The sequence below is a fragment of the Pseudoalteromonas sp. SR45-1 genome (assembly GCF_014163655.1).
In the GTDB taxonomy this organism is placed as follows: Bacteria; Pseudomonadota; Gammaproteobacteria; order Enterobacterales; family Alteromonadaceae; genus Pseudoalteromonas; species Pseudoalteromonas distincta.
Map to the genome: position 1 here is coordinate 1 of NZ_JACJDR010000011.1, position 57,671 is coordinate 57,671.

The following is a 57,671-nucleotide window of genomic DNA, read 5'->3' on the forward strand; positions in this document are numbered from 1 at the left end:
CTAACTAACTAACTAACTAACTAACTAACTAACTAACTAACAATATCCCACGCACTTGTACCCGATGCAGAAAGATTGCTGGTGTTATTACGTAATACTTTATTGCCTACATTAACTGATGACTCAGGACGGCTCACTAAATACCCCTGAACTGAACTCACACCCATTTTTTTAACAAGCTCAAACTGCCCTATTTCTTCAACGCCTTCAGCTACAATTTTAAGGCCCAGCTTTTGTCCAAGCTCACTAATTGTATTTAATATATCGTTATATTTTTGGCTTTTATTGGCTTGAGCTATAAACGAGCGATCAATTTTAATAACATCAATTGGTAAATCCGCTAATGTACTCAACGAGCTAAAACCTGTACCAAAGTCATCAATTGCAATAGTGATGCCTTCTTCTCTTAATCTACTTAGCTCTTTGATTATTCTAGGACTGGCTTGAATAAATGTTGATTCGGTAATTTCTAGCATTAAAGACGTCGCCGGTAAGCCGGTTTTTTTTAGCTTCTTCATTATCCAATCATAAATATCACGGTGCTTTAACTGAATGCCCGAAACGTTAACTGATATTTTAACTTTGCGCATACCTGCATTATGCCATGCAGCCATTTGCCGACACGATTCAAGCATAATCCAATCGCCAAGCTCTAATATTAAATTCGACTCTTCTGCTATTGGAATAAATTCTGAAGGTGGGATCATACCTTCAACTGGGTGGTCCCAACGTGTAAGCGCTTCAAAATAATCAATCATACAATCTTCAACATGTACAATTGGCTGAAAAGACAAGTAAAAATCTTTACACGCGAGCGCTAAACGCAATTCTTCGAGTAAATAATGATAACGGCGCATTTTGTTACCCATTTCTGGCGAGTAAACTTTAAATATTCCCTTACCATCACTCTTAGCTCTGTACATAGCAACATCAGCTAGTTGTAAAAGTGCTTGTGGGGTTGACGCGCTTTCTGGGTAAGCAGCAATACCAATACTGGCACTAATTTTTACTATTTTATTGCCAAGCACAAAGTCTTTTTCAAGCTCACTTAACACGTGCTTCGCAATGTCAACAACTCTGTCGCTATCATCAAGTAGTTCTATAAATATGGAGAATTCATCTCCACCTAATCTTGATAAGTTTTGCTCTAATTGATTAGCGCTATTAATATTACTTAACTTATGGTGACGTAAAACATTTGCAAGTCGACTGGCCACTTGAACTAATATTTCATCACCAAAACTGTGGCCAAACGAATCATTTACTTGTTTAAAGCCATCCAAGTCGATAAATAGAAGCGCACATTTGAGATCTTCCTGATTAGCATGATTTATTTGTCTGTCTATGTGTTCAATATATGCATGGCGGTCAATTAACAGCGTCAGTTTGTCTTGACAAATACTTGTTTGAGTTTGTTTTACATAGTTAACTACGTGTGAATTTAAGCTATTTATAGATTGACTTAAGCTGCTTACACCTAATGGGTTCTCTGCCGGTTTAACTTGTAAATTAAATGCAGTAAGTAAGCTATTGGCTTGGCGGTTGAGTTCCGCTATTTGATTTTTATAATGACGTTTTCTACGTTCTCTACGTAAGTAGATACCTGAGCCAAATATCAATATACATAAAAATAAAAAGTTCATGGGTGATGCGAGCGTCATCATGATTAACTTGTTAGAATCAGCGGCTACAAATTGGGTATCAGTGGTTTTAATAAGTAAAAAATCAGCTGTTGGCTGCTTAATTATATAATGGCCATTTAAAATGGGATTATACCAAGGAGCCATATCAAGGGAGGTATTCGTGATCTCGAAACTTCGTATATCAATATTAGTCTGAAATAGATTTATACGGTTGATCTGATTAGTTAACTCTATGTTTATGCAGAAACAAAATAGAACTATGATTAAGAAAATAAAACCGAGCGGCTTAAGTTTATTCATAAAAAAAATCCATCTATTTTGCTTCTCCTATCAAACCTATTACCAAAAGCGGATTATATCGCTTGCATTTAGTACTACGCAAGCATTGATATAATCCTAAGCCATTAGAATAACAAAAAATTGTAACGATAATGGATTAACTAACTATATCTACATATAGTATAGATGGGATTAATAAAAATAAACAAAAACGTTTCAATTGTTTAAAATTTAATACATGCGGTATATAAACTTTGTCGTTTTTTCTGCCGCATTAATCTATGCCTCACCACTACAGCTTTAAGTACTTATATTTACTCAACCTTAATCGCATTTGCTCCGCTGTCGTACATCATTTAAAAATTATTCTTGCGCATGATGTATTGCTACTCAAACTAGTTAAAAATCATCGCTAGTACTGTTATTATTAAAGTTTAAAGCTGCCATGCATAGCTAACTTTTGTAAATAAGGTACGCTGATCTCGCTCAATATTTTTAAGTGAATCGTCTTGGTAGCCTCTATCTGAGTAACCCAAATAAAACAGTGTTTGCGCATTAATTTTATATGAGTAAACAAGCTGACTACCATAGTCTTTGTTAATTTGGCTAACTTGATAAAAGTAGGCATTTTCGTCTCTATCAATATCTTCAAATTGCAAAATAAGCTTAAGGATTGAACGCATACTAAATTTATAATGGAGCCTAAAATCAACTAAGTTAGCTGTAAATACACGCTCCCCTTGTGGGTTATCTAATTGGCTGTAGTTATGTTTTACATCGAGCTGCCAATGGTCGTTAATGTCCCACACCATTTGGGTTTGGGTGTCAAACGCATCGCCTAATTGCTCATTTGCATAATCAATGCGGCTAGCGTATTCAGCATATAATGATAACTTTAAATCTTTAGTGGGTTTAAAGCCTGTATAAATGTAACCAATATTTTGATTATAAAAATTGTCATTATAATTTTCATAACGGTGTACTAAACCAATTTCAAAAATAGATTGTTTTTGACCTTTAAAACTCAAAAAGCCTTCGTATTCTTCTTCAAGTAAGTCGCCATTTTGCGCCCACGTTTTATCCCAGTCAGCTTCGTATGACCATGAGGTAAGTAAATCAGACTCATCTCTGTACCATGTTTGTCCGCCACCAAAGCCTACTTTTTCATAATCGACTTTAGCTTGATAACCTAAATCAGTGCGGTAGTCCTGCCCAATATTTTCATAAGATGAAAATAATTTGTAATCACGTTTATCGCGGGTAAATTCTAGAGCATAAGCTTCATCTGATTGAGTTTCGGATAGATTATAATTTTGAATTAAAAATTCAGAGTTACGAGTATCAGCAGATGACACTTGATACAAAAGAGTATCCGATTGATTAAACCAGTAGCTACCATCCACTGATAATACAGTGTTGTGATAGTCATCACTTTCTCTGTGCGTGCTTGAAATACCAATAGTACCTTGCTGACCTAAGTCATATTGATAACGCCCTGCGGCTGCATTCGTTTTTTCGTTTAAGCTTGCAAAGCCAGAGCCCTGATTCGTTGGCAGTAAAATATTACTATTGTCGTCATCAGCTAGCATTAGCGCATAACTATGATCGCCCGTTTTACCCGTCAGCTTTGCACCTAAAGTAGGCTCTGCAATTGTACGTGTGTATAAAAGCTCAAATAAGCTACTTTTAAAGTAAGAAGCACCATCTAAAAAGAAAGGACGTTTTTCAGCGTAATAAATTGAGAAGGTTGTATTTACATCAAGCTCTAAAGAGTCAGTTTCTACTTGCGAAAAATCAGGATTAATTGTCGCGTTTAAAACAGCATCTTTTGTTAAACCCCAGCGTAAATCTAAGCCCACTTCAGTATCTATATCACCCTTATCCCAATCACCTGGCAACGCAGATTTATTATCGTTACGCAGTGTTGTTAATGTAGGTGTTAATTGGATATTTTTACTTGATTCAATGTCACTAAAGCCAACTAACTTATCAAACTGGCAAAGGCTGCATTTCACATTTCTATCAAACCCCATATTTGATAGCTGATATAGCACATCACGTTGGTAGTTTCTCATTACAGAAAAACCCCACGTTAGCTCATTTTTATTTTCAGGAAAACGCAGTGCTTTAAAAGGAATACGCATTTCAACAACATAACCTTTGTCGTTAATTTGTCCTGCGCTATCCCAAATAGCATTCCATGAGGTATCAGAGCTCCAGCCATCGGTGTCGGTCATTCGTATATCGCCTTGCGCACCCAGCGGGTTCACATGGAATTCATAACCACTGCGTTCATCATTAAATGTATCAATAACAAGAATAACGACGTCGTCTTCCCATAGCGTATCGCGGTCACGAAGTGATGCACGAATTTGCTCAGGGTTAGGATCCTCAGCAATAAAACCAACATATAAGTTAGTGCCATCTTCGTAAATAAAGGCATCAGTTTTTACAGGAGGTGTGCCTTTTTCGTTAGGCTCATCTTGGTAGAGTAAAGATATACGTGTTGCATTTTGCCAGTGCGCTTCATCCATAACACCATCAACGGTGATATTTGAATTAATACGGGACAAGGATACTTGCTGTTTTTTAGCCGCTACATCAAGGCTTGAAAGTAATAAAGCAAAACTTAAAAATAGGAAGGTAAACTTTTTTATTATAGTTATAAAGTACTGCATAAACATCCATTTAGACTGTAATTACTCATAAGGAGCAACATAAGCTGAGGATTGTAATTTATCCAGGTACATTTGTTAATACTTTGAAATGAAAAATTAACTATTTAATGATAAAGGAGTAACTAATTGTTATGTATTATGTTTCGAGTAGTTTAAGCTTATCGTCTATGCCATTCCATACATCAGCGTCCTCTGGTGCAGGTTTAACCTCTGTAATGCGCGGCCAGACCAGTGCAAGTTCAGCATTTAATTCAGTAAACTCTTTTTGAGACTCTGGTAGCTCATCTTCTTGGTATATCGCATCAGCTGAACACTCAGGGACACATAAACCACAATCGATACAATCAATCGGGCTAATTGCTAAAAAATTAGGGCCTTCAAAAAATGCATCTGCTGGGCACACAGATACGCAATCGGTGTACTTACACTTTATACAATTTTCGGTGACAACAAACGCCATACTATTTTAATACCTAAGATTTTGAACAACAGTTGTGGATCATACCCATCCACCCCAAAAATACAATAAATAAGTGCCATATCAGGCTATTTTAACGTAAAATGCGCGCCTAATGTTTGCACACTCGTTGTGTCCTGCATCCCCTTATTGTGAGCGGTAATAATACCCCGCTATGACACCTAAAAGAGATATAAATGATACGTTTAACCGAAATAAAGCTGCCACTTGATCATGACGAAGACGCAATTGGTCAAGCAATTGTAAATAAACTAAAAATCCAACCTGAACAATTGCACAGTTTTAATGTGTTTAAACGTGGTTATGATGCACGTAAAAAATCAGCTATTTTACTTATTTATACACTCGATATAGAAGTTGATAACGAAGCCGAGCTACTCGCAGCATTTGAAAAAGACCAGCATGTAAAAGTAGCACCAGACACAAGTTATAAATTTGTAGCCCAAGCTAACAATAATATCAAAGAGCGCCCTGTCGTGATTGGTTTTGGTCCTTGTGGTTTATTTGCGGGCTTATTACTTGCTCAAATGGGCTTTAAACCCATTATATTAGAGCGCGGTAAAGAAGTACGTGAACGTACAAAAGACACGTTTGGCTTTTGGCGTAAACGCACACTTAATACAGAATCAAATGTACAATTTGGTGAAGGTGGCGCAGGTACATTCTCAGACGGTAAGTTATACAGCCAAGTAAAAGATCCAAAGCATTATGGCCGAAAAGTCATTACTGAATTTGTAGAAGCAGGCGCACCCGATGAAATTTTATACGTAAGTAAGCCACACATTGGTACGTTTAAACTTGTCACCATGATTGAAAAAATGCGCGCTCGTATAATAGAGCTTGGCGGCGAAATTCGCTTTAGCACACGTGTTGACGATATTCATTTAGACGACGGGCAAGTAACAGGTTTAACGCTTTCAAATGGCGAGCAACTAAACACTCGACATGTTGTATTAGCCGTTGGCCATAGCGCACGTGACACGTTTGATATGATCCATAAAAAAGGGATTTATGTTGAAGCAAAGCCATTCTCAGTCGGTTTTAGAATCGAACATAAACAATCAATGATCGATGAATGTCGTTTTGGCACAAATGCAGGAAACCCAATTTTAGGCTCTGCCGATTATAAACTTGTTCATCACTGCGACAATGGCCGCACCGTTTACAGCTTTTGTATGTGCCCAGGTGGCACAGTAGTCGCGGCAACCTCTGAAGAAGGCCGTGTTGTTACCAATGGTATGAGTCAATATTCACGAAGTGAGCGCAACGCTAACAGCGCTATTGTGGTAGGTATATCACCAGAGCAAGATTTCCCTGGTAATCCACTTGCCGGAATAGACTTACAACGCAAACTTGAAGAGCAAGCGTATGAGCTTGGTGGTAGCAACTACGATGCACCAGCACAGTTAATTGGAGATTTCTTAAAAGGTAAATCATCTGCAGACTTAGGTGAAGTACAACCCTCTTACACACCTGGTATTAAGTTAACTGACTTGAGTAAAGTGTTACCACAATTTGCAATTGATGCCCTTCGCGAAGCGATACCAGCGTTTAATAAACAAATTCGTGGCTTTTCAACTAACGACGGTTTATTAACCGGTGTTGAAACACGTACTTCGTCGCCTATTAGTATTAAGCGTGATAAAACATTCCAAAGTATTAACACCAAAGGGCTTTACCCTGCAGGTGAAGGCGCAGGTTACGCTGGCGGTATTTTATCAGCGGGTATTGATGGTATTAAAGCAGCTGAAGCAGTCGCACTGTCTATGTTAGAAAGCGCTTAAACCTCTTTTTTAAGCTGTTTATCGAAAAGCCTCACTTTGTGAGGTTTTTTTGTGCTAAATGTATAGAAAATAATAACAACTCAAGCACCTCAACAATGATCAAAACATTTACCTTTTCGTTGCTTAGTGTATTAGCAATTTTTAACGCTAAAGCACAAGAGCTAAAAACCATCGATGAAATCCACAGTGCATATAAAAATAATTCTATTAATGCACAGCAACTCACCCAAAATTATATAGACCGAATTAATAAACTTAACCCACAATACAATGCAGTTATTACTATTGAGCCTACAGCGATTGCTCAAGCTAAAACGTTAGATGAACTTGCCGCCAAAGACACTTGGACAGGTCCATTACACGGAATACCTGTACTTCTTAAAGATAATATAGAAACAAAAGGCACACTTCCCACAACGGCTGGCTCTTTAGCACTTAAAAATAACGTTACTAATAATGATGCTTTTGTTGTTAAACAACTACGTAATGCGGGCGCTATAATTTTAGGTAAAGCTAATTTAAGTGAATGGGCAAATTTTCGTTCATCCTATTCATCGTCAGGCTGGAGTGCCGTAAGCGGACAAACACATAATGCGCACGATGTAACACGTAATCCATGTGGTTCTAGTGCAGGCTCTGCTGTGGCAGTCGCACTTAACTTTGCGCCCATAGCATTAGGGACTGAAACAGACGGTTCAATTACGTGCCCTGCCTCAGTAAATGGAGTTTATGCAATAAAACCGAGTATGGGCCAAGTATCACGCTCAGGTGTTGTGCCTCTTTCTAGTAGTCAAGACTCAGTAGGGCCGATGGCGCATTCACTTAAAGATGCATTGCTGGTTTTATCAGTTTTGCAAGGTGAGGACTCTCTCGATGCAACAACTACAGGGTTTAAATTAAATACAGGTAATCTAAAATCAAAATCGTCACTTATTATTGGTGCACTGCCTAGCGACAAATTTACAGTTGAAACGCAGCGCCTTTATGCCAAGCAGTTACAAGCATTAAAACAGGCTGGGCACACTGTTATTAATGTAGATATTACTGATAACTTAGATACGCTATTTGTTGATGAATACTATATTTTACTTTACGACTTTAAAGCCGAAATTAATCATTATCTTGCAATCACTCCCGCGCAAGTAGCTGTTAAAAGCCTAAAAGCACTTATTAATTTTAATATTCAAAATAAAAATACAGAAATGCCCCACTTTGAGCAAGACATCCTAGTTCAATCTCAGGCTATTGATTTAACTAACAAACAAAAATACCAAGAGACTAAAGAACGCTATCGCACTTTAGCAACGACAGCCATTGTTAATGTATATAAAAACAACAAGCTTGATATTGTTATAGCGCCTACAGTATCACCCGCCTGGAAGACAGACTTAGTTAATGGTGATAATTTTAATGGTAGTAGTAGTTCGTTATCTGCTATTGCAGGCACAACGCACATAACTCTGCCGGTAGGCAAAGTAAGTGGTTTACCGGTTGGTTTGTCCATAATAGCAAATAAAGAGGGCGAGCAAGCGGCTTATTTATACGCAAATATTATTGATGAGGTGTTATCACCAGGCACAAAAAAACCTGAGTAAACTCAGGTTTTTTTAAACTAAACGGCGTTAACTATGACTTTTTAAGTGACAGTTTTTCGCCTTTTAAGCTTTTACGAACGCTTGAAATACGTGAGCGATTTACTGCTCTCGCTTCACCGGTTGCTTGTCCTGATAACTTGTTAGAACGTGTACGGCGTAAATGCGCTGGTTTTTTACCAATTTTATCAATTAGTACTTCACGGTTACTTACTTCGTAACCTTCTAAATATACACGTTTGATTTTTTGACCGATTAACGTTTCAATTTCAAACAAAGTGTTTTCTTCTTCGCGGCTAACAAATGAGATTGCTTGACCTTGGCGACCAGCACGACCTGTACGGCCAATACGGTGAACGTAATCTTCTGCAAGCCATGGTAAATCAATATTAATTACACGAGGTAAGCCATCAATATCAATACCACGAGCAGCCACTTCTGTAGCCACTAATACACGTACTTTGCCTTCTTTAAACTCACGTAAAGCACGACGACGGTTACCTTGAGATTTGTCACCGTGGCAAACGCCTGCCGGAATACCATCAAGGTTAAGCTCTTTAACAAGCTCATCAGCCGTTTCTTTCATGTTTACGAATACAAGCACTTGTTGCCAGTTTTTCTTACCAATCAATTCAGAAAGTAGTTCTTGCTTACGACGTTCTTCAACAGGGTAAACAACATGCTCAACAGTACTTGCTGTACTGTTAGTTTGATCAACACGCACTATTTCAGCTTGTTTTAATACTTTAGATGCAAATTGTTTAATTGCTGCAGGGAAAGTAGCAGAGAAAAGTAAAATCTGGCGCTCTTCTGCACAGCTTTTAATCACGTTTTGCATGTCTTTAATAAAGCCCATATCAAGCATACGGTCGGCTTCATCAAGAACAAGGTGCTTAACACTTGCAAGGCTTAAGTTACCTAAACGAATATGATCAAATAAACGACCTGGTGTTGCAACAACAATATCAACACCTTCTTTTAAAGCGTTTGCTTGGCCGGCGGTACTAACACCACCAAATAAACTAACGACTTTAAGTGATGTATGCTTTGCAAAATCTCTAAAATTATTTGCAATTTGTTCTGCAAGTTCACGCGTTGGAGCAAGTACTAACGCATGAGGTGCATTCGTTGTGCTGAGTTCAGACTCAACCAATTTTTGGATGATAGGTAAAGCAAACGCGGCAGTTTTGCCGGTACCAGTTTGTGCACTGGCTAAAACGTCTTTACCTTTACGAACAGCAGGGATTGCTGCGCGCTGAATGGGCGTAAGAGTGTGATAGTTAAGTTCGTCCAACGCCTGGATGATTTCAGGAGCGAAACTAAAAGATTTAAAATTCATGCTGTATAACCTACGGCCACATTATCAAGGGTCGCAAATTATACAGCAAAAACGAGTCAACAGTTAGCTTTAAACTGGATTAAAAGCTAAAAATTAGTTTGTTAAGTCATTAAAATATTGATTATCAACTCAAGAAAGCGTTAATACCTCATTTTGTTTTAATAACTGTGCTTTACCACCGACAACTTCACGTTCGTTAAGCTCATTTATTAATGGCAAACCTACTTTTTGTTGCTCATCACTAAGCGGTAAATACGGTAATCTAAATACTGGATTTACTGCACCTGTCATCATCATCGCAGTGTTAATAGCAATAGGGTTTGGCTCACAGAACAACCAGCTCATTAATGGTTGTAATGACGTATTTAACTCATCATTTTTAGTATCCATTAATTGGCGAAACAACCCAGGAACAAGGTTAGAAGTAACCGAAATAACACCGTGAGCTTTGTGTACATGACGAGCGTCGTGTGCTTCATCGTCGTTACCAGACCAACACGCAATGCCTTGCTGCTCATAGTGTGCAATGCGCTCATTGCCGCCACATTCTTTAATACCAATTAGGTTCGAGTGCTGTGCTAATGGTTCAATAATATCAGGTGTTAGGTCTTGACCTGTGCGACCTGCTACGTTGTAAATAAAGGCAGGTCCAATATCAAGTACGCGTTTAAAGTGCTCTTTAACACCCGCGATTGACGTACGTCCGTAATATGGGTTAATTTGCAGTGCTGCATCCATACCGCTGGCAAAGCCATATTTAGTTGCTTTAATCGCTTCACGGGTGTTGTTACTACCGGTATTACCAACAATAACCAGTTTGTCGCCATACTTGTTTGCACTGTGCGCTATAAGCATTAAATGCTCTTCCCAGTTCATTAACTGGCCTTCGCCTGTTGTGCCACCGACTACAATGCCATCAACGCCCGCTGCAATTTGTATTTCAACGAGTTCATCGTACTTTGCGAGATCAATTTCACCGTTTGCTAAATATGGCGTTTTAATAGCTGTAATAAGGCTTGCTTGTTTAATTTTCTCTAGGGTGCGCATAAAAATTCATTATTTATAAAACTTGCGCTATTTGTAACATACTTGCCGGTATTTTTGGAGGTATAAGCGCACATTTAATTATAAAATCGCTTGTGTTATTGAGTTTGGTAATACAAAATGAACAACTGTATATATAAACAGTATTTTATTTTAACGATACCAGAGGCTTTATGCGTTTATCTGACTACTTAGCAACTCATTTTTATAACACCGATGAACTGTGCCAAGCATTAAACATAGATGCAGATACACTTTTAGCTTGGCAAGAGCGAAGTGTGTTCCCCAAACCAAGTTACTGTATTAAAAGTCAACTTAGCTGCAGCTCATATTCGGGTTTGTATGAATGCGAAGAATATGACGACTATTATCCGCGCGGCTGTGTTAATTGGGGGCAAGGCCTTTTAAAACAAAAAATAGAATCATCAAGCCATGCTTTTAATTATTTTGCGCAGCAATATACTGCAAGCCTAACTAAACTCGCTCAGCAAGGATTTACGTTTAGCGAAGAGCTATTTGGCTGTGAAATAGACGAGCACTTACAGCAAGTTTGGCAACAGTTTTTATGCAGTAAATATGGCGTACTTACTCAAAATGGATTAATAGACGAAATAGTCTCTGTAGACATTGGCAGGCTATTAGTTGACGACATTACAGAACTGCGCAGTAAAGCGAGTTTAAACCAAGAAGAAAGAGCGCTATTACACCCCGCCATAAAGCTTTTAAACAAAGCGTTAGGGCATGGCGCCGATCATGAAAAACAACACACTTTGCGCACCCGTTACATAGATGCGCTTATTTTAAAATATGATTTATCTATTAAGTAACGCTAAATTTACTTTGATAAAAACGTAGTGCTAACAGACCCTAAGTCTTCGTAACTAACCGTGGTTAACTGATCTGTATTAAGCTCAACAACACCACAATAAGAGCCTGTTATAAACACTTGCCCAGTTTTTAAATTAATTCCCTTTGCTGATAAGTAATTAACCGCCCAATAAAGTGGAAGCTGCGCAAGTTCTGCAGGATGCACACCTGCCAAGTTTAACTCCAGCTCAGTTTGCTTAACGTTAATATTTACAGTATTTGCGTTATACGCTTTGGCTTTATCTATTTGTGGGCCTAAATACACGCCTTGATTAGATAGGCCATCAGCAAGCTTTTCAATGTGAGTGCTTGGAGTGCCTTCATCAAACCTTTTTTGAATAAGCTCAAGTGCTAAATGGGCGCTGGCAAATGCAGTATCTACGTCTTCATTTGTATAGGTTTTATTACTTGGTAAATCGCTTTGTAAAATAAATGCAATTTCTGGTTCTATCAGCGCTTTGTTATTTGTTGTATACAGTGGGCAATTTTCAGCTTGTTTTATAGGTGCATGTAAAAGAGGCGCTAATATAATTGAGCCATCATCTAAAGGCAGCATACACTTCCAGCCATATACAGTTTGATCATTTAAATAAATCATCAACTTTTGTACTTCAATCGCATCGTCAGTCGAGTCTAGTACTAACTCTTTAGGAAAGTTTGAACGCGCTGGGTTTTCTTCTCTTTGTGCTAATAAGTGAGTAGCAATTAGTTTTAGCTGTATTGAGTTGTTCACATAAATCTCTTTAAAATACTTTACTGGTTAAGCAGTAAATAGGAAGGATTACATTATTAATGTATTAGCTTAGGCATTAGAACATCATGTTAAATGCCTATAATTAAAATTGTATTTAAAACAAAGCGTGGTAACTATTTAAGTATCAATAGATTTGAGCGAGCGTAAAAACAGCCCTAAACCGCCAAACGCTAAAATTATAATAACAATCAAATCAAACGACGTCATAGTTCGCATACTAAATCGAACACTCGATATAACACCAAATATGAGTGCGGTTAACGAGCCAAGAGATAGCACCCAGCCTAAAATATTTTTAGAATTATAAAAAATCAGACCCACACCAAAAATAAACGGGATCATAACCATGCCGCCTGTAACGCCAAAGCCACCTAAAGCATTAACACTATAAATGCGAGAACTTAGTCCAAAATTAGAGGTCACCGAAATTGCGTTTAGCAGCATATAAAATCCACCGCACATCATAATTAAACCAATAAAAAAATGCCCAATACCACCAGAGCTTCCACCAGCACCTTTCATTATTAATTATTCCTTTTATATTTTTAACTTAATAGTTTTAGATGGTAATTGCTCGAGTATTAACATTGACCGAAATATACATAATCAATGAGTGCACACGCGAAAATACTTATCGCGTAATTACATGCCAAATAACATAAAACCAAGACAAAAAACCGTGCAAAATTGCCCATAAAACAGACTCATTAGCACTCCATGAAATAGCAATTGCTAGGGCCGTACCAAAAGAGACTCCATATTTTACTATCTCATTTTTTGAGTTTCTCATTAATTATATTCCTAGTTTTTAACTTATACCAATCTGCTTATATATGGGGTCTATTTAACGTTAAGAAAATTACGCTAGAACTAGGCAAAAATTTTTATATCTAGTTGTTCTAAATAAAAAATTTTTAACGACGTTATAGTGCAATTTAATTCGTTAAATTGATCAAAGATTTATGCAGGTTGGTATTATTAACTGCTTGATTTGCTTACTAAAACTGACAGTTCTTTACCATCAACATTAATACTTGCTTCTTTGCCTATTTCAACAACTAAAGAGGGAGCCATATGTTTTCCACCTAGTTTTAGGTCAGTTGCTAAACTAACAGTAGAATCATCAATTGGCGTTACTGTAAGAGCAAAACTATACAAATTATCAACTGAAACTGACGCCTCTTCATTTGAATTAACTACTAAAACAGGTGAACCAATTAAGTTTTTATTATCATAAAATTTAGCATTCACTACAAAACTATCATTAGCTTGTGCAAATGAGGCAAAGCCTAACAACGCTACTATTGCGATTAATTTTTTCATTATTATCTCCATATAAATTATACAGTTTAAAGCTATTAAGGCTTTATTGGCTGTGATTTTTCAGCTAGCAATTCACCAGCTAATGATTAAAAAAACTTATGTTTTAGCTCTGATGACATAACCAACGCCCAGCGAACTAATATAGAACAACACTCCAAATATACTAATATCAATGAGTAGCTTTAGAATGTCAAAAGTATCTGTAAACACAAGATACTCAAAAGCAAATAAGTGAAATATAACTTTTGATCCGAAATACGCAGTTAATAAAGGGATTACAAAAATAAGAATAGATTGATTAGATTTATTAATTTCCATACCCATGTCTCCGTTATAAGTTTATTTAACTCAGCTCTAAAAATATAACCCACTAAAAATATATAAATAGTTTGCTATTTTGAGTCTCACATTGAGTACCACTCGAACTATTTACGGCTGACTAAAATGCCATATTATATTTCTATAATTTACACCAGAGAACTTTAATGTAAACAACAAATTAAATAGGCTATTTATTAGAGTGGGTTGTGATACCAAAACGACTTTAATAAAGTTATAAACCTCTTTTGATTTCGACGCACTGTGCATTAACAAAAAAGAGTCCTAATAGGTTTCATTGATATTGGCGAAGTTGAGTATTTAGGCAGGTTGGAGTGTAAGAATAAAAGGTGATGTAAGATAACAGCACCTATTTGAGTATTTACTTTATGAGATGTAATTTAGCTAAGTATTTTAATACGTACCATAAAAGGCACTATAAAAGAATCTAACCAATTGATTTATATACATCAATACTACTATTGGTTAAAAGCCCAGTAACTTGCGTACCAAATGCTTTAAAGTGTGGCTCGTTTTTATGCGCTTCAAAGTGCTCGTCAGACGCCCACTGTTCGCTAACAACGTAATCGGTATGTTCATTATCACTTTTTACCGATAGTTCATAACGTAAGCACCCTACTTCTTGGCGCGATGACTTTTGTAAGTTTTCAAGTGCTGTAAGCATTACATCTGCATCAATATTTTTGCACGACAGTGCCGCTATAACCGTTAACATGTGTATTCCTTTTTAAAAGTTAAGGTGTAGATAATCTACACCTTAAAATATTTAGTTTAACTTTGCGTTTGAGGTAAGTTTACTGATCCCACTGCGGCGCAAAGTCCGGTGTTGCTTGGCGGTCGCCGCAATCAAGACCATCAATGCGGGCTATGTCTTCATCATCTAACTTAACGTGGTCGTTAAAGTTATCTTCTAAGTTTTTGCGCTTAGTTGATGATGGAATTGTCGTCATGCCGCTTGCGTTAACCCATGCTAAAACAACTTGTGCTGGACTTGCATCGTGCTTGTTAGCAATGTCGATAATGGTTTGATCTTTAAGTACTTTACCTACTACAAATGGCATGTACGCAGTTACATGTATATCGTGCTGAGCACAAAATGCACGCAATTTAGTATTAGTTAAATATGGGTGAACCTCAACCTGATTGGTAAATATTTCACGCGAGTCAAGCGTTTGCATTGCTTCATTTAAGTTTGCAATAGTGAAGTTTGATACACCAATGTGCTTAGTTAAACCAAGTTGCTTCGCTTTTAGTAATTCAGTGAGGTATTCACTCATTGGCTCGTCGTTAGCAGGCGATGGCCAATGAACTAGCAGTAAGTCGACCGAATCAACTTGTAGCTTTTCAAGTGACTTTTTAACGCTTGGGATAAAGTCGCTTTTATTTAATTTGTTATTCCACACTTTGGTGGTTAAGAATATTTCACTGCGCGGAATATTACTATCTTTTATGGCTTGACCTACTTGCTCTTCGTTGCCATAAATTTGTGCGGTATCAATATGGCGAAACCCAACTTCGAGTGCCATTTTTACTGAGTTATAGGCAGTGTCGCCCTCTAAGCGGAATGTTCCCATACCTAGTTCTGGCATTTCTATTACACGTTTTGTCATGGTTTATCCTTATAAAATAATCGGTTTTGAAATACAAACTTTTAAAAGTTTTACGAAATACACCTTTTACTTCTTATTACGACTGTCACTTAAAAATCTATGACCTCATAACATGTATGAGGTCATTAATTTTAGTTTCAAGGTTAGGGTCTGTTAATCTTTAGAGATTACATTTGCAGCAGTGTATTTGGTATTTAGGCAAGGCAGAGCCTATGCAGTGTGGTTGTTCCACATTAATAGGCGATAACGCAGCATAAATGCCAAATACGCGCTGCCTGTAGGTTCTTCCTAGGGTGGATTTACTCTTTGTCCCTCGATTTTTACTTATTCTTACATGGATGTAAGCCAGTAGAATAACGCAGGAGCAGTTATCGAGCCCACTAGGTTACAAACCTCGCTCCGTGATTAAATCATCCCTAGATTGAACAAATTTAATCCTAAAAGGTCAACAGACCCTGCTAAGGCTTTATGCTTGCTGAATTTCACGTTTATCAAGCATACCGCTGTAGCGTGTAACACCAAGTGCTAAAACAGAGATAACGGCGCCTATCCATGCTGTATCTTGCAGGGTCATGTTCTCTACTACGCTACCGCCAATAATTGAGCCAAGTGCAATACCAATATTAAATGCGGCTATGTTTAAACCTGATGCAACATCTACCGCATTGGGCGTGTGCTTTTGCGCTTGCTTTACTACATAAAGTTGCAAGCCTGGCACATTACCAAAAGCAAATGCGCCCCAGACTAAAATAGTAAGTACAGCGGCAATTTTTGATTCCATCGTGAAGGTAAATATCAGTAAAATAATACTCAAAGCGCTGAATATAATACTCAGTGCGCTAATTGGGCCGCGTTTATCAGCCAATTTTCCACCCCATATATTACCAACCGCTACCGACACACCATAAACCAGCATTATTAAACTAATAGCTGAGGGGGCAAAGCCAGTTTGTTGCTCTAAAATAGGTGCTAAGTAAGTAAACGCAGTGAACGTGCCGCCGTATCCTAAAATTGTCATTAAATATACGAGCAATAAGCGCGGCTTAACAATAACCTGAAGCTGCTCTTTAAACGTAGCCGGGATAGACTGTTTTAAATTCTTAGGCACTAAAATAGCGCTTCCTAGCAAAGCAATTAAACCCAACAGCGATACCACTAAAAACGTTGCACGCCAACCAAAGTGTTGGCCAATCCAAGTACCTAACGGCACACCCGTTACAAGTGCAACGGTAAGGCCTGTAAACATAATCGCGATAGCACTGGCTTCTTTGTCTTTACTTACTAAGCTTGTGGCAATCATAGAGCCAATTGAAAAAAACACACCGTGAGCTAGGCCTGTTAATATTCTAGCCAGTATGAGTGTTTCATAACTAGGCGCTTGCCATGCAAGTAAGTTACCTAAAAAAAATAAGCCCATTAAGCTTATTAGTACCACTTTACGATTCCAACGACCCGTTAAAGCCGTTAGCACCGGCGCACCGATGGCAACGCCAACCGCATATAAACTTACAAGCAAACCTGCTGAAGGTAGGCTTACGCCTAAGTCATTTGCAATGGTGGGTACTAATCCCACTATTACAAACTCAGTTGTTCCGATTGCAAATGCGCTTAAGGTAAGCGCCCACAAAGCCAATGGCATAGTTATATCCTCATTAATATTTGAAGAATGTAGTTTGGCTAAAATATCGTTTGCAAAAAATAGCATTAGTGACAAAATACTTTTGTTAATAATGCAAAGATGGTGTTGGTATACTTATGGCAGTTCATTCAAAAACTGAAGATTTAGAAACGTTTATAACGGTAGTAGATTGCGGAAGCTTTTCCGGGGCGGCTAATTTGCTCGATCAGCAGGTGGCTAAAGTGTCGCGAGCTGTATCACGCCTTGAAAATACACTGCAATGTACTTTGCTAAACAGAACAACACGCCGGTTAGAGCTTACCGAAGAAGGCCATACTTTTATAAAATTTGCACGCGAAGGGTTAAATACGCTTTATACCGGTGAAGAAGCCATAAAGCTTTTAAAACAAGCGCCAAGTGGCAAGCTGCGTATAGATGCTGCAAGCCCTTTTGTATTGCACCAACTTACGCCTTTAATTGGCGAATTTGCCAAGCAATACCCTCACATAACGCTTGATATAACCTCACACGACAGCATTATTGATTTACTTGAACATAAAACCGATTTAGCCATACGCATTGGTGATTTAAAAGACTCAAATTTACATGCTCGTAAACTTGGCTGCAGCCAGTTACGTATTGTAGCCAGCCCAGAATATATAAAAAACAACGCAACAATTTCGCAAATAGATGACTTACAAAATCACAAGATAATTGGTTTTAGTGACTCCCCAAAATTAAACACTTGGCCGTTAGTAAAGCCCGCTTTATTTACGTTTTCGCTTAGCGCAAGCAGCGGTGAAACAGTGCGGCAACTATGTATTGCAAACCAAGGCGTTGCGCTACTTTCTCACTTTATGATTGGCAATGACCTAAAAACAGGTAAATTAGTTGAAGTGTTACCCAGTGCAGTTAGCTCACCTAATAACCGAGAAATTATACAAGCCGTGTATTATAAAAATAGTGCTGTATCGTCTCGCATTACAGCTTTTTTAGATTTTATAAAACCCAGGCTTAGTTTATAAATTTTGGGCATTGATGTGCTTATCAAATATTTCACATTATTTTTTGACGCTTTTGAATAATCAAAAAGTATAAATAATAAAAGTCGTAATTAAAGGTATTAATCAAAATGGATTCTTTAACGCAGGTAGCATTAGGTAGTGCTGTAGGTTATGCGGTATTAGGCAATAAAATAGGTCGAAAAGCCGTTTTATGGGGAGCAATTTTAGGCACTCTCCCTGATTTAGATGTATTTTTGCCTTATGGCGGCTCTGTAGAAGCATTTACTTACCACCGTGGCTTTAGCCATTCGTTATTAATACATTTATTAATTAGCCCGCTCATTGTATGGCTAATATTAAAAGTACACGCGGGAATGCAAACTTATAAAGTGCGCTGGTTTTGGCTAGTATTTTTAAGCTTATCTACACATGCCCTATTAGACAGCCTAACTGTATACGGTACACAACTACTCTGGCCTTTTACTGAGTACCCCTTTGCGGTTTCTAGTGTGTTTATTATTGACCCCGCTTACACGCTTCCTTTATTAATTGGCGTAATATGTACACTAATACCCAAAATAAAAGCAACAACGGCTTATCGTATAAATGCAGCCGCCTTAGTTTTAAGTAGCCTGTATTTATTCTGCGCTTTAATTTTAAAAGTAAATATTGATGACAAAGTAAATACTGCACTCAACAACAGGCAAATATCAGTAAATGCCTATGTTAGTACGCCCGCGCCGCTAACCACTTTGCTGTGGCGTATTGTTGTAATGTCTGACGGACAATACTACGAAGGTTATGCATCAGTATTTGACGCGCCCAGCGATGTTACATTAACGGCTTATCAAACAACGCCTTCACTGTTAAATAATATTAGCGATGAATGGGCTATAAAACGCTTGCAGTGGTTTACTAAAGGGTTTTATTCGGTGCGCCAACAGCAAAGCAATATTGTTCTTTCTGATTTACGTATGGGTATGGAGCGCAACTATGTGTTTAATTTTGTAGTGGGTCAAAAAAATGATTCAGAAGTGAGCATTGGTAACTTTGAAAAAATAAGTCAAAGACCAAACTTAAACAATCTTCATAAAATATGGAACAGAATTTGGCAACCAAATGTGTCTTTAGCATTACCCGCTGCAAAAAATGACTGCAAAAGTGAATAACGGCATATTATAAGATTCGTACTAGCATGAGGAAGTTAAATGAAGCTCAAGCAGCAACTAAACTAAATAGCTTACTAAAGTGATTGCTGCTTTTTTTGCTGATACATTGCAACATCAGCATCTTGAATCATATCCTCAACTGATTTACCTGTATCGTGTTTAAAGTGTGTTACTCCTACACTGTAATCAATTTTGTATGGCTTGTTTAAGGTATTATTAGCATGCTCTATTGCTTGCGCAAACCTTTGTAAAACAAACTCTGCTTTTGTTTCGTCTGAGTCGCTTAACATCGCTACAAATTCATCTCCGCCAAGTCGACCTATGACTTCACAATCACGAAATGAACTAAGCATGATTTGTGCAAATTTATTTAATACAAAATCGCCTTCGTGGTGTCCATAAATATCATTAATTTGTTTAAACTTATTAAGATCAAACAATATAAACGACATTGATACTTTGTTTCGCCTACATACATTTAGCGTATGCTCAGCAAGGTTCAAAAAGCCACGCCGGTTAGAGATTCTTGTTAACTCGTCAATTGTAGCTAGTTGAATTGATTGAATCTCTTGCTCAACCAGCGTGCCTAAATCTCTTAGTAATTGTTTTTCTTCATCATTGAGTTGTCTAGGTTTATTATCGGCAAGGCACAAAGTGCCTATAATGACTCCTTCCCTTAATTTTAAAGGAAAGCCTGCATAAAAGCGTACTTTAGGATCGCCTGTAACAAAGGGGTTATCAAAAAACCTTTCGTCTTGAGCTGTATCTGGGATTATTAATAACTCGTCTTGATTTATGGTGTGGCCACAAAATGAGGTTTCGCGAGGAAGCTCAGGCGCATCAAGCCCCTGCCTTGATTTAAACCATTGGCGGTCTTCGTCAATTAAAGTAACCAATGAAATAGAAACATTAAACATACGCTTGGCAATACGAGTAACACGATCAAAGCGCTCTTCATGCAACGTATCTAGAATTTTTAATGTTTTTAACGCATGTAATCGCTCTGCTTCGTTACTTGGGATCTCAGGTTTAATCATTAAAGCTCAATTAATTTTAAGTGTTTTATGAATTACGAAATGGGAGCGAATATTTTCGAGTATATAACCCATAAACTTATTTAAATTATAAACAGTCTGTCTATTAAAACTAGAACATTACCTTAAAATAGCAATAAATACTTATGAATATCAGTAAGTCGTACCTAAATAAAGATAAGATTAAATCCGCAAAAAATTATGATGAAAACAGGTGGGAGTAGTGGTTGATACAACATTACTACTTTCTAGTTAAAAAGTAGTAGTGGCTATTTAGTTTTATTTAAATAACCACTGGATTTGGCATACTTACAAAAATAAACACTTTAATTTTGGTGCTCATATTGTCCACGGTAAACTTCAAATACTTTTAAAACAGTATGTTGCTCTTTAGTTAGATTATCAAACCAAGTATCAAACAGCTCATCATCTTCTTGCTCACTAAGTGCCATATACCTTGCTAGTAACTCTACAATATCATTGTGGTTGCAGGTTAACGGATTTACTTGTTGCGCCAAGGTACTGTGGTCGCGCTCTCTTAGGGTTTCCATCACCCCTTGGTCAATTTGTTCTTGTTGTTGTGTTGCGTCACTCATACATAACCTCTGTAATAACTTTATAACCGTATTTGTTAACGTTTTAACTCTTAAATATAGTTATAACAGCCTAAACGCCAATAGCCAGCATTTTTAATTCAAGTGCTTATTTTTTGATTTATTTGCACAAATAGCCAGCAATTACGCCCCTTTTGGGGAGCATTTAAATAATTTGCAATGAGAGAATAAATACGTTAAATTAAAATGATACATTATCACATATCATTTATTGAGGCGTATTATGAAACCAAATATTCATCCTGATTACCAAGTGGTTGCTTTTCACGATACTGCTGCCGATTCTTACTTTATTATTGGCTCAACCATTAAAACAAGCCGCACAGTAGAAATAGACGGTAATACTTATCCATATGTACCTATTGACGTATCAAGTGACTCACACCCATTTTATACAGGCAAGCAAAAAACTGTTGCTACAGATGGCCGTGTTGCGCAGTTTAACCGTCGTTTTAAAAGTTTATCAACTGTTAAAAAGGAAAAGGTATGAAAGTATTAAGCTCTCTAAAAAGCGCCAAGCAACGCCCGGGGTGTCAAATTGTAAAACGCAAAGGTCGTGTATTTGTAATTTGTAAAAACAACCCACGCTTTAAAGCAGTACAAGGAACGAAAAAGAAATAAGTTAAGCCGTGGAGCACTATACAGAATTAGGTAGCCTGTTAAAGCTACCTAATTTAGGGAGGATTATTTTACCACTACTGAAAACTCTGGCACTGCCTGAATTACTTTTTTTACCGTACAGGTATTAACGGCTGCAATAAGCGCCTTTTTATATTTATCAGGAAAACCGTCTGGTAGGTTAATCTCAATTGAAAATAACTTTTTACCGTTATCATCTACATTTTCATTATTTTGAGTAAGCGTCATACCTTGCGTTGAAATATCACGCTGCTCACAAAATTTACGTGCATAAAAACCTGCACATAAAACCATACTTACTAAAAAGTAATCAAACGGTTCTGGATGCTCTGCGTTGCCACCAGCGTTTACACTTTGATCGCTGATTACTTCTAGGTCGCCAAATTTAGCGCTTTGCTTTTGGCCTTCTAACATTGAAACTGAAATTTCCATTGTGTTTCCTTATATTTATTGCTGCAGATACTTTTAACGCAGTTAGCTTAAAAGTAGCGACTAAAGATACATATAGTTTAGGTTTATGAACCGAACAGTAATTCAAAGAACCCTGGAGGCTCATGTAGCTCATGATATTTTTTACGTAAATTATCTATATTTTTTAACGGTTCTTTTGCTGCACTTAGACCCTGCTCGTTCGCTGCTTTTTTAGCAAGCTCAGCTTGGGCAATCACTTTATCAAGACCCTGCAATGACTGCTCAGGCTTTTTGTAAAACTTACCTGTTTTACTTACTTTTACTAGCTTTATAAATTCATCAATCGCAGTATTAAATTCACTAAGTTGAGTTGCCTGTACTGCTTGTTTATACGCAAGGCCCGTATTTTTCATATTTATTTCAAGATCGACAGATTGCTGCGCAAAAGACATTGAACTAAACAACAAGGTAAAAATAATAACTAAATACTTCATGGTCAAACCTATTAATTAAAGACAGCTAAATTGTACCAAGTTTACGCGCTAAAGTAACTTAAGGAGCAATTGAGACCCCCAAAACTGTAAAGGGGGTTTACACGTTTAGAGCTTTTTAAAGATTAATAATGAAAAATATTCAAACTTCACTTTATTTGAAAATAAAGCCTTACATTAAAGTCATTTTAAAACGGGATTTACATACATAATACTTACAACTAAGTACATATAACACTCACCGCCTGCTCTTTATATAAATTAGAATATTCCTAACTACTTTTAACTAAAAAATAATTGCTATAAAAACCATCTCTAAAATTATAAAAACTATAAACATGTAAACAGTATAAATACAAAACAAACCCACCATGTAAATTAACCATAAATAGCCACCTAATCTCCCCCCACAAACTAGTGTAAAAAAGGCAATAATAGCCATTCAAATTATTTCAAGTTGCTTATTTAACAGTAAGTTACTTACTTTTAATAAGATTATCAGCATGCAATAATCGCCGCCCTCATAACAAAAGTTATAGGTTTTTATCTAATACAGACTGTATTAAGTAAAAATAAATATCGTATTAAATTACTATAAAATGTCCTTTGGGAAACACATGAAACGTCATAATTTACTTTCTAATAGCATTAAATGTGCATTAATTACTGCTGCTGCAACAGCAAGTAATTCTGTGCTTGCACAAGATGAGCAAGCAACAAAAATTGAACGCGTTGAAGTAACGGGTTCACGTATCTTACGTGAAGGTGCTATTGCACCTGCACCAGTAACAGTTATAAGCGGCGAGCAGCTAATTAATACTGGCGCTGTAAACATTGGTGAAGCGCTAAACAATTTACCAGCACTTGGCAATACATATTCTATGGCTAACTCAGGCCGTTTTATTGGTACCGCTGGTTTAAATATTCTTGATTTACGTAACATGGGTACAGACCGTACCTTGGTACTTGTAAATGGTAAGCGTCATGTATCAAGCTCTGCAGGTTCTCAAGCTGTAGATACCAATACTATTCCAAGTGTATGGGTTGAGCGTGTAGAAATTATCACTGGTGGTGCATCCGCTGTATATGGAGCTGACGCGGTAACAGGTGTTGTAAATTTTATACTAAAAGACAACATTGAAGGTATGGATTTTAGTGTTACCCGAGGTTTTGCCGATTTAAACAGCTACAACAACGAAAAAGCGACGTTCTCGTACGGCTCTAATTTTGATAACGGCCGTGGTAATGCAGCTTTTGCTATTGAGTACTCTGGCCAAGATTCATTAAATGCACTTGACCACCCTTGGACTAGCACATCTTTTAGCAGCTTACCTAACCAAGCCCAAACGGATGAAAACAAAGATAGCGCAGCCTTCCCTGACAAAATCTTAACACCTAATGCGGGTTATTACGCCATCAATGATTCAGGTGTTTATGCACTTGAAGATCCAACTAAGTATATTAATAGCTTTAACCCTGATAGCAGCGCACGTGATTTATACATAGGCAATAACGCAGATCCATATTCATGTGCAGAATGTGACTTTTTTAACTTAGGCCAATTTGAAGAAATACAACCTGAGTTTGAACGTTACAACGTAAACTTTAAAGTTAACTACGATGTTACCGACGACTTAAATATCTACTTTGATGCAAAATACGTAAACAGCCAAGGCGAAAGCATAGGTCAACCTGCGTTTTTCTTTTTTGACAGCGACAACAGCATTAACATTGATAACCCTTACCTAGACCCAGCCATCAAAGCACGTATGCAAGAGGAAGGTGTTGATTCAATCATGGTTAACCGCATGATGAGTGACCTTGGCCGCCGCATTGAAAACAATACGCGTGAAACAACGCGTTTTGTTACCGGCTTAAAAGGTACTGTATTTGAAGATTGGGAATTAGATACATCAGTTGTTTATGGCCAAACTGATCTTGAGCGTGAAAACGGCGCTAACATGATTTTAGCCAACTACTTTAATGCACTTGATGCCGTTGAAGATACAAATGGCAACGTAGTATGTCGTAGCGCTGCTGCACAAGCTGACGGATGTGTACCTGTAAATATTATGGGTTTTGGCGCACCATCTCAACAAGCTATTGATTACATAAATACGGTATCAGTTGGTACTTCAACAATTAAGCAAACAGTTGTTTCTGGCTCACTTGCTAATGGCGCTATTTTTGAATTACCAGCAGGTTATGTAGGTATTGCATTTGGTGCCGAGTACCGTAAAGAAGAAAGCGAAACTAAAGAGCCAGATAACGCAGAAGGTACTTTCTTTAACGCACTGGGCGAAGATAAAGGCTCGTTCAACGTACGCGAAGTATTTTTTGAAGCGACGATGCCAATTTTAACTGACTTACCGCTTATTCAAGATTTAGTGTTTGATACTGCAGTACGTCATGCTGACTACAGTACGATTGGCGAAGCAACTAGCTGGAAACTTGGCCTTGATTGGACTGTAAATGATGAGCTACGTGTACGTGTAACTCAATCTGCAGCACTTCGTGCGCCAAACATTAGTGAAGTATTTGGGGCAGCAAGTCAAACTTTCTACAATGTAGACGACCCGTGTCGCGCCGACAACCTAGGTGACTTATCAAACGGTGCAACACGTACTGCAAACTGTGCCGCATTAGGTGTAGCGAGTGACTTTAACTCAGGTTACGATGCAGCCTCATTAGATGGTTTAACTAGCGGTAACCGCGATGTAAAAGGCGAAGAGTCAACAAGTACAACTGTAGGCATTGTTTACCAACCAGAGTTTCTAGAAAACGCGCTGCTTACTATTGATTACTGGGAAATTGAACTTGAAGATGCGATTGACACAATCGACGCGCAAGACATTCTTGATCGCTGTGTTGATAGCGCAACAGGTATAAACAATCAGTACTGTAACTTAATTACACGTAATGCTAATGGTGAAATTACTTTAATACAAAACTCTGTATTAAATGTTGCCGGCCAAAAAGCATCAGGGATAGATTTTGAACTAGGTTACGACTTTGACGCGCTTGAAGGTAGCTTCAAAACCCGCTTAATTGGTACTTACTTAATTGAACGTAAAGATTACCCGTTCCAAGACGACCCTAGTAACTACATTGAATACGCAGGTACTACAGGTGAAGCTAAGTGGCAAACTAACTTATCTGTAAGCTATGTTATGGATAACTTTTTCTCAACAGTTGAAACACGCTTTTTAAGTGAAGTAGATTTATATACAAATGTTGAGCTTGAAAGTAACTCGAACCCAAGTAACCAAATGTCTTACGGTAAATACTTTATTACCGATATGACTGTTGGTTACAACTTCGATAGCGGCTTAGGCGTTAAAGTAGGTGTTGATAATCTATTTAATCGTAAACTTCCGTACGGTTCACGTGGTACAAGCGCGGGTAGCGCAAGTTACGATAACATTGGCCGCTTTGGCTACATTAACTTAAGCTACAGCTTATAATTAATAAAATAACTTATTAGGGCGTGTTGATCATTGGTGGGTGAATTTGCAGCAGTATGTTTGGTTTTTAGGCAAGGCAGAGCCTATGTAGTGTGGTTATTCCCCATAAATAGGCGATAACGCAGCATAAATACCAAACATGCGCTGCCCGAAGGGTTCTTTCTAGGGGCGATTAACTCTTTGTTGCCTACATGGATGTAGGTAAGGGGCGTGAGCAGGACGCGGAAGCTTTGCTCGGTTTTTACTTATTCTTACATGGATGTAAGCCAGTAGAATAACGCAGGAGCAGTTATCGAGCCCACTAGGTTACAAACCTCGCGTCGCGATTTAATCGCCCCTAGATTGAACAAATTTCAATCCACAAAGATCAACACGCCCTAGTTAAAACAAAGGCTCGCAGTGCGAGCCTTTTTTAATACATTTTATTTAATATTACTCAGCCACACGCTTTGGTATGGTTCTAGCTCTATTGTTAATTGGCTTTCTTCAATCGTTTTATCTGCCACCAAATCAAACCACTTTTGGGTGTTAATTAAGTTCAAGTCGGCCAATGTGAGCGTTTGTGGTTTATCGCTAATATTATAAACGCAAAATATGCTTTGGCGTCTGTCTATACTTTGTCGCCAAAAACCAAATAATCCCCCTGCTAAATGCAGCGTAAACTGTGTAGCATTTGGGTGGAAGGCACTTTGCTTTTTGCGTACTGCCAATAAGCTTTTTATGCCGTTAAACACTTTATGATGATGACTGTACTTTTCACCAATTGCCGACAGTAGCTTTGACTCTTGCCAACGATGGCGGTTAATAGCACGGTTATGCTGTGAATTTTCAAAGCGTTCGTAATCGTTAGTTGTACCCAACAAACTATGAATATAAAGCCCTGGGATACCTTCAAGCGCAAACATAATTGCGTGAGCACACATAAACCGCTCCAGGCCAAACTTATCTGGGCCATTGTGCGTCCCTTGGAGAGCATCAAATAAAGCAATATTTAGCTCGTACGGTGTATGCGTGCCATCGTTACTGGTTCGCATAGATACACGACCACCAAATTGCATAGTGGTACTTACAAGTGACGCCACTTCACTGGGTTGTAATAAACCTTCAATTGGTCTGAGCCCTATTCCATCGTGCGAGGCTATAAAATTAAAGTATGCCGTACCATTTTGCGCAGGCGGCATGCTCATCATCCAATGCTTAATTGCAGTGCTATCGCCACTAAGTAATGTATGAAGCAATAAAGGCGGCAGTGCAAAGTTATAAATACTGTGCGCTTCGTTGGCATTACCAAAATAAGACAAGTTTTCTTGGTTTGGAATATTGGTTTCGGTAATTATAACTACGCTCGGCTCTGCGTGCTCAATAAGTGTTCGCATTAGCCTTACGGCTTCATGTGTTTGCGGCAAGTTAATACAACTTGTATTAAGCTGTTTCCACAAAAATGCGACCGCATCGAGTCTAAATAAACGCACGCCATTGTCTAAATAATGCCTAATTATTCCCACAAACTCTTTAAGTACATCAGGATTGCCAAAGTCAAAATCAACCTGATCGTGACTAAACGTACACCATACGTGCTTTTCACCGCTTGGCGTTGTTACAGTATTTAATAACGATGAGGTTCGCGGGCGTACAACTTGGCTTAAATCATCCGTTAAGCTCGCCGTTTTGAAATAATCTTTACCCGGGTGTAAATCATTTAAAAAGTTCTCAAACCATACACTTCTGCTTGAGCAATGGTTAATAACCAAATCCGCCATTAGCTTTACATCTTTAGCGATATTTTGAATATCTCCCCAATCACCCAAGGACTCATTCACTTGCACGTAGTTCATTACGGCAAAGCCTTCGTCTGAGCTGTACGGGTAAAATGGCAATATGTGCAGCGCATTTAACTGCATATCACATTGCTCTTTTATAAACCTGTGTAGTGTTTTAAGCGGTGCCTCCATTGGGCTCGATACGGCAAATTCACTATCATCGTGTTTAATAATAGAGTCGCCATAAGCAATCAATACTATATCTTGTTCATCCCACCGGTTTGTATGGGGTGTCGGGTCGCGCAGTGCATTGCTACCTAGTATAATTTTAATGAGTTGCTGAGCAAGCTCAGTAACCGATAAAGGCAGCTCAACACCCTCATAAATAATATGAAGATGTTGCTCTACTCGTTGTAAAAATAATTCGCTAACTGTGCTCACATGCGCCCCTAATATTTATTGTTTAGACTTATAGGCTAATTAACCTGCACGCAGGTTAACTATATTCTTCGTTATCTAGCTCTACGGCTTCTTTTAAGCGCTCAAGTACGTCTGGCATTGCTGATACAACACGGTTCCAACTTGGCACAAATGGCGCTTCCATTGGGTTTTCTAAAAAGTGTTGCCCTGCTTCCATAATATTTTGTGCAAACATTTCTACTGCTTTTTCTTCTTGGTGTACATCAAGCGTTAACCCGTTCATTAGCGCGTCGTTATGATACGTTTCTATAAAATCTAAACCGATACGGTAATAAGTCGCTTTTAATGAACGAATTGTTTCGCTGGTAAAAGTAACACCTTGAGTCGCCAGCTTTCTAAACAATGCCTTAGTAATATCAATCGACATTTTAGACAAACCTGCACTTTGATCATCAAGTGAAAGTTCTTGGTGCTTATGGTCATAATTATCGGCAATATCTACTTGGCACAAGCGGTTATGCGAATAGTTACGATACATTTCACTCAGTACACCAATTTCAAGGCCCCAATCACTTGGGATACGAATATCGTTTAATACATCGCGTCTAAACGAAAACTCACCTGCAAGTGGGTATCTAAAAGAGTCCATATATTCAAGGTAGTCGGTATTGCCTAAAATTGTTTTAAATGAGCGAAGCAATGGCGTTACTAATAAGCGCGATACACGGCCATTAATTTTGCCATTAGCAGTACGCGGGTAAAACCCTTTACAAAATTCATAGTTAAAACGCGGATGCGCAACGGGGTAAATTAAGCGAGCAAGTAGGCTTCTGTCGTAGGTTAAAATATCGCAATCATGCAGCGCGATAGACTCTACTTCTGCTGTTGCTAATTTATAACCCATGCAATACCACACATTACGCCCTTTACCCAGCTCACGTGGTGCAACACCTAGCTCTTGTAATTCTTTATCTAGTGCTTGTAAGCGTGGGCCGTCGTTCCATAATACTTTATGGTTTTGGTTTAGCTCTTTAAAAAAGCCTAGTGCATGACGGTACTGTGCTTCGTCGGCTCTATCTAAGCCTATCGTAATTTGTGATAAATATGGTACTTCGCGTAATTCACTAACTATATTTTGCAGCGCAGGGCCTTCAAGTTCACTAAATAGCGAAGGAAGTATTAACCCCATAGGGCGCTGCTTACTAAAAGTAAGTAGCTCTTTTTCTAGGTCTTCTATTGGTCTGTCGGCAATATTATGTAATGTTGTAATAATGCCATTTTGGTAAAAATCAGCCATGAGATGTTTGCTCCTCAGAAATACTTAAAATACTGCTAATACACGGCAACGACGTTATTTCTTCAATCCAGCCCAGCGGTGCTGGTGATTGAGAATATCGTGCTTTGTTGTGCGACAATTTAACCGGCTTTTTACTCGCCGGATTGGCAATAATAATGGCGATATTTGCGTGCTCTAACATTTGCTTATCGTTATCGCTATCACCCAGTGCTATAACCGTGAGAGGCTTTCTGAAATGATGGGTAAACTGTTTAACTAACCACTGCTGTGCAGCGCTTTTATCGGTATTTTTGGCAATATGAATGAAGCGTCCGCCAATTTTTATATCGTAGCCAAGTGCTTCAACATCGTTTACAAAGGCTGTGAGTAATTCGTCATTGCCATACCAATAAAGAGGGTCTGAATAATCGCGAGTTTGTGCGCGTCTTGCTTGTGCATCGTTTAGCCCGGTAAGCTCTGAAATTTGCTCACTCGATAAGTCACTAAACAATTTGTAATGCGCTTTATAATCCGCCTTTAAAGTATTTAAATCATTTAATAAACTCGATAACGGCTTTGCCATTGCGTAGCACCAATAAGCGCCTACTTTTTTACAACCAATTGGCTTTAATTCAAAATAGTCTTCTGGAATAAATACCGCTGCACCGTTTTCGACAATAAAAGGCTGTTGAATATTTAAATCGTTTTTAAGCTCTATAACTTCGCAAAAAGTTTTGCTGGTATTAAACACCACAGGAATATGCGCATTTTGCAGCTGCTGTAATAACTCACTAATATTATTTGTATTGTAATCGGCGTGATCGAGTAATGTTCCGTCCAAATCTGTAAAAATAATAGGTTGAAGGGTGTCATCACTTGTTAGGTGCATACCGCTAATATCTCGGTTGCTATCAAGTTCAATTAAAGCATTTGCTTTAGCGCTCAGTGTGTTTAAGTTCTCACGCGTAATGCGCTCAAAATGAGAAATAAAATACACCAATTGCTCGTTAGTCATGGTGCCTGAGCCTTCACCTTTTTTGGCTATTAGCTTTTGTTCTTGCTCTTGTCGCCATGTAAAAACATCACTAAAACTCGGTGCTTTTAGCATAACTGTATAATCAATTAGGTTAAAAACGGCTTTATATTCATTTGCCAAACAGCTATTTACACAGCGGCGCCAAACGCCTTCTTTATCAAACTGTTGCTCTAACTCGTTAAGCGGCTCACTCAATGAAAACAGCGGTTGTGGCTCACTGCCCACGCACCACCCTTCTAAAATAACAATATCAACTGGCTTTTCGTTTGTTAGCCAATCACTTGCTGGCACGCTGTCGTCTTCGTGTTTATTAAAACGTGGAAGCGGTACGTTTACCTCTCCTGCCAGTAAGTTAGTTATTGTGCTATTCATTAACGCTACATCGTGAGTACCCGGTACTCCGCGAGTAGTAAAAAGAGGATGTACGTCTTTGGCAAGCTCAGTACGTGCTTGTTTTGCTAAATAAAAGTCATCAATTGACAATGCTACACTGTTAAGTGGTGTGTTTTTAGAAAACCACGTAACTAAAAAATCTGCGAGTGTTGTTTTTCCTGAGCCCTGGCATCCATTTATGGCAACAAAAATAGGAGTATTTGTTTTTTTAGATTCGAGGATGTCATGCGCAAGTGGAACAAAATATTGCTCACTCAAATATTGATACTTTAAAGGCAGTTGGTGTTTTGCTAAAAACGGGGTTATATCCACAATATTGGCCTCTGACATAGTAACTCCTTTGCATACGATGCGTTCTGGAAATTAAATGCAGATACTAGACCATTATTATTTTTGTATATTTATTAATAGGTTAAAAAAATAGCGCATTGAAAATGCGCTATTTTGGTGCAATATTTTTAACTTACGTGCACTATTAACTCTCTTGAGGCTGCGCCTTAGGTAATACAAGGTTGAGCACAATGCCTAAAATAGCGCATAAACTTACGCCCTCTAAACTAAATTGGCTACCACCTATATGCATACCGCCAATACCGCACACCAAAATAAGTGCAACAATACTTAAGTTACGTGGTGCTGTTAAATCATCGCCCGACTTAACCAGTGTATTTAAACCCACTACAGCAATAGAGCCAAAAAGTAGAATCATAATGCCACCCATTACAGGTACAGGTATAGTCTGTAAGCCAGATCCCATTTTAGCAACAAAGGCTAAAATAATGGCGATAATGGCTGTCCACATCATTACTTTAGGATTGAAGTTTTTGGTAAGCATAACTGCTCCCGTTACCTCTGAGTAAGTAGTGTTAGGCGGGCCGCCAAATAATGATGCTGCAGACGTCGCAAGGCCATCACCAAACAAAGTACGGTGAAGCCCAGGTTTTTTCAAAAAGTCTTTATTGGTTACTTGGCTAATAGCCATCATGTCGCCAATATGCTCAATTGCAGGTGCTATTGCTACAGGCACCATAAACAAAATAGCCTGCCATTTAAACTCAGGCCATGTGAAGTTTGGTACAGCAAACCACTGTGCGTTAGTTACTGCATCAAATTGCACAACGCCCATACCAAGCGATAAACAATAACCCGCAACAACCCCTGCCAGAATAGGTATAAGCTTAAATACGCCTTTTCCCCACACTGCAAAAATAAGCGTAACCACTAACGAGAACAACGAAATATAAATAGCACTGTTGTAATCAATAATTTGAATACTTCCGTCGCCACTTTTACCCATCGCCATATTTACAGCAACAGGTGCAAGCGCTAAACCAATAACCATAATTACAGGGCCTACAACCACAGGCGGTAAAATTTTATGAAGCGTTGCAACGCCCTTAAATTTTACTAATAAACTTAAAAGCATATAAGCAAAGCCCGCTACCATTAAGCCGCCCATAGTGGCTGGCACGCCCCACATTTGCACAGCGGCAATAATGGGTGCAATAAAAGCAAATGATGAAGCTAAAAATATAGGCACTTGGCCTTTAGTCACTACCTGAAACAGCAAAGTACCAATGCCAGCGGTAAAAAGCGCAACATTAGGATCCAAGCCCGTTAAAAGTGGCACTAATACCAGCGCACCAAATGCTACAAACAGCATTTGCGCGCCCGTTAAAATAGTTTTTATTGAAAAGGTGTCATTATTTTGCACTTAAGACTCCTAAACAGTACCGAATATTTTGTCGCCCGCATCGCCTAAACCAGGGATAATATAGCCCTTTTCGTTTAAGTGGCTATCTACAGAGGCTGTAAATATTTCTACGTCGGGATGTGCTGTAAGTGTTTTTTCCACACCTTCTGGTGCAGCTACTAATACAATTACTTTGATTTCTTTACAGCCTGCTTTTTTAAGCATATCGATTGTGGCAATCATTGAGCCACCTGTTGCAAGCATAGGGTCAATAACTAAGCTTAAGCGCTCATCAATATTACCTACTAGCTTTTCAAAATATGGTACTGGCTCTAGCGTTTCTTCGTTACGTTCAAGACCAACCACACTTACTTTAGCCGCCGGTAATAACTGCATAACACCGTCCATCATGCCAAGACCAGCACGCAAAATAGGCACTACGGTAATTTTTTTACCTTTAATGTGCTCTACTTTTAATTTATTGCCATCCCAGCCTGTAATTTCGTTATCTTCTAACTGTAGGTTTTTAGTTGCTTCGTAGGTTAATAAGGTTCCAACTTCAGAACATAATTCACGAAAGCTTTTAGTACTAATACCATGCGCTCGCATTAGGCCTAGTTTATGTTGAACAAGAGGGTGAGAAATAACGTGAATTGCCATGATATAAACCTACTGATACAAGAATTTGCAGTATTTTATATTAAAAAAGGTCATTTGACCTGTAGTTTTAAAGAGATTTTCATACATCGTGCCAAAATGTATTGTTTTGCTTGATATTTATGCAAGAGATTAGCAAAACCTGTTTATTAAATGTTACCCGCTAACCAGCTGTTTACTTGCTGTTGCATATAACTATTTATTTTTTGATGCTCGGGGCTCCACCCAGCTAAAAATCGATAAAAGTCAGCCCATGCAGCAGGCCATAAAGCGAGCCAATCGTCAGCTACTTTACTTGCTGGTGCCCAAGGGTGATAAGCTGTAATAGCAGCCTTTAAATTGTCAAAATAATACACAAGGTACTCATCAGCGCACTCGTGTAATTGTGCATCACTCAAGCAACTGGTCATAAAATACATTACATCAATTATCCCAGAACCTGCACCTATATACTGAAAATCATAACCGAGTATTTCATCGCGCTCATTTGCTGCAAAGTTAGCAAGTTTTGCATCGCCATGAATCAGCGTTTTATACGTACAACTTTGTAGCTGCTCATCTATTTTATGTGCAGCATTTTTAATATCGGACTTTTTATCAAGGTTATCTTTTAGTTTATTAAACTCATCTGGGCGCGTGCTTAAATGCCAGTAGTTGCCTTGCTGCCATAACCCTTCAGCGGGTTTACTTAAGTTAAACGCATGAAAGTGTGCAAGCCACCTTAATATAGCTTTAACATGTTGTGGCCCTGCTTGAGTAAACCCATGTTTGGTGAAATCCTTAAACACCAGCGCATATTCATCATCTTTATTAATTACACCTATACATTCAATACTTTGCGCATGTACTGGTAAATGCTGGCTATAAAGCTTATAAAATGTGTATTCAACACTATATGAGTGCTGCTTTCTTTTAAGCGCAAATTCGCTTTGTTTAATTTTAGGATGGTTTATATAACTGGGTATTTTAATCGCTTTAATAACGCAGGCTTTATCATCAAGCTGGCACTGCACAATACTGCCACATCCACTCCAAAGTGATGTAAGCGTATCGCCAATTTCAATGTGCTTAAAGTGAGGTTGTAATAAAGGAATGTAAAATGCCATAGCTATATTAAGTAATTAAGTTTTTTGTAGTTTAACATTAGTGGACGTTTTTAATAAAACTAAGGCATAAGAAAGCTCCACTTGGTTTTATACAAGTTTGTATGTAAATAGTGGCCAAAATCACTATGCCACAACACTTTGATTTTAAAATTAACTGGATAAAACCATGTCTTCCTAGGTTGAGTATATTTAGGCATTTTAGCCTCTTCAAAGTGATGAGGAGGTGTCCACTAAAACGGGTGAGGAGCAATGTCCTGCTTGAATGGTTTGTTATGTAACCTTTATACCACTTTCCTCAAAAAACTTTTCTAATTTACTTTTATTAATGTTTGATAGAAAAGCAAAAGATCTAAAGGTAATACCGACTTTAGATTTAAAGTCTATTAGGTGACCCAGCGGACCAAGATTATAGGAGCGTATTTCTTGAAGTGAATCAAGTGCAATGTCATCTTTAAAAAAGCCATAACCGTAAAAGTACAACCTATTTTGATGAATTTGAAAAACAGGCTTACTTAAGGCTCTAATAGACCAAACCCAAAGGATAAAACCAACACCAAATAAAATAATCAAAGTAAAATCTAAACGATAGTTAAGCAAGCTAAGTAATAATTCATCATCACTCCTATTACGAGCCTCTAAGAAATAAACACCTAAAAAGGTTCCTATCGGAACTCCAGGTATTACCCAGATGTACATTAAGAATGCTTTCCACATTGGATAACGTTCTGTGGACGAGTTTCTCCAGAATTTCACGATTCTTCCTTGGTTACATAACGCGCTAATCAGTCGAGCCGTTGTTTGGCGTCGGCTGCATTTGCTTGTTAGCTTGAATATACTCTAGTCCCATTTCTTTTTTGCATATATCTCCGCTCTCAAACTTTTCATCAGAATAAAATAGTGCACCAATTATCTTATTATTTGTTGGGTTAAAAGACACACTTAACGAATCAACTCCCTTAGCTTCATTGCGATTGATTTTTAAAGTCAAAGAGGTTTGGTTTTCTGTGCGTTGCATTTTAACGTGTGTAACAGAAGAAACTTGGTAAAAAGCAGGATACAGAATTAAGGAAGAACTGAACGCGTTAATTAAGGCTTGTTTATCATTCCACTCTGGAATTGATTTCTTATACCTTTCCATTGCAGTTAAGTAATCATGATATTCATCTATTCGATCAGCAGAGTGATAACTTTTTGATAGGTTCTTAACGTCATAAATATAATTATTGATTTGAATAAGCTCATCACTTGAGCATACGTTAGCGAAACTCCCAGCTGTGAAAGTCGAACTTAGTAGCAATACTAAATGACTAAGTTTCATATTTGAAAACATACGCCTCCCTTCAAGCTAACGCTTACATAAGCGGAAAATTATAGTTGGCTAAAATTTTGAGGAACGAAAAAGAGCCAACTGTAAATTTTCCGTTTGATGTTCTTGTTAGTTGCAAATAGTCAATTTAACCTTTGTCTACTTTTTGCTTTTTCTTGAGAGAAAAACCAAATACTGCACCTACCGCCATACCAAAAAGAACACCTAATAAAATATTCTGGATGATAATTCCTATTGCAACACCTATTGATATGCCAATAGCTAAACCAAACTTTATCGGGTTTTTTACCGCACCTGTTTTATTCCAATTACTCATCAGAGTTCCCTTTGCAACTAACGCCGTTTTAAGCGGCAAATTACAGTTGGCTAAAATAAGTGAGGCACGAACAAAAAGCCAACTGTAATTTGTCCGACTTGAAAACCCTTGTTAGGCATTTACTTTTTCATTAACCCACGGTCTTTTAATTCTATTGTTTTTTGATCAAACTGGATCTGCATCGGAATCAAGTCTTTCCATGCTGCGATATGTATATGTGGATTACGTGCCCAGCCATTATTCCCGACTTTTGCTACAATATCTCCAGCTTTAACTTTATCTCCGACCTGCACTGTAACGTCTTTAATATGTGCATATGATATTTTCGTACCATCTGATTTTTCAAATGTAATTGAGCTCGCGATCCCTGGAGTTTGAATACCTGGTTGATTAGTAATAGGGTTAATGTGCACTTTTTCTACAGTGCAGTCGCAAGGTGCCAAAACCTGCTTATTATATCCAAACCAATCTTCATTCTTATGACCTTTGCCTGTAAATGGCTGAATAAAATATCGGTCATCTTCTCCCGTGAATTCTTGGATAATACAGTCTGTACCTCGAGCATCTCTAACCCGACCATTGAACTGTCCTTCCCAATGCTCTACACAAGCAAATGTTTCATAATGAGGTGCATGTATTTTGACTAAGTTTTCTGCATTTACAGTTAGCGAGGTAAAAAAAGTGATTAAGAGTAGTAAAGTTTTCAAATGAGCTCCTTGATGCCTAACTTTTAAATAAGGGGCGCAGGCATGTGGGCTAAAATCCGAACGAAGTGAGCAGCCCACATGTTTGTGTCCCAGCCCGCGCAGCGGGCGAACTTAATTTTTTTGTTATACGTTTGATTGAACAAAAAACTGCCTCATGCCAGTGCTATAGAACACATAGTACGCCCAAACAGCTATTATTGCCCCACCTATTACAACCCCAGTTAAAGAATAAAAAGACATGAAGGCAATAATAGATGCCCAGTATAAAAAAGTACCAACACGGCCAGCCCAGTGTTTACTCACTGAAGCAAAGCAAATTGCAATGATTAGTATGCTAAATAACAGAAAGCCGGGCGCCATACCTGTTAACCAAAATTCTTGATAAGTAAGGCTGCACCCATTCAACGAATACTCTCCGTTTGGCCAAGGCCAGAAAGCAAAAAGCACTATCAGTGAATATGTAATTGAGTTGAGCATATGCTGAAACCGGAATAACTTTGGCATCCCTTTCGTTTCTTTGAATACTCTCATGAATTTATTAAAAATCATCCTGATGCCTGTTCGACGTATAACGCCCAATTCAAGCGACGCCGTAGGCGGTCGCTTGGAATTGCTTGTTAGCACTATTCTTTTAACAAGGACGATGAAAGTAGGGTTTTAGCTCCGGCGACCATGTAGTCAGTATCTTCGGAAAACGGTGAGGCAATAACCCAATATGATATCCTTTTTCCAACTACTAGGTTATACATCTGTGTTGTTATATCTCCCTCGCTTATCCAACTTAACACTTTAAATGATATTTCATTATTTGATGCTCCCGAATAAACGCCTTCGGAGAGGACTGTTAACTTTCGATCATCAGCCCCTTTCTTTAGCTCCTTCAGCATTCCCTCCCAGTATTTTTTACTTTTCTTTCCTCCGGGCTGTTGATCGACCAGTATCAGATAGCGTAATTCCTCACCCTTCCAACCGTGAACTAGTTTCTCTACGGGGTCATAATCAGGAAAAACCTGAAACGTAACATCAATACCCGATGGGTCAACTTCTAGTGTTTTCCCAATTTTCCATGACTCAGACCAAGCTGAGACTGAAAAAACAAGGGCTGTAATTATCAATAGGATTTTCATTACTACTCCTGGTTAAGATTTATGAGGTGCTAACGCTTACATAAGCGGAAAATTATAGTTGGCTATAATGTTTGAGGAACGAAAAACAGCCAACTGTAATTTTTCCGTTTAATGTTCTTGTTATGTAACACTATGACCAATTTACTCCTTCCATAAACGTTTTATAAGAAGCTAACGCTTTGTATAGTGATAATTTTAGCCGTCTCTTCTTAAATAAAACATGATAAATAAATACAGGAAAAATCATAAATATAATAATAAATAATTGTGCAACTAAAGCTATGATTGTAAATTGCCTATGACCAACAAAATAAAAAATCAATGCTACAACATTTATAATACAAAAAATCCAAAATGAAAACTTGGCATTCCTTTGTAATTCAGTTGATATAGATTCAGGTTCAGACTTCACAAAACTTTCCGTGTTACATAACGCCGTTTTAAGCGGCGAGTAATAGCTTGCTAAAATGTGAAACGAAGTGGAAGCGAGCAAGCTGTTACGAGTCCGTCTTGAAAACCTTGTTAGCTGCTTTTTAGATTAGACTGAAACATAGCTGTACTAATTGCTCCTGGATGAAATCCAACTTCTTCACAAGTGTAAACCTCAATTGATATGTTTCTTGAACAGTCCTCTACACCTTTTCTCGTGAGGTTCAAATAGTCACCGCTAGCCATTCTTTCTCTACCTACTATAACAAGTAAAACGCCTCTTGCTTGACGCCCAGTTAAAAGCTCGTAGAGTTCAACTTTCTTTTCAACCCAGCTACCATAAACAGGTGCATCCATATATGGTTTTCTAAAATATTGTACTTCAATGATTATATCTTCTGGTAAATCATCATCTTGACGTAAGGCGTCTAGCATGAGCTTAGAGTCACCTTTTACATATTCCACTTGATGCTCAAAATACAGATTATGACTTTTTTCATAATGAGCAATAGCTACATGGTAAAGAGCAAAGTTTAAAATCTCGAAACGTTTAGGAGCTAATCTTTTTATATGTTCATCAACAGGTTGGCTATCTGTTGGCTCTGAGATAGGTTGACTATTTTTTTGCCCTTGTACTAACTCTTTAAGCTCTTCTATTTTATCAATGATTTGTGAATCATGATTGTCACTCAGTAACTTTTTATATTCCCTTAGAGCCTTTCTATCAATAACTTTTGCATGAGCCATTTTGTGATGTTTATCACACAATAGTACTAAATTTTCTAAAGTATTATTTTCACGATTTTCATCAATATGATGAATTTCTAGATAAGTATGCTCAGCACACCCTTTTATAGCGCAGGTATGACCTGATTCTACATTTACAGCTCGCCTTAAATCAGCTGAAATTGTAGGGCGAGGCTCGTCATAAGTGCTTTTAGACATAATTAAATAATTTCTCCAGAGCAGCGAAGGCAGCTAACTTTTAAATAAGGGGCGCAGGCGCGTGGGCTATAATGCGAAGCAGCATACGTGTATGCGTCCCAGCGAACGAAGTGAGTGACTTAATTTTTTTGTTAGGTGCGTGCATATAACTGCCTCAGTTTTCTAAACGAAAAAGAACCTATTAGGCCAAACACACACCCACCAAAAAATTGAATGATTGCTGCTTGGCCATAATCTGGAACGACTGCTGATGCATTTACCTCTGACGTTAACCAAAAAACAAGCATGCAAAAAGGCGCGAGTAAGCCAATAAATCCTGCACACATTAGACTGTAGCTTAATACAATTTTGTGAAAGTTTACCTTTGGGTCTTGGTGCGAAGAAAGATATGACCAACCCAATAATGCAAGGAGTAAAACAGGCACAATGTAAGGTGAAATAGGATGGGTTTCTTTAGGTAGCGGAATATAGATAAAGTCCAAAAATGTTATTCCAGAACAAATAGCAATTAATCCATAATTGAAATGTCTCAAGCTTCCTCCAAAGCACCTAACGCTTTGCTAAGGGGCAATTGACTGTTGGCTAAACTTGCGCGAAGCGCCAAGCCAACTGTTAATTGTCCCAGTGAGTTTACGAACGAACTTGAGCAACTTGTTATAAGCCATTAGTTGCCACTCTTTGCCCGCAATGGATACAAACAATTGAACCAGAAAACCAGCGCCAAACAACTTTATCCCAGCTACCACTTGATGCTGGATGAGGCTTTTTAAAACCTTGAACAGTTAAACATTTATCGCAATGTGGGCAACGGTTAAAAAATGCCAAAACAATATGAATTAAAACTGTGCAAAAGAATGCCCCAAACAAATAAACTAAATGACTAGCACTAGCGTTAGGTTCAGAAAACATTTTCCCATAAGCCAGAGATACAAAGAAAACTATTAAAAGTGTCCACGCTGCAAACACGCTTAACACATCAAGTTTTCCAATTATCGATTTCATCACCGAACTTCCTTTGGCTTATAACAATTTAATAGTGCGCTCATCGCGCATATTTCTGCCAACGATACGCTCATGTATTTTATAAATCATTTTTACCAAATAACTTAACACATTGCTATATATAATTTTTATTAGCATTCAAACTCTCAATAAAAGACAAAATGCGCTCGCCGCTCATTTTCTTGAATATGTGTGCATCACAACTATACTGTATATAAAAACAGCACTATTGTTGGTAATAGTATGAAAACACGTTCCCCATTTTTAAATTACATAGCTGAATATATGCTAGTTCGTCAATATTCATTACGCACCGTCGATACCTACCTAAGATGGATTGCATCTTATATCCATTTTCATAATAAACGCCATCCCGCCTCAATGGGGGACAATGAAGTCGAACGCTACTTAGAACATTTAGTGTTAAAGCAAAACGTTGCACCACGTACGCAAGCCACCGCACTCAATTCATTGTCATTTTTATACAAGCACATAATAAAAAAAGAACTCTCATTAAATTTAAATTTTGCCCGTAGTAAAAAACAAGCAAAGCTCCCTGTAGTGATGACCCCAGAGGAAGTTAAAATGTTGATGGCTCATTTAAATAAGCGCTATTATTTAATTGCAGCCCTTATGTATGGAAGTGGCTTAAGAGTAATGGAAGCGGTGCAATTAAGAGTAAAAGATATTGATTTTGATTATAAATGCATTCAAGTATGGAATGGAAAAGGTAATAAACACCGCATTGTTACGCTGGCCACAGAGCTAATTCCTATGCTGAGAAATCAAATTTTGAACGTTGATGACTATTTAAAACTGGATTTAAATAATACGGAATATTCTGGCGTATGGATGCCATATGCTTTAACAAAAAAATATCCAAGTGCCGCAAAATCGCTTGCGTGGCAATATTTATTTCCTTCTCATATATTAAGTTCAGATCCTCAAAGTGGTGAAATAAGGCGACATCATTTTCATCACTCTTGTATTAGAAAAGAGATTAAAAAAGCCGTCCAAAAATCAGGGTTAACAAAAATAATAACACCTCATACATTGAGACACTCTTTTGCTACTCATCTACTGCAAAGTGGCGCCGATATAAGAACTGTTCAAGCTCAGCTTGGCCATTCTGATGTTAAAACTACACAAATTTATACCCATGTACTACAGCAAGGTGCTAACGGGGTTGTTAGCCCTTTTTCAAGATTATAAGCGTCTCTTTTTAATCCTCTACAGATACATATTCACTTTCAAACCAATACCGTCATCTATTTCTACTTTAAATAACACATAAAAAAGCCCCGCTTGTTTTTACACAAGCGGGGCCCCACACTAATTATTTACTCAAAAATAAAAGCGCCGATACTGCGGGCGCTTTGCATCATTGAATTTAATTACTTTAACTTACTGATTAACTACGCTTTTAAGCGGGTTAATCGGCTGTGCGTTATCATCTAGTATGTTCATATCAAAATCGAACTCATCTACACGAATCGCCTTTTCACGTTTGATGTTGTAATCAATTAACTGAACGTGTTCAGCTTGGGTAATTACGTTCGCCGCTAGTGCGTTATCAAGCGTAATGTTAAAACGCGCACCTGGTTTAATTACTTTAGCACGTAGTGCTTTTTTAACTTTAGCCAGCTCGCCAAGTGATGCCATTTTAGCTTTGTAAGCTTGCTCATTAATATGATGGCCATCGCCCAGTACTGGTTTAACTAAATGCGTGATTTGCGCTTTAAATGCGGTATCTAGCTGAGCTTGCTTAGCTAGTTCGCGGATTAAATCGTCGCTAATTTTTGGCATTTTAGTTGAGTAGTTCATTGTAATGAAACGAATAAACTTACGTGTACCACTTGCAGGGAAGTTATCTAAAAACTTATGCAATGCTTCTTCAGCACTTTGTAGTGCAAAACGAGTCGCGTAATGGAAATACGGCGCTGCTTGCTCACGGTCACTACTTGATACTTTTTGCTCGTAGTATTTAATTGATGCCATAGCTGCATATAAGAAGCTCATTACATCACCTAAACGTGCCGATAGCATTTCTGCTTGCTTTAACTTACCGCCAAGTACAAGTAACGAAAAGTCTGCGTACACTGCAAGTTTTGCAGATAATTTATGTACTGCTTTTTCGTAGTCACGTACTTCTGGTAATTCAGAATTAGCACTTGCTGTAAATGGTAAAACACCTAAGCGCAAAGCACGTAAGCTGTTTGCTGTGCTGTAGCCAATTGTTTTACGTAAAATGCCGTTAAATTCTTTATCTGCGCCTTTGTCTTCACTGTGAATTGACTCAACCATAGATTGTAAATATGGGTGACAACGCATAACACCTTGACCAAAGATCATTAGGTTACGTGTAAGAATGTTCGCGCCTTCTACCGTAATGGCAATCGGCTGAGCAACATAACCACTTGCTAATGTATTTTGTGGACCGTTTTGAATCGCTTTACCCGCTTGAATATCCATTGCAGAATCAAGTACGTCGCGACCAAGCTCTGTCATATGGTATTTAGCGATTGCGGTTACTACTGATGGTTTTAAACCCATGCCTAAGCCTTCAGTTGTAAGTACGCGCATTGCTTCTTGTAGGTATGTTTTACCTGCAATGTCAGCTAGTTTTTCTTGAATACCTTCAAACTGGCCAATGGCTAAACCAAACTGTTCACGCACTGCTGCATATTCAGATGCTGATTTAAATGCAACTTGTGCTGTACTAACACCTAGCGCAGGTAATGAAATACCACGGCCAGCACCTAAACAGCTAACCAGCATTTGCCAACCACGACCGATGTTTTTCTGTCCACCAATAACAAAATCCATTGGTACAAATACTTTGTTACCACGTGTAGTACCGTTGTAAAAACGAATACCCATTGGGTCGTGGCGATTACCAAGCTCTACACCTGGGTGCTCTTTAGGAATAAGTGCACAGGTAATACCTAGGTTTTCTTTACCACCTAGCAGACCATCAGGGTCAACTACTTTAAATGCTAAACCAAGTACGGTAGCAATAGGCGCAAGTGTAATGTAGCGCTTGTCCCAGGTAATTTCTAAACCAAGGACTTCTTCGCCGTTGTACATACCTTTAGTTACTTTACCAACATCAGGAATACCACCTGCATCAGAACCCGCTTCTGGACTTGTTAATGCAAAACATGGAATATCTGTACCATTTGCTAGGCGTGGTAAGTAATGTGCTTGTTGTTCTTGCGTACCAAAGTGAAGTAATAACTCACCTGGCCCTAGCGAGTTAGGAACCATTACGGTTACCGCAACTGCTGAGCTTTTAGTCGCAATTGTGCCAACAATGGTAGAGTTTGCATAAGGGCTAAACTCTAAACCACCAAACGACTTAGGAATGATAAGCGAGAAAAAACGCTCTTTTTTCAAAAATTCTAAGATGTCATTTGGTAAATGAATGCCGTTTTGAATCACTGAATCGTCAATCATGCCCAATAACTCTTTTACTGGACCGTCTAAGAATGCTTGCTCGTCTGCGCTTAATGTAGCAGCAGGTACGTCGCGAAGTGCACTGAAATCAGGTTTACCTTGGTAGATAGAACCTTCAAGCCATACATCACCCGCGTCTAGCGCTTCTTGTTCTGTGATAGAAATACTTGGTAATACTTTTTTTAGTTTTGTACGTAAACTCATGATTGAACTCATCCGACCAGCTAAATAATACCTACATTACGTCATAAAAAATCGTTTAGATCAATTACTCTATTCAATTAATTAACAGTTTTTTCAATTTATTTTCTTTACCTGAACGTAAACTGTTGAAACACAAAGGCTTACAGTTGTACGCTGAAAAAAAGTATTTTGACTAAAATGATGAATAAAACAGCAAAAGCGCTAGCGCTGTATCTATTTTTTGATGGGCATAAAAAAACGCAGCACAAATAGGCTACGTTTTTATTCAATTTATAGAGGCTACATTATCAGTTAATCTAGCTAAAACTACCTAAATTTAAATCAAATTGTATAAGCGCTTCAGTTAGCAACTTTAACAATTTGCTTGCCGGTAAAACCACCAGCAAGTTGTTTATTAAGCGCTTGCGATACTGACTCAGCACTAAAATCTATGGGCGTTATTTCTGGGTGTTTAATGTCCCCACTAACAGCTCCTTCAAGTAACAGGTTGCCCATAAAGCTCAAGCGTTGTTGTGCACATAAACTATTAGCAAGCCATGCACCACCAATCGATACAACGCTAATATTTGGCGCTCGGTGATACATTAAGTCTTGATCAAAATAAGGTAGCGGATTTAAGCAGGCAATACGTCCGCAAAAACGCATTAACTCAATATTACGCTGAGTACACTTACCACCTATCGTATCAATAACCGCATCAAAGCCTTGCGGACCAAGTTCTCTGCGGATTTTTTCGCATAGCTTTTTATCGCTATAGTCAAAAACCACATCAGCGCCTAGCTGCTTAACCAATTTATGGTTACGCTTTGATGCGGTGGTAAATACATCTGCACCACGCTGTTTTGCATATTGAATAGCAAACTGCCCTACCGCTCCGGCTCCGCCTTCAATAAAAATAGTATCGCCTTCACTAATGCCTATTTTATCTAAGCTGATAAGTGCTGCCATACCGGCGCATGGAAGTGTTGCTGCTATGGCCGGATTTAAACCGCTTGGCACAACCGACACTGCAAAGTTAGGTACTTTGGTGTATTCGCTCAAAGCACCTTGCTCACCAATGTTGGCATGCCACATAACCCGCTGGCCAACATTTGGAAACACACCTTTATTAGCTTTAACCACAACACCTACAGCATCTAAGCCTAAAATGTGTGGATACTGCCATTTACAAAAGCCTGTTTTAGCAAATTGACCATCAACTGGATTTAAACCAACGTACTCTACTTTTACAAGCAGCTCGTTATCTGCACAGTCTGGAACAGGCAGCTCAGCATCTGCTAAGTCAATTGCTTCATTTGGTTCTGGCAGTACAATAGCGCGCATCGTTTGCGGGATAATGTATTCATGTAAATTTTCAGTATTTGGCATCAATATAACTCTACTTATTAGTGTCGTTTAACGCATAACTCCATTGGCCATTAAATGACTGGTAAGCATTTACTTTGGCAAGCAGTGAAGAAATTGTTGTTTCAACAGCATTTTCTTGTGCTATTAAAACATCCTGACGCGCATCTAACAACTCAAGGTAAGGAATTTGGCCTTCTTCATACATTGCTTGGGCTTGTAAAAATGCTTTATTAGCAAAGTCATAGCGCTCATCTGCAAAGCGTTTTTGCTGTGCCTGATTGACCAACAATTGCAGTGAAAGTTCACTTTCACTTAGTGCAGTTAATACCACTTGTTGATAATCGCTGTATGCGGCTTCACTTAAAAACTGCTGCGCGTCGCGCTGTGCTAATAATGCTGGGTAACTTAATAACGACCATTGTAACTGCGGCGCTACTTGCCACTGCTGATCAGTATTTTTTAAGCCTGTGCTGTCTATACTCACAACCCCTGCAAATGCAGATAAGCTAATATCTGGTAATAACGCTTTGCTAGCTGCAACACTTAAACTATTTGCTTGGCTAAAGTCAAACAGTGCACGGCTAATATCAGGACGTAAGGCAATGGCATTATTAGCGTTTTTTAATGCTACGCTAAAGTCACGTTCAAGCACGCCTTGCTCGTTTTCAATAGCAATATTTTGCGCTAACTTACCGCTTAGTACTGCAAGAGCAGATAAATCGCTGTATTTTGCATACTCAATGGCAGGCATGAGTGCTTGTTGCTGCCTAAGCTGCGCCATCGTACGGTTTAAATCAAGCTCGTTTGCAACACCTTCGTCAACACGGGCTTGAAGAACGTCAATACTTTGCTCAAGCGCTTCAATTTGAAGTGCTACAATGTGTTGTTTTTCAACATTGCCTTGATAACTTACAAAGCCTTTAACAACTGACGATACTACTTCAATTTGCAGTAAACGTACTTGCTCTGCTTGGCTCATGGCCGATGCATTTGCAGCATCAACCAACGCCGTTATGCGACCAAATAAATCTAGTTGCCAATCAAGTGCAACGTTTGCACTTGATTGACGGTCAAACACGCTTGGTGCATCGCTTCGAGCTGCGCCAACATTTACGCCACCTTGTGGTAGGTATTGAGCTTTTTGCTCTCCTAATCGCGCTAATGCACTTTTAAGTGTTAACTGGCTTGTTTGCAAATTATAGTTATTTGCAAGCGAACCAGTAACAAGATCATTTAGTTGATCAGAATTAAGCTTTTTCCACCAGTTTGTTTCATCAGCAACGCTAACGTTACTCGCAATATTAGCTTTAGCAACAAATTCGTTAACGGCTTTTTGCTCACTCATGGTGTCTATTTTACTCGCACACCCGGCTAAAAACGCAGCGACTAATACCGCACTGACAGTTAGACTTGTTTTAAGCCTTTTTTGCATTAATTTAGTCATGAGTATTCTCCTGCGCTTTCTCTTTTTTGTTAGTCACTAACATATAAAATACCGGCGTAAACAATAGACCAAACACGGTTACACCTATCATGCCTGAGAATACGGCGTTACCCATTGCGTGTCGCATTTCGGCGCCCGCACCGGTGGCAAGTACTAACGGTACAACACCTGCTGTAAATGCAATCGACGTCATTAATATTGGGCGCAAGCGCATACGACATGCCTCAAGTATTGCCTCTAAGTGCGATAAGCCTGAGTCGTGTCTATCTTTTGCAAACTCAACCATCAATATTGCATTTTTAGAAGCCAACGCGACCAGTACTATTAACGCTATTTGGGTGAATATGTTGTTGTCAGAGCCGACAAACCACACACCTAACAAGGCTGAGAAAATAGTCATTGGTACAATTAATATAATTGCCAGTGGTAAACGTAAGCTCTCGTACTGCGCTGCAAGTACCATAAATACAAGTAATACAACTAACGGGAATACATAAACCATGGTGTTACCGGCAAGTACTTGTTGGTACGTTACTTCAGTCCACTCATATTCAATACCTGTTGGTAGTGTGTCTGCGAGTACTTTTTCAATAGCAACTTGTGCTTGATCAGAGCTATAACCTGGCGCTGGGCTACCATTTAGTTCTGCACTTGGGTATCCGTTGTAATGCATAACACGGTCAGGACCAATTGTTGGTGTTACTGTTAATACAGAGCCTAGTGGCACCATATTACCTGAGCGGTTTCGTACTTTTAAATTAAGTATTTGATCAGGGTCTAAGCGGTAGTCAGCATCAGCCTGTGCATTTACTTGGTACGTACGACCAAACATATTAAAGTCATTTACGTACACAGAGCCTAAGTAAATTTGCAGTGCATTAAATACTTCATCAAGTGGAATACCTTGAATAAGCGCTTGCTCACGGTCAATATCAATATCCATTTGTGGAACTTGGATACGGAAACTTGAGTACAGGCCCATTAATGCTGGGTCTTGTTGCGCTTTACCAATAACGGCTTGCAGGCTATTAAATAGTGCCTCAAATCCTTTATTAGCTCTGTCTTCTATTTGCAGTTTAAAACCACCTGTAGTGCCCAAACCTTGAATTGGCGGCGGTGGAAATACCGCTACAAATGCCTCATCAATTGCAGCAAAACGTTTATTCAACTGCGCCGCTATCGCCATCGCTGATTGGCTTGGGTCGGTACGTTTATCAAAGCTCTCAAGTGGTGTAAATACAATGCCGCTGTTAGGGCTATTTGTAAAACCGTTCACTGATAAGCCAGGAAAAGCAACAGTATGTGCAACGCCTGGGACTTCTAATGCAATTTGCTGCATTTGAGCAAGTACATCTTCAGTACGATCAAGGCTTGATGCGTCAGGTAACTGCGCAATAGCCACTAAATACTGTTTATCTTGCTGTGGAATAAAGCCACCTGGTACGGTATCAAATAACTTAATTGTGCCGCCAACAAGTGCAATGTAAGCCACCATTACAACAACGGTCATACGAATTAGTTTTTGTACCAGCTTTTCGTAACCTTTTGCACCACGATTAAATACGCGGTTAAATGGTTTAAACAACCAACGACCAAACAATTTATTAAGTAAACGCGTGAACGCATCTGGTTTTGCATCGTGCGATTTCAATAACAATGCAGCAAGTGCAGGCGATAACGTTAATGAGTTAAACGCTGAGATAATCGTCGAAATTGTAATTGTAAGTGCAAATTGCTTATAAAACTGACCTGATAAACCGGTAATAAACGCAGTAGGAATAAATACGGCACTTAGTACTAGCGCAATGGCAATAATAGGGCCTGTTACTTCGCTCATTGCAACGCGGGTTGCTTCAAGTGGCGATAAGCCTTTTTCAATATTACGCTCTACATTTTCAACAACTACAATCGCATCATCTACAACTATACCTATGGCCAATACTAAGCCAAACAACGACAAGGTATTAATTGATACACCTAACCACTGCATTACGGCAAATGTACCAATAAGTGAAATAGGCACAGCAATTAACGGAATAATAGATGCACGCCACGTTTGTAAAAATACAATAACAACAATAACTACCAGTACAATTGCTTCAAGCAACGTTGCAATTACCGCGTCAATTGAGCCGCGAACAAATACCGTAGGGTCGTACACAATGTCGTATTCAACACCAGTAGGGAAATCTTTAGATAAGCGCGCCATTGTTTCGCGTACTTGATCAGAAAGCTCAATAGCGTTTGAACCTGGGCGTTGGAATATTGGCATTGCAAGAGCTGGTTGGTTATCAAGCTCTGCACGCAGTGCGTAAGTGTCTTGACCTAGATCAACACGGGCTATATCAGATAAACGCGTTAACTGACCTTCGTCGCCTACTTTAATAATAACTTGTTCAAATTCTTCAATACTGTTTAAACGACCTTTAACGTTTAACAATATTTGAAATTGACTGTCGTTTGAAATTGGTTGCGCACCTAAGCTACCTGCAGCAACTTGCTGGTTTTGCGAGCGAAGTGCTGTTACTACATCTGTTGCTGTTAATTCGCGTGCAGCAAGTGCATCTGGGTTTAGCCATACTCGCATTGAGTATTTGCCAGCACCAAACATGCGAATATCACCTACGCCTGGTAAGCGCGCAATTTCATCTTTAATGTTTAAATCAGCATAGTTAGATAAGTAAGCTGTGTCGTGCGTTTTTTCAGGTGAGTATAAATGCACTACCATGGTTAAATCGGGTGATGACTTTTCAGCCACAACACCTAAACGCTGTACTTCTTCTGGCAAACGCGGAAGTGCACTGTTTACACGGTTTTGTACTTGTACTTGAGCACGGTCTAAATCGGTACCTAACGCAAAAGTTACCGTTAATGTCATACGGCCATCACTAGTACCTTGCGAAAACATATATAGCATGTTTTCAGTGCCGTTAATTTCTTGCTCCAGCGGTGTTGCCACTGTTTGCGCAATAACGGTAGGGTTAGCACCTGGGTAGTTGGCGGTAACAACAACTGTTGGAGGAACTACTTCTGGGTATTCACTTACTGGTAATTGGAATAGTGATATGCCACCAGCAATTAAAATAACCAATGACAGCATGGCCGCAAATATTGGACGCTGTATAAAGAAATGCGAAAATTTCATCAATAAACCTTATTGCTTAGCCACGAGTTGTGCGTTGTCGTTTGACAATGTAAATGCCACACCGCTTGTATCAATTGTTACTGTTTGAGGAGAGATTGGCATACCAGGACCTACGCGAGCAGGACCATTTACAGCAATTACATCACCTTCGTTAAGGCCTGAAGTAACCGCACGTAATGCACCGTAACGCTCACCAATAGTAATTAGTTTGTATTCAAGTACGTTGTTTTCGCCAACGGTTAGTACAAAGCGATTTTTTAAGTCAGTACCAATTGCACGTTCTGGGATAATAATAGCGTCGCTAATAGAGTTGGCTGCAAGCTTAATACGTGCAAACGAGCCTGCGCGTAATTGGTTGTTGTCTTCATTAAATACTGCACGTACGCGTAATGTACCCGTTGATGAATTAATTTGGTTATCGATAAAGTTAATGTAGCCTTTATATGCAAAATCACTTTGACCGACTTTTTGCATTACAACAGTTTGGTGGCTCGCAGCAGTAACATCATTGAAAGAGCTATTCCATGTGCGTTCATCAACATCAAAATAAGCGTACATAGCTTGGTTTGAAACAATTGACGTTAATACGCTTTGACCCGCAAGTACGTTATTACCTTTGGTAATATTTGCGCGAGAAATAATGCCATCAATTGGTGATACTACTGACGTAAATTCTAAATCAAGTTCTGCTGAGGTAAGTTGTGCTTGAAGTGCAGAAAGCTGTGCTTCGCGTTGGCGCAGTGTTGAAGTACGCGCTTGTGCTTGCTCAGTTGAGATTGCCTTACGGTCTAATAAGCGTACCGCACGTTTGTCTTCACTTTTAGCTTGTTCAAGTGCGGCTTCTGCACTTTTAATTTGTGCTTTTAAGCTTGCAACAACCGCTGCAAATGGGCGAGCATCTAATTGAAATAAAACATCGCCTTCTTTAACCACGTCGCCTTCTTTAAATTCAATGCTATCGATGATTCCTGATACACGCGGCATTAAAGCAACTTCTTGTGGAGACTCTAAACGAGTTGTATATGTGTGCCAGCTCTGTACCGGCTTAACAAGCACCTGTGCTACATCAATTGGTTGAAGTTGCTGTGCAGGTGCTGATTGAGCTGTGCTCTCATCAGCACAACCCGCAAGTGTTAAAGATGCCGCAGTAAGTGCAGCAGCAATTAGATGTTTGTTCATGAAGACGCTCCATTATTGATTAGCCTCGTATAATACGGATTAAACCCGTGTGTAAAAACCATAGATTTTTAAATTCATTAATGCCAAAATGGCATCAATAGATTAGTTAAGGTGTAATAATGGATACAACAAGTCGACTTTTAATGTTACTTGAAGTAGTTGAGCAAGGCTCTTTTGCTAAAGCTGCAGAAATACGCAACATAGATCGCTCTGTTATATCTAAACAAATTAGCCGTTTAGAGGATGAGTTAGGCGTTAGGTTACTTAACCGAACTACCCGTTCATTTTCGCTCACAGCGGCGGGCGCCGAAATGATCAAAAAAGCAGCTGAGCTTAGAGAGCTGCTCGGCGAAACCGTGCGCATGGCTGAAAACTACCATTTAGAGCCGCGCGGCGTTTTAAAAATCACTTCATCAACACTTATTGGTCGTCGTTATTTACAACCTGTGCTTAATGATTTTCAAAAACGCTTTCCGCAAGTAGAAGTCGAGCTGCGTTTAGACGACAGATTAGTTGATATTGTCTCTGAAGGATTTGATTTGGCTTTTCGTGTAGGAGAGCCTAAAGACTCGTCACTTATCGCACGTAAAATAGCGCGTAATCGATTATTAATTTTAGCTGCGCCACAGTTTATTGAAACTTATGGTATGCCAAAGACAATGGAAGAGTTAGCGAAATTGCCAGCAGCAAGCTATGCCAGTAATTCTATTCGAGTAGAAGCTATAGATTACTACGATAGTAAAGGTGAGCGCTGCGAGCAAAAAATAAAAAGTGTGTTTAGGGCAAATGATGCAGAATCATTGTTAATGAAAACATTGTCGGGCACCACTTACTTTGTTGCCCCTGCATTTATTATTGGTGATGAAATAATACAAGGTAAGCTAGTGCCTTTATTAACCGATGTAAAACTGATGGAGTTTAGCGCTATGTATGCCGTATATCCGCATCGAGATTTACCAGTAAGAACCCGATTATTTTTTGATGCTGTACGCGAGCATTTAGGAAAAGATAAACCGATTTGGGAAAACGGGATCCCTAACTTTGAACAAATGTACTAAGTAGCACGACTTACGCAACGACTGCCTGGTAATCATTTTCTTTTTTAAACTTACAATACACTTTATTGCGACCAAATTGCTTTGCTTTGTATAACTGTTTATCAGCTTGATTTACAAAGCTTTCCAATGAATTGGTACTTTTAAATTTTGCGACACCAATACTGGTTGTAACATTGATTGCAAGGCCGTCAATGTCAAATGTGGTATTTTCAAAACGTGCTCTTATTTGTTCAGCGGTATTAAGTGCAGTCTCTTCATTTGCAAAAGAGCTAAATAAAGCAAACTCTTCACCGCCTACTCTAAATACATACCCTCTACCAAGCACAACCCTTAGTAAAGTGGCCACTTCGATAAGTACTTGGTCACCGACACCATGGCCATGCTCATCATTTATCTGCTTAAAAAAGTCTAAATCGAGTAAAAACAAATATAACTGTGACTTATCTTGTAGTTCAACTTCAAAGTAGTGGTTCATTGAAAGGCGATTGCCTGCACCCGTTAGTGGGTCAAGTAACGCTAAATTTTTAAGTCGCCTTGAAAAATGTGAGCGGCTCCCTTCAAAAACATGAGAAATCGCCCAAATACTTAAATAAGCACAGAGTAGATTAAGAGATAAGTTAAAAGTTTCAAAGGGGGCAAGTGTAGACTTACTCCCTAAAATAAACACTTGGATAACTAATAAATTTGCAGAGAAAATTACACCATATTGTTTACCTAGTAACAGGTAGTACAAAATAGGTAATGCAAACGACCATACAAACACACCATTACTAGGCGTTGCTAAGGATGTACCTATAATAATAATTAACGTTACCAGTGCACACATTATTAAGGATTGCCAAAACTGTAGTGGACGGCGTTTAAGTGAAATATAAGTAAATATACAATAAATAGAAAAACAGATTTCGATATAGCCTAGCAATGGAAAGTTATTTACAGTTAAATTAAATCCCGCAAATCCAACCGATAAAACACCAAAACAAAGGCACATTCCTCTTAGAACGTCCTTTCTTAATGATTTAGTGCTATTAAGGGCTGCGATATCCATTCTAATCACTTAATAAAAATAAAAAGTAAGTTTAACGTGAAAATACAATTTAACAAGCTTTGTTGCTCTAAAACCATGTAAACACACCCTTTTATTGGTGATTTAGGGACACGTTTGATGTTTTTGTTTACAAATTAGCTCTAACAATTAACCACCTAACATAGATAAATTAGTGGTGATGCCCGTATTACCTTGATGCAAAAGATGAGTTGGCTTCTTAGTTTTAATATAACGAGATAACAATGCCATTAATTCACTGTTTGAACTGTCGTTCATATATTCTCTTAGCGAAATACCCTCTTCAGAAAACAAACACAAGTGCAGATTTCCTTTTGCTGTAACCCTTAGTCGATTACAGGTACTACAAAAATCATTGCTGTAAGGCATTATTAAACCAATTCTGCCTTGATAATCAGGGTGGGCAAACTCTTGAGCAGGACCTGCTGATGCACTACGCGCAACTTGCTGCCAACCCGTTTGTAATAGCTGAGTTTTTAAAACTTGCCCAGAAACATGGTTAGCATCAAAAAAGGCTTTGTTGTCGTTTGTTTGCATCAATTCTATAAAGCGGATGGTAACGGGGCGGTGTTTAACCCAATTTAAAAATGTATCAAACTCTTTTGCGTTGTATTGCTTCATCAGCACGCTGTTTATTTTTACCGAATCAATACCCGTTTCAAGCGCAGTATCAATACCTTTCATTACTGAGGTAAATTTGTCATGCCCAGTAATGGTGTTAAACATGCGCGAATCTAAACTATCAATGCTTACATTAATGGCGTTTAAGCCTACATCTACCCAGTCATGAATATTCTTATGAAGAGAAAAACCATTGGTGGTCATTGCAATTTTTTTTATGCCCGCAACATCTTTTGCCGCGCGAACAACATCTATAAAGTCTTTTCTAAGGGTTGGCTCTCCGCCAGTGATCCTTACTTTTTCAATACCATGGTGTGCAAACGCTTTAAGCGTATTGCTAATTTCATCAATTGTGAGGAAGCCACGGTCGTGACCGCCCTGATAACCATCTGGTAAACAATAAACACACTTAAAATTACATACATCCGTAATAGACAAACGTAAGTAACTAAACTCTCGCCCTGTTGGGTCGATTAGCATAAATAAACCTTAACTAATATCAACACGTAATAACAACCTAATACCAATTTGCACTAATACTTAATCGTTTAATTAAGCAAACTGGTATAAACAACGCTACCTATTGATACATAAATAATAATTACATAAATATATTTAATAACTAAAGGGGCTGCATAAAGCATACCCCTTAGTTATTTTTGTTTTACGCTTCTAAGCCTTTTTTAAGTTCGCTTGGCTTCATTGGTAGGTCACGTAAACGCACGCCTACAGCATTAAACACTGCATTACCAATAGCAGGAGCAACTCCTATCACGCCAGGCTCACCTAAACCAACTGGAAACTCATCGCTTTGTAAAAACTCGATGTCCATATCTGGCACATCTTGCATTCTTAGCGGTAAATAAGTATTAAAGTTAGTCGCAGATACTTGCCCATCTTTATACGTATTTGATTCATGCAATGCAAGGCTGCTGCCCCATAGTAACGACCCTTCAATTTGCGCCAGTGCGCCATCTGGGTGAACTATTAAGCCCGCATCTACAACAACATAAAGCTTTTTAAGCGTTATTTTACCACTATCACGGTTAACGTGAACATGCGCTGCGGTTGCAAGCCATGCTGGCATGGTACGTTCTTGCCCTGAGCTTACAGAAAAACCAATGCCTTCGTCTTTCGCTAATTTTACAGAAGCTACTTTGTCAGACACCGTTTTAAGCACATTACGTAAGCGCAGTGCTCCGCCAACGCTCTCAGGTGCTTTACCCGCTTGCTTGCCTTTACCATCTAACATTTCAATTCTAAATTGAACAGGATCTTTGCCTTGCTTATGGGCAATTTCATCAATAAACGACTCAAGACTCCATGCAATCCAACCTGGCCCTACTGAACGTAACCAACCTGGATTAAAGGTGCTTTGTGCAACTTTGTTATTAATAGCGCGTGCACGATGACTGCTCATGCTATACCAATGATCAGCGCCTGATGCCGAAAATGCATCAAATTTACCTTTGCCATCAACACCCGGTGATAAAAACCCTGGTGCCATAGCTTTAGTAGGCCAACCAGCAGCAAATGCATGTTCCATTCCTGTGAAGGTACCATTTTTATCAAACGACGCCGTCATTTTTGCAGCAGATGCAGAACGAGACTGATCGAATAAACTATCGTCTGCTCGTGTAAATACCAGTTTTACTGGTTTACCTACTGCTTTTGCAGTTAGAGCCGCAGGTACAGTCCAATCACCAAATAATCGACGACCAAAACCACCACCTAAATAATAAGGACGAATAATTACTTTGTTTTGTTCTATATCGAGTGCTTTAGCAAGCGCTGGTAACGTAAGTGACTGCCACTGGTTACCTGTATGAATAATCCAATTTCCGTCTTTAAACTCTGCAACCGCATTTAATGGCTCTAGCTGATAATGACTCGCTGTCGCTGTGGTATACATTGATTCTAACGACTCACTAGCGTCTGCTTGAGTTTTCTTTATATCGCCTTCATCAACAAACAAAGTACCCGAGTCGCGTTGCTCGCATAATCGCTTACCTTCTTTTTGAATATCAGCTTCAGATATATTTGCCGACTCACCCTTTTTATAACTCACCTTTAAAGCATCTACTGCTTTAATGGCACTTGGGTAACTATCAGCTAATACAACAACCCAGCCTTGAACTGTGTTACTAGGGTCATTTAAAATTTCATAGCCTTTGTAACCTTTAATTGCTTTTGCTGCACTATCATCAACGTTTGTTACTGTACTGCCATAACGAGTTGGTGGAATAACTGGACGCGCGTACAGCATGCCTTCAACTTCTACATCTATCCCATATACTGCTGTACCATTTGTTTTGGCTGGTATATCAAGCGCTTTAAAATCTTGTTTAAGCCCAGTTAAATGACGTTTATTAGCAGGTTTTAGTGGAAGGTTTGCAACTTCATCGCTAGTAAATGTACGATTAAATTCGCCCTTTTTAACTATGTCTGCGTAACTAACCGATTTTTCGCCTGCAATAATATAGCCCTTTTCAGCACGACATTTATCTGCAGGCACGCCGAGCAATTTAGCTCCAGCTTCTATTAATGCAATTCGACCCGCAGCGCCGGCTTGGGATAATGGCTTAAAGCTTTGAAATACAGACCATGAACCACCCGTTACCATAAAGCCCCATTTTTCATGAGTATCTACGTAGGTAATTGATACTTTATCCCAATCACATTCAAGTTCATCAGCCACAATCCGCGCAAGAGCAGTACCGATATGTTGACCCATTTCAGCTTTTGCAATACTTACTTCTACAGCGCCGTCGGTGCTCATAGTCCACCAAATGGTGGGTGAAAAAGCTTGTTGCGCAATTGATTCTTTTGCACTGAGCGAACCCGAAAATAACGCAGGGGCAAACGCCATGACTAAGCCTGCGCTAGCAGTGCCAATCATAAACGAGCGACGATTTAAGTTAACGGTTTCGCTATTTTTTTGAAATAATTTTTTCATTATCGGCTCCAGTTAAGCGTCTTGTGCATTTGGATCAAATATATTTACTACACTTTGTGACTCATCTGCAGCGCGTTGAATAGCAGTTTTAATACGTTTATAAGCCATACAGCGACAGTAGTTACCATTCATATGGCTTACTATCTCTTCATCTGAAGGACTTGGGTTAGCTGCCAGTAATGTAGCCGCTTGCATTATTTGCCCAGACTGACAATAACCGCACTGTGGTACTTGCTCTTCAACCCATGCTTTTTGAAGTGGGTGTTCGTTATTAAGCCCTTCAATTGTGGTAATGTTTTTTCCTGCAATAGCGCCAATTGGTAAAACACAGGAGCGAGTTGCTTGCCCATCTAAATGCACCGTACACGCACCACACATTGCAATACCGCAACCAAACTTCGTACCTTTTAATCCAATTTCATCGCGAATAACCCATAATAATGGTGTATCTTCACTTGCGTGTGATTCAACCACCTTGCCATTAATTGTAAACGTCACCATAGCTTGCCCCTTGATTAAGCTTTATAACCTGCGTTTAAATTGTTTAATTTAAACGCAGGTTATAACAGTTAAGATTGTTGTAACTACTAATCCATAACACATATAGTTACCGCATCAGCTACATTAACAGCTTAATACCATAACCACTGCACTAAAGCGTTAGCGCAGCTAAAAATTATTTTGCCCTACGACTACTTTTTCACTCATTTTTAGCTATAAAATTACTTAGCTGCTTTTGAGTATCTATATCTACACTCGCACTACTTAAACTAATTGTATTAACGACCTCACTGCTGGAACGCAGTAATTGCTGCGCACCTCTATCT

The 57,671-nt window shown here is 38.7% G+C and carries 50 protein-coding genes (1 of these 50 running past the window's edge); 10 read left to right on the forward strand and 40 right to left on the reverse strand.

Annotation, left to right across the window (positions count from 1 at the left end):
- Positions 1–32: 32 nt before the first annotated feature.
- From H5089_RS12265 to fdxA, 3 genes are all read right to left on the reverse strand, one after another.
- Complete coding sequence (locus tag H5089_RS12265) at positions 33–1,787, reverse strand: putative bifunctional diguanylate cyclase/phosphodiesterase (RefSeq protein WP_370660381.1); 1,755 nt, start codon at positions 1,785–1,787, stop codon at positions 33–35.
- Between the two features lie 569 nt (positions 1,788–2,356).
- On the reverse strand, positions 2,357–4,600 hold the full coding sequence (locus tag H5089_RS12270; RefSeq protein ID WP_182712294.1) for a carbohydrate binding family 9 domain-containing protein: 2,244 nt from the start codon (positions 4,598–4,600) through the stop codon (positions 2,357–2,359).
- A 136-nt stretch (positions 4,601–4,736) separates the two neighbouring features.
- The gene (gene fdxA, locus H5089_RS12275) at positions 4,737–5,060 is read right to left on the reverse strand and encodes a ferredoxin FdxA (protein WP_002958626.1); all 324 of its coding nucleotides are present in this window, start codon (positions 5,058–5,060) and stop codon (positions 4,737–4,739) included.
- A gap of 194 nt (positions 5,061–5,254) precedes the next feature.
- Between fdxA and H5089_RS12280 the strand changes: the two genes are divergently transcribed.
- Complete coding sequence (locus H5089_RS12280; protein ID WP_182673551.1) at positions 5,255–6,862, forward strand: NAD(P)/FAD-dependent oxidoreductase; 1,608 nt, start codon at positions 5,255–5,257, stop codon at positions 6,860–6,862.
- A 95-nt stretch (positions 6,863–6,957) separates the two neighbouring features.
- The gene (locus H5089_RS12285) at positions 6,958–8,457 is read left to right on the forward strand and encodes an amidase family protein (protein WP_182712295.1); all 1,500 of its coding nucleotides are present in this window, start codon (positions 6,958–6,960) and stop codon (positions 8,455–8,457) included.
- Positions 8,458–8,488: 31 nt separating this feature from the next.
- Here H5089_RS12285 and H5089_RS12290 read toward each other — a convergent pair whose 3' ends face one another.
- Together H5089_RS12290 and dapA are read right to left on the reverse strand one after the other, a co-directional pair.
- A complete protein-coding gene (locus H5089_RS12290; protein ID WP_182712296.1) occupies positions 8,489–9,793 on the reverse strand; it encodes a DEAD/DEAH box helicase in 1,305 nt (434 codons plus the stop codon).
- A 129-nt stretch (positions 9,794–9,922) separates the two neighbouring features.
- Entirely contained in the window at positions 9,923–10,840 is a 918-nt protein-coding gene (dapA, locus tag H5089_RS12295) for a 4-hydroxy-tetrahydrodipicolinate synthase (protein WP_182712297.1), read from the reverse strand.
- A 170-nt stretch (positions 10,841–11,010) separates the two neighbouring features.
- Here dapA and H5089_RS12300 point away from each other — a divergent pair, with 170 nt between their 5' ends.
- Entirely contained in the window at positions 11,011–11,664 is a 654-nt protein-coding gene (locus H5089_RS12300; protein ID WP_138490422.1) for a DUF6058 family natural product biosynthesis protein, read from the forward strand.
- Positions 11,665–11,672: 8 nt separating this feature from the next.
- Here H5089_RS12300 and H5089_RS12305 read toward each other — a convergent pair whose 3' ends face one another.
- From H5089_RS12305 to H5089_RS12330, 6 genes are all read right to left on the reverse strand, one after another.
- Complete coding sequence (locus H5089_RS12305) at positions 11,673–12,437, reverse strand: 2-keto-4-pentenoate hydratase (protein WP_154902882.1); 765 nt, start codon at positions 12,435–12,437, stop codon at positions 11,673–11,675.
- A 138-nt stretch (positions 12,438–12,575) separates the two neighbouring features.
- Positions 12,576–12,980 carry a hypothetical protein gene (locus H5089_RS12310; protein WP_002958658.1) on the reverse strand — a complete coding sequence of 135 codons (405 nt, stop codon included), beginning with the start codon at positions 12,978–12,980 and terminating at the stop codon, positions 12,576–12,578.
- A 456-nt stretch (positions 12,981–13,436) separates the two neighbouring features.
- A complete protein-coding gene (locus tag H5089_RS12315; protein ID WP_182692515.1) occupies positions 13,437–13,781 on the reverse strand; it encodes a hypothetical protein in 345 nt (114 codons plus the stop codon).
- A gap of 766 nt (positions 13,782–14,547) precedes the next feature.
- The gene (locus tag H5089_RS12320; protein WP_024605502.1) at positions 14,548–14,835 is read right to left on the reverse strand and encodes a putative quinol monooxygenase; all 288 of its coding nucleotides are present in this window, start codon (positions 14,833–14,835) and stop codon (positions 14,548–14,550) included.
- A 79-nt stretch (positions 14,836–14,914) separates the two neighbouring features.
- Positions 14,915–15,730, reverse strand: a complete 816-nt coding sequence (gene dkgB / locus H5089_RS12325) for a 2,5-didehydrogluconate reductase DkgB (protein WP_165724025.1) — start codon at positions 15,728–15,730, stop codon at positions 14,915–14,917.
- A 466-nt stretch (positions 15,731–16,196) separates the two neighbouring features.
- Positions 16,197–17,369 carry an MFS transporter gene (locus H5089_RS12330; protein ID WP_182712367.1) on the reverse strand — a complete coding sequence of 391 codons (1,173 nt, stop codon included), beginning with the start codon at positions 17,367–17,369 and terminating at the stop codon, positions 16,197–16,199.
- A gap of 116 nt (positions 17,370–17,485) precedes the next feature.
- On the opposite strand from H5089_RS12330, the gene H5089_RS12335 reads away from it, so the two are divergent.
- Positions 17,486–18,373, forward strand: a complete 888-nt coding sequence (locus tag H5089_RS12335; protein WP_182712298.1) for a LysR family transcriptional regulator — start codon at positions 17,486–17,488, stop codon at positions 18,371–18,373.
- 107 nt (positions 18,374–18,480) lie between these two features.
- Complete coding sequence (locus H5089_RS12340; RefSeq protein WP_182712299.1) at positions 18,481–19,521, forward strand: metal-dependent hydrolase; 1,041 nt, start codon at positions 18,481–18,483, stop codon at positions 19,519–19,521.
- 74 nt (positions 19,522–19,595) lie between these two features.
- Here H5089_RS12340 and H5089_RS12345 read toward each other — a convergent pair whose 3' ends face one another.
- Both H5089_RS12345 and H5089_RS12350 read right to left on the reverse strand, forming a co-directional pair.
- Complete coding sequence (locus tag H5089_RS12345; RefSeq protein WP_182712300.1) at positions 19,596–20,558, reverse strand: sensor domain-containing diguanylate cyclase; 963 nt, start codon at positions 20,556–20,558, stop codon at positions 19,596–19,598.
- 323 nt (positions 20,559–20,881) lie between these two features.
- Positions 20,882–21,151: a hypothetical protein gene (locus tag H5089_RS12350; protein ID WP_039487544.1), complete on the reverse strand. Its 270-nt coding sequence runs from the start codon at positions 21,149–21,151 to the stop codon at positions 20,882–20,884.
- Between the two features lie 241 nt (positions 21,152–21,392).
- On the opposite strand from H5089_RS12350, the gene H5089_RS12355 reads away from it, so the two are divergent.
- Together H5089_RS12355 and ykgO are read left to right on the forward strand one after the other, a co-directional pair.
- Positions 21,393–21,659 carry a type B 50S ribosomal protein L31 gene (locus tag H5089_RS12355; protein WP_182712301.1) on the forward strand — a complete coding sequence of 89 codons (267 nt, stop codon included), beginning with the start codon at positions 21,393–21,395 and terminating at the stop codon, positions 21,657–21,659.
- On the forward strand, positions 21,656–21,790 hold the full coding sequence (ykgO, locus tag H5089_RS12360) for a type B 50S ribosomal protein L36 (RefSeq protein WP_182712302.1): 135 nt from the start codon (positions 21,656–21,658) through the stop codon (positions 21,788–21,790). Before H5089_RS12355 ends, ykgO begins: the two co-directional genes overlap by 4 nt.
- Before the next feature lie 63 nt (positions 21,791–21,853).
- On the opposite strand, the gene H5089_RS12365 is transcribed toward ykgO, so the two are convergent.
- Positions 21,854–22,240 (reverse strand): OsmC family protein, encoded by a 387-nt coding sequence (locus tag H5089_RS12365; protein ID WP_002958670.1) that lies wholly within the window; start codon positions 22,238–22,240, stop codon positions 21,854–21,856.
- An 83-nt stretch (positions 22,241–22,323) separates the two neighbouring features.
- Positions 22,324–22,713, reverse strand: a complete 390-nt coding sequence (locus H5089_RS12370) for a cytochrome b562 (RefSeq protein WP_039487539.1) — start codon at positions 22,711–22,713, stop codon at positions 22,324–22,326.
- Between the two features lie 614 nt (positions 22,714–23,327).
- On the opposite strand from H5089_RS12370, the gene H5089_RS12375 reads away from it, so the two are divergent.
- Positions 23,328–26,174 (forward strand): TonB-dependent receptor domain-containing protein, encoded by a 2,847-nt coding sequence (locus H5089_RS12375; RefSeq protein WP_182712303.1) that lies wholly within the window; start codon positions 23,328–23,330, stop codon positions 26,172–26,174.
- A 422-nt stretch (positions 26,175–26,596) separates the two neighbouring features.
- On the opposite strand, the gene H5089_RS12380 is transcribed toward H5089_RS12375, so the two are convergent.
- The 15 genes from H5089_RS12380 to H5089_RS12450 all read right to left on the reverse strand — a co-directional run bounded on the left by H5089_RS12380 (position 26,597) and on the right by H5089_RS12450 (position 40,368).
- Positions 26,597–28,375: a sugar phosphorylase gene (locus H5089_RS12380; RefSeq protein WP_182712304.1), complete on the reverse strand. Its 1,779-nt coding sequence runs from the start codon at positions 28,373–28,375 to the stop codon at positions 26,597–26,599.
- Positions 28,376–28,430: 55 nt separating this feature from the next.
- On the reverse strand, positions 28,431–29,651 hold the full coding sequence (locus tag H5089_RS12385) for a glycosyl transferase (protein WP_002958673.1): 1,221 nt from the start codon (positions 29,649–29,651) through the stop codon (positions 28,431–28,433).
- Positions 29,644–31,389 (reverse strand): HAD-IIB family hydrolase, encoded by a 1,746-nt coding sequence (locus H5089_RS12390; RefSeq protein WP_182712305.1) that lies wholly within the window; start codon positions 31,387–31,389, stop codon positions 29,644–29,646. The genes H5089_RS12385 and H5089_RS12390 overlap by 8 nt, the downstream gene beginning before the upstream one ends.
- A gap of 145 nt (positions 31,390–31,534) precedes the next feature.
- Entirely contained in the window at positions 31,535–32,773 is a 1,239-nt protein-coding gene (locus H5089_RS12395) for a uracil-xanthine permease family protein (RefSeq protein ID WP_149593033.1), read from the reverse strand.
- A gap of 9 nt (positions 32,774–32,782) precedes the next feature.
- Positions 32,783–33,412 carry a uracil phosphoribosyltransferase gene (gene upp, locus H5089_RS12400; RefSeq protein ID WP_002958676.1) on the reverse strand — a complete coding sequence of 210 codons (630 nt, stop codon included), beginning with the start codon at positions 33,410–33,412 and terminating at the stop codon, positions 32,783–32,785.
- Between the two features lie 146 nt (positions 33,413–33,558).
- Positions 33,559–34,515, reverse strand: a complete 957-nt coding sequence (locus tag H5089_RS12405) for a phosphotransferase (RefSeq protein WP_182712306.1) — start codon at positions 34,513–34,515, stop codon at positions 33,559–33,561.
- A gap of 270 nt (positions 34,516–34,785) precedes the next feature.
- Positions 34,786–35,229 (reverse strand): hypothetical protein, encoded by a 444-nt coding sequence (locus H5089_RS12410; RefSeq protein WP_121955211.1) that lies wholly within the window; start codon positions 35,227–35,229, stop codon positions 34,786–34,788.
- Positions 35,230–35,293: 64 nt separating this feature from the next.
- On the reverse strand, positions 35,294–35,845 hold the full coding sequence (locus H5089_RS12415; protein WP_182693008.1) for a hypothetical protein: 552 nt from the start codon (positions 35,843–35,845) through the stop codon (positions 35,294–35,296).
- A gap of 124 nt (positions 35,846–35,969) precedes the next feature.
- Positions 35,970–36,158, reverse strand: coding sequence for a hypothetical protein (locus tag H5089_RS12420; RefSeq protein ID WP_182712307.1), 189 nt, complete (start codon positions 36,156–36,158; stop codon positions 35,970–35,972).
- A 119-nt stretch (positions 36,159–36,277) separates the two neighbouring features.
- The gene (locus tag H5089_RS12425) at positions 36,278–36,865 is read right to left on the reverse strand and encodes a M23 family metallopeptidase (RefSeq protein ID WP_182712308.1); all 588 of its coding nucleotides are present in this window, start codon (positions 36,863–36,865) and stop codon (positions 36,278–36,280) included.
- Positions 36,866–36,988: 123 nt separating this feature from the next.
- Positions 36,989–37,414 (reverse strand): hypothetical protein, encoded by a 426-nt coding sequence (locus H5089_RS12430; RefSeq protein ID WP_182712309.1) that lies wholly within the window; start codon positions 37,412–37,414, stop codon positions 36,989–36,991.
- Between the two features lie 74 nt (positions 37,415–37,488).
- Positions 37,489–37,992 (reverse strand): hypothetical protein, encoded by a 504-nt coding sequence (locus H5089_RS12435; protein WP_182712310.1) that lies wholly within the window; start codon positions 37,990–37,992, stop codon positions 37,489–37,491.
- A 522-nt stretch (positions 37,993–38,514) separates the two neighbouring features.
- Positions 38,515–39,366, reverse strand: coding sequence for an HNH endonuclease signature motif containing protein (locus H5089_RS12440; protein WP_182712311.1), 852 nt, complete (start codon positions 39,364–39,366; stop codon positions 38,515–38,517).
- 131 nt (positions 39,367–39,497) lie between these two features.
- Positions 39,498–39,899: a hypothetical protein gene (locus H5089_RS12445; RefSeq protein WP_182712312.1), complete on the reverse strand. Its 402-nt coding sequence runs from the start codon at positions 39,897–39,899 to the stop codon at positions 39,498–39,500.
- 121 nt (positions 39,900–40,020) lie between these two features.
- A complete protein-coding gene (locus H5089_RS12450) occupies positions 40,021–40,368 on the reverse strand; it encodes a hypothetical protein (protein WP_024597877.1) in 348 nt (115 codons plus the stop codon).
- Between the two features lie 243 nt (positions 40,369–40,611).
- Here H5089_RS12450 and H5089_RS12455 point away from each other — a divergent pair, with 243 nt between their 5' ends.
- Positions 40,612–41,580 carry an integron integrase gene (locus tag H5089_RS12455; RefSeq protein WP_182695165.1) on the forward strand — a complete coding sequence of 323 codons (969 nt, stop codon included), beginning with the start codon at positions 40,612–40,614 and terminating at the stop codon, positions 41,578–41,580.
- 192 nt (positions 41,581–41,772) lie between these two features.
- On the opposite strand, the gene H5089_RS12460 is transcribed toward H5089_RS12455, so the two are convergent.
- From H5089_RS12460 to H5089_RS12480, 5 genes are all read right to left on the reverse strand, one after another.
- Positions 41,773–44,028 (reverse strand): acyl-CoA dehydrogenase, encoded by a 2,256-nt coding sequence (locus H5089_RS12460; RefSeq protein ID WP_182712313.1) that lies wholly within the window; start codon positions 44,026–44,028, stop codon positions 41,773–41,775.
- Positions 44,029–44,367: 339 nt separating this feature from the next.
- On the reverse strand, positions 44,368–45,396 hold the full coding sequence (locus H5089_RS12465) for a zinc-binding dehydrogenase (protein WP_182712314.1): 1,029 nt from the start codon (positions 45,394–45,396) through the stop codon (positions 44,368–44,370).
- Between the two features lie 10 nt (positions 45,397–45,406).
- On the reverse strand, positions 45,407–46,819 hold the full coding sequence (locus H5089_RS12470; RefSeq protein WP_182712315.1) for a TolC family protein: 1,413 nt from the start codon (positions 46,817–46,819) through the stop codon (positions 45,407–45,409).
- The gene (locus H5089_RS12475; protein WP_002958688.1) at positions 46,812–49,964 is read right to left on the reverse strand and encodes an efflux RND transporter permease subunit; all 3,153 of its coding nucleotides are present in this window, start codon (positions 49,962–49,964) and stop codon (positions 46,812–46,814) included. Before H5089_RS12475 ends, H5089_RS12470 begins: the two co-directional genes overlap by 8 nt.
- 9 nt (positions 49,965–49,973) lie before the next feature.
- On the reverse strand, positions 49,974–51,143 hold the full coding sequence (locus H5089_RS12480) for an efflux RND transporter periplasmic adaptor subunit (RefSeq protein ID WP_024595653.1): 1,170 nt from the start codon (positions 51,141–51,143) through the stop codon (positions 49,974–49,976).
- Positions 51,144–51,262: 119 nt separating this feature from the next.
- Here H5089_RS12480 and H5089_RS12485 point away from each other — a divergent pair, with 119 nt between their 5' ends.
- Positions 51,263–52,201 (forward strand): LysR family transcriptional regulator, encoded by a 939-nt coding sequence (locus H5089_RS12485; protein ID WP_002958690.1) that lies wholly within the window; start codon positions 51,263–51,265, stop codon positions 52,199–52,201.
- Positions 52,202–52,211: 10 nt separating this feature from the next.
- On the opposite strand, the gene H5089_RS12490 is transcribed toward H5089_RS12485, so the two are convergent.
- From H5089_RS12490 to H5089_RS12510, 5 genes are all read right to left on the reverse strand, one after another.
- Complete coding sequence (locus H5089_RS12490) at positions 52,212–53,249, reverse strand: GGDEF domain-containing protein (protein WP_182712316.1); 1,038 nt, start codon at positions 53,247–53,249, stop codon at positions 52,212–52,214.
- Between the two features lie 147 nt (positions 53,250–53,396).
- Positions 53,397–54,368, reverse strand: coding sequence for a GTP 3',8-cyclase MoaA (moaA, locus tag H5089_RS12495; RefSeq protein ID WP_024595548.1), 972 nt, complete (start codon positions 54,366–54,368; stop codon positions 53,397–53,399).
- Between the two features lie 184 nt (positions 54,369–54,552).
- Positions 54,553–56,844, reverse strand: a complete 2,292-nt coding sequence (locus H5089_RS12500) for a xanthine dehydrogenase family protein molybdopterin-binding subunit (protein ID WP_182712317.1) — start codon at positions 56,842–56,844, stop codon at positions 54,553–54,555.
- A gap of 12 nt (positions 56,845–56,856) precedes the next feature.
- The gene (locus H5089_RS12505) at positions 56,857–57,345 is read right to left on the reverse strand and encodes a (2Fe-2S)-binding protein (protein WP_007582016.1); all 489 of its coding nucleotides are present in this window, start codon (positions 57,343–57,345) and stop codon (positions 56,857–56,859) included.
- 199 nt (positions 57,346–57,544) lie between these two features.
- A protein-coding gene (locus tag H5089_RS12510) for a nucleotidyltransferase family protein (RefSeq protein ID WP_182695170.1) crosses the window boundary here: on the reverse strand, positions 57,545–57,671 show its 3' end. Its footprint extends 467 nt past the window's final position; 127 of the gene's 594 nt are visible here — the last part of the coding sequence; its start codon lies beyond the right edge, outside the window; the stop codon is at positions 57,545–57,547.

Excerpts from the sequence above, each read along its gene's own strand:
- H5089_RS12265 (WP_370660381.1), bottom strand. The coding sequence starts at position 1,787 with ATGGCTCCTTGGTATAATCCCATTTTAAATGGCCATTATATAATTAAG.
- H5089_RS12270 (WP_182712294.1), bottom strand. The coding sequence starts at position 4,600 with ATGCAGTACTTTATAACTATAATAAAAAAGTTTACCTTCCTATTTTTA.
- fdxA (WP_002958626.1), bottom strand. The coding sequence starts at position 5,060 with ATGGCGTTTGTTGTCACCGAAAATTGTATAAAGTGTAAGTACACCGAT.
- H5089_RS12280 (WP_182673551.1), top strand. The coding sequence starts at position 5,255 with ATGATACGTTTAACCGAAATAAAGCTGCCACTTGATCATGACGAAGAC.
- H5089_RS12285 (WP_182712295.1), top strand. The coding sequence starts at position 6,958 with ATGATCAAAACATTTACCTTTTCGTTGCTTAGTGTATTAGCAATTTTT.
- H5089_RS12290 (WP_182712296.1), bottom strand. The coding sequence starts at position 9,793 with ATGAATTTTAAATCTTTTAGTTTCGCTCCTGAAATCATCCAGGCGTTG.
- dapA (WP_182712297.1), bottom strand. The coding sequence starts at position 10,840 with ATGCGCACCCTAGAGAAAATTAAACAAGCAAGCCTTATTACAGCTATT.
- H5089_RS12300 (WP_138490422.1), top strand. The coding sequence starts at position 11,011 with ATGCGTTTATCTGACTACTTAGCAACTCATTTTTATAACACCGATGAA.
- H5089_RS12310 (WP_002958658.1), bottom strand. The coding sequence starts at position 12,980 with ATGAAAGGTGCTGGTGGAAGCTCTGGTGGTATTGGGCATTTTTTTATT.
- H5089_RS12315 (WP_182692515.1), bottom strand. The coding sequence starts at position 13,781 with ATGAAAAAATTAATCGCAATAGTAGCGTTGTTAGGCTTTGCCTCATTT.
- H5089_RS12320 (WP_024605502.1), bottom strand. The coding sequence starts at position 14,835 with ATGTTAACGGTTATAGCGGCACTGTCGTGCAAAAATATTGATGCAGAT.
- dkgB (WP_165724025.1), bottom strand. The coding sequence starts at position 15,730 with ATGACAAAACGTGTAATAGAAATGCCAGAACTAGGTATGGGAACATTC.
- H5089_RS12330 (WP_182712367.1), bottom strand. The coding sequence starts at position 17,369 with ATGCCATTGGCTTTGTGGGCGCTTACCTTAAGCGCATTTGCAATCGGA.
- H5089_RS12335 (WP_182712298.1), top strand. The coding sequence starts at position 17,486 with ATGGCAGTTCATTCAAAAACTGAAGATTTAGAAACGTTTATAACGGTA.
- H5089_RS12340 (WP_182712299.1), top strand. The coding sequence starts at position 18,481 with ATGGATTCTTTAACGCAGGTAGCATTAGGTAGTGCTGTAGGTTATGCG.
- H5089_RS12345 (WP_182712300.1), bottom strand. The coding sequence starts at position 20,558 with ATGATTAAACCTGAGATCCCAAGTAACGAAGCAGAGCGATTACATGCG.
- H5089_RS12350 (WP_039487544.1), bottom strand. The coding sequence starts at position 21,151 with ATGAGTGACGCAACACAACAACAAGAACAAATTGACCAAGGGGTGATG.
- H5089_RS12355 (WP_182712301.1), top strand. The coding sequence starts at position 21,393 with ATGAAACCAAATATTCATCCTGATTACCAAGTGGTTGCTTTTCACGAT.
- ykgO (WP_182712302.1), top strand. The coding sequence starts at position 21,656 with ATGAAAGTATTAAGCTCTCTAAAAAGCGCCAAGCAACGCCCGGGGTGT.
- H5089_RS12365 (WP_002958670.1), bottom strand. The coding sequence starts at position 22,240 with ATGGAAATTTCAGTTTCAATGTTAGAAGGCCAAAAGCAAAGCGCTAAA.
- H5089_RS12370 (WP_039487539.1), bottom strand. The coding sequence starts at position 22,713 with ATGAAGTATTTAGTTATTATTTTTACCTTGTTGTTTAGTTCAATGTCT.
- H5089_RS12375 (WP_182712303.1), top strand. The coding sequence starts at position 23,328 with ATGAAACGTCATAATTTACTTTCTAATAGCATTAAATGTGCATTAATT.
- H5089_RS12385 (WP_002958673.1), bottom strand. The coding sequence starts at position 29,651 with ATGGCTGATTTTTACCAAAATGGCATTATTACAACATTACATAATATT.
- H5089_RS12390 (WP_182712305.1), bottom strand. The coding sequence starts at position 31,389 with ATGTCAGAGGCCAATATTGTGGATATAACCCCGTTTTTAGCAAAACAC.
- upp (WP_002958676.1), bottom strand. The coding sequence starts at position 33,412 with ATGGCAATTCACGTTATTTCTCACCCTCTTGTTCAACATAAACTAGGC.
- H5089_RS12405 (WP_182712306.1), bottom strand. The coding sequence starts at position 34,515 with ATGGCATTTTACATTCCTTTATTACAACCTCACTTTAAGCACATTGAA.
- H5089_RS12410 (WP_121955211.1), bottom strand. The coding sequence starts at position 35,229 with ATGTGGAAAGCATTCTTAATGTACATCTGGGTAATACCTGGAGTTCCG.
- H5089_RS12415 (WP_182693008.1), bottom strand. The coding sequence starts at position 35,845 with ATGTTTTCAAATATGAAACTTAGTCATTTAGTATTGCTACTAAGTTCG.
- H5089_RS12420 (WP_182712307.1), bottom strand. The coding sequence starts at position 36,158 with ATGAGTAATTGGAATAAAACAGGTGCGGTAAAAAACCCGATAAAGTTT.
- H5089_RS12430 (WP_182712309.1), bottom strand. The coding sequence starts at position 37,414 with ATGATTTTTAATAAATTCATGAGAGTATTCAAAGAAACGAAAGGGATG.
- H5089_RS12435 (WP_182712310.1), bottom strand. The coding sequence starts at position 37,992 with ATGAAAATCCTATTGATAATTACAGCCCTTGTTTTTTCAGTCTCAGCT.
- H5089_RS12440 (WP_182712311.1), bottom strand. The coding sequence starts at position 39,366 with ATGTCTAAAAGCACTTATGACGAGCCTCGCCCTACAATTTCAGCTGAT.
- H5089_RS12450 (WP_024597877.1), bottom strand. The coding sequence starts at position 40,368 with ATGAAATCGATAATTGGAAAACTTGATGTGTTAAGCGTGTTTGCAGCG.
- H5089_RS12455 (WP_182695165.1), top strand. The coding sequence starts at position 40,612 with ATGAAAACACGTTCCCCATTTTTAAATTACATAGCTGAATATATGCTA.
- H5089_RS12460 (WP_182712313.1), bottom strand. The coding sequence starts at position 44,028 with ATGAGTTTACGTACAAAACTAAAAAAAGTATTACCAAGTATTTCTATC.
- H5089_RS12465 (WP_182712314.1), bottom strand. The coding sequence starts at position 45,396 with ATGCCAAATACTGAAAATTTACATGAATACATTATCCCGCAAACGATG.
- H5089_RS12470 (WP_182712315.1), bottom strand. The coding sequence starts at position 46,819 with ATGACTAAATTAATGCAAAAAAGGCTTAAAACAAGTCTAACTGTCAGT.
- H5089_RS12475 (WP_002958688.1), bottom strand. The coding sequence starts at position 49,964 with ATGAAATTTTCGCATTTCTTTATACAGCGTCCAATATTTGCGGCCATG.
- H5089_RS12480 (WP_024595653.1), bottom strand. The coding sequence starts at position 51,143 with ATGAACAAACATCTAATTGCTGCTGCACTTACTGCGGCATCTTTAACA.
- H5089_RS12485 (WP_002958690.1), top strand. The coding sequence starts at position 51,263 with ATGGATACAACAAGTCGACTTTTAATGTTACTTGAAGTAGTTGAGCAA.
- H5089_RS12490 (WP_182712316.1), bottom strand. The coding sequence starts at position 53,249 with ATGGATATCGCAGCCCTTAATAGCACTAAATCATTAAGAAAGGACGTT.
- moaA (WP_024595548.1), bottom strand. The coding sequence starts at position 54,368 with ATGCTAATCGACCCAACAGGGCGAGAGTTTAGTTACTTACGTTTGTCT.
- H5089_RS12500 (WP_182712317.1), bottom strand. The coding sequence starts at position 56,844 with ATGAAAAAATTATTTCAAAAAAATAGCGAAACCGTTAACTTAAATCGT.
- H5089_RS12505 (WP_007582016.1), bottom strand. The coding sequence starts at position 57,345 with ATGGTGACGTTTACAATTAATGGCAAGGTGGTTGAATCACACGCAAGT.